This window comes from Streptomyces sp. NPDC058457, from assembly GCF_042720695.1.
Classification (GTDB): domain Bacteria; phylum Actinomycetota; class Actinomycetes; order Streptomycetales; family Streptomycetaceae; genus Streptomyces.
In genome coordinates this window covers 1-57671 of the sequence record NZ_JBHXLU010000023.1, presented here as the reverse complement: position 1 = coordinate 57671, position 57671 = coordinate 1, and the positions used below count along the sequence as shown (strand labels likewise).

Sequence of the window (57671 nt, the reverse complement as noted above, 5' to 3'; positions counted from 1 at the left end):
CGGGCTCGGACCACGCCTGCGCCCAGACCACCTCCCCGGTGGCCATCGGTGGCAGCACCCGCGCCCGCTGCTCCCGCGTCCCGTGCTCGAACAGGGTCGGTGCGAGCAGACTGATGCCGTTCTGGCCGACCCGGCCCGGCGCGCCCGCCGCCCAGTACTCCTCCTCGAAGACCAGCCACCGCATCAGCCCCGCGGCCCGCCCGCCGTACTCCTCGGGCCAGGACACCACCGACCAGCGGTCCGCGGCCAGTTCGGCCTCCCAGGCGCGGTGCGCCGCGAAGCCCTCCGCCGTCTCCAGGGAGGGGAGCGGGCGGGATGGCACATGCGCCCGGAGCCAGGCGCGGGCCTCGGCGCGGAACTCCTCGTCCGCCGGGCTGTGGGTCAGGTCCACGGTCGCCGTCACCGTCCTTCCCTAACAAGTGTTTGGTAGGTTAGCGTGGACCCATGACAGGCGTCGAGAGTCCGGAGTACGTGCCCGGGCACGGGCTGCTTGAAGGACGCACCGCCGTCATCACCGCCGCGGCCGGGGCGGGGATCGGCGGGGCGACCGCGCGCCGTTTCCTGGAGGAGGGCGCCCGCGTGCTGATCAGTGACGCGCACGCGCGGCGGCTGAAGGAGTACGAGGCCGAACTGGCAGGCGAACATCCGGGCGCCGTATCCGCCTTCCCGTGCGACGTCACCGACGAGACCCAGGTGCAGGCCCTGTTCGACACCGCCGTGCGGGCCCACGGACGGCTGGACATCGTCGTCAACAACGCAGGACTCGGCGGGACCTCTGCGCTCGTCGACATGGGCGACGAACAATGGTCGCGGGTCCTCGACGTCACCCTCAACGGCACCTTCCGGTGCGTGCGCGCCGCCCTGCGGCTCTTCCGCGAGAGCGGGCACGGCGGGGTGATCGTCAACAACTCCTCCGTCGTCGGCTGGCGGGCCCAGGCCGGACAGGCCCACTACGCCGCCGCCAAGGCCGGCGTGATGGCGCTGACCCGGTGCGCGGCGATCGAGGCCGCCGAGTACGGCGTGCGGGTCAACGCCGTGGCGCCGAGCCTCGCCATGCACCCGCACCTGGTGAAGGTCACGTCGGCCGAGCTGCTGGAGGAGCTCACCGCCCATGAGGCCTTCGGGCGGTACGCCGAGCCGTGGGAGGTGGCCAACGCCATCGTCTTCCTGGCGTCCGGCTACTCCTCCTACCTCACCGGAGAGGTCCTCTCCGTCAGCAGCCAGCACCCGTAGGACGAGAATGTGCCCGTGCCGACCAAGAAGAAGCCCCAGGTGACCGCGGCCCCCGCCCGGCGCCGTGAACTCCTCGAAACCGCCGCCGAGGTCTTCGCCGAACAGGGCTACAACGCCACCACCGTACGCAAGATCGCGGACCACGCGGGCATGCTCGCCGGCAGCCTCTACTACCACTTCGACTCCAAGGAGTCGATGCTGGAGGAGATCCTGCGGACCTTCCTCGACGAGCTCTGGGACGGCTACGACACCGTCCTGGACGCCGGACTGGGTCCCCGCGAGACCCTCGAAGCCCTGGTCACCGAGTCCTTCCGGGAGATCGACCGGCACCGCGCCGCCGTCGCCATCTACCAGAAGGAGAGCAAGCAGCTGGTCGCGCAGGAGCGGTTCGGCTTCCTCGCCGAGTCGCAGCGCAGGTTCGAGAAGGCGTGGCTGTCGACGCTGGAGCGCGGGGTCGCCGCGCACGTCTTCCGCGCCGACCTCGACGTCCGCCTCACCTACCGGTTCGTGCGCGACACCGTGTGGGTCGCCGCCTCCTGGTATCGGCCCGGCGGGCAGCACAGCCCGGAGGAGATCGCCCGGCAGTACCTGTCGATGGTGCTGGACGGGATCGCCGTCCGTGAGTAGCTCACCCATTCGTTGAAAGCCCCTTTCTGCCGAGGGAGTCGCTGACATGGCCGAGGCCTACATCGTCGAAGCGGTACGCACGCCGGTCGGGCGGCGCAAGGGCGGCCTGAGCGGGGTCCACCCGGCCGACCTGGGCGCCCATGTGCTGACAGCCCTGGTGGCGCGGTCGGGCGTGGACCCGGCCGCCGTCGAGGACGTCGTCTTCGGCTGCCTCGACGCCGTGGGGCCGCAGGCCGGTGACATCGCCCGCACCTGCTGGCTGGCGGCCGGGCTGCCCGAGGAGGTGCCGGGCGTCACCGTCGACCGCCAGTGCGGCTCCTCGCAGCAGGCCGTGCACTTCGCTGCCCAGGCCGTCCTCTCCGGCACCCAGGACCTGGTGGTCGCCGGCGGCGTCCAGAACATGTCCCTGATCCCCATCGCCTTCGCCTCTCGCCAGGCCGCCGAGCCGCTGGGCCTGACCGAGGGCCCTTTCCTGGGCAGCGAGGGCTGGCGGGCCCGGTACGGCAGCCAGCCCGTCAACCAGTTCGCCGGCGCCGAGATGATCGCCGCCAAGTGGGGCATCAGCCGCCGGGACCAGGAGGAGTTCGCCCTGCGCTCCCACCGGCGCGCCCTGCGCGCCATCGACGAGGGCCGCTTCGAGCGGGAGACCGTGCCCTACGGCCCGGTCGCCGTGGACGAGGGCCCGCGCCGGGACACCTCCCTGGAGAAGATGGCCGCCCTGAAGCCGGTCATCGACGGCGGCACCATCACCGCCGCCTGCTCCTCCCAGGTCTCCGACGGCGCCGCCGCCATGCTCCTCGCCTCCGAACGGGCGGTCCGCGAACACGGGCTGCGCCCCCGCGCCCGCGTCCACCACCTCTCCGTCCGCGGCGAGGACCCCATCCGGATGCTCTCCGCCCCGATCCCGGCCACCGCCCACGCCCTGAAGAAGACCGGCCTCACCATCGACGCCATCGACCTGGTCGAGATCAACGAGGCCTTCGCCCCGGTCGTCCTCGCCTGGCTCAAGGAGACCGGCGCCGACCCCGCCAAGGTCAACGTCAACGGCGGCGCGATAGCCCTCGGCCACCCCCTCGGCGCGACCGGCGTCAAACTGATGACGACCCTCCTGCACGAACTGGAACGCACCGGCGGCCGCTACGGCCTGCAAACCATGTGCGAGGGCGGGGGGCAGGCGAACGTGACGATCATCGAGCGGCTCTGAGCCCTCACTTCAGGGCCATGAGCCGTTCCCGTGTCTCCTCCGCCTCCTTCATGATCCGGTCCACCAGTTCGGCGCACGACGGCAGGTCGTCGATCACCCCGGCGACCTGCCCGGACGCCATCACCCCCAGGTCCGTACGGCCGTCCACCATCGCCGACCTGAGCAGCATCGGTGTGTTCGCGGCCAGCAGGACCTGACTCCAGGACAGCTCCTTCCCGTGCCGCAGGGCCAGGCCGTCCTGGACCAGCTGCCGCCAGGTGAGCCCGGACAGCTTCCGGAACCCCGCCGCACGCCGGATCGCGTGCAGCAGACTCCGGGTCCGGCCCGAACGCTCCAGCGCGGCCACCAGATCGGTCCGCAGCATCCGGTGCGGCAGCCCGTCCACCGCCCTGGTCACCGTGACGTCCCTGACCGTCGCCGCCAGATACCTCGCCTTCACCGCGTCCGGCACCGTCGAGTCCGAGGTGAGCAGGAACCGCGTGCCCATCGCGACCCCCGCCGCCCCGTACGCCAGCGCCGCCACCAGCCCCCGGCCGTCGAAGAACCCCCCGGCGGCCACCACCGGTATCCGCACCGCGTCCACCACCTGTGGCAGCAGCACGCTGGTCGCCACCTCACCGGTGTGCCCGCCGCCCTCGCCGCCCTGCACGATCACCGCGTCCGCGCCCCACGCGGCCACCTTCTCGGCGTGCCGCCGCGCCCCGACGGACGGGATCACCACCACGCCCGCCGCCTTCAGCTCGGCGATCAGCTCGGGGGAGGGGGCGAGCGCGAAGGACGCCACCCGCACACCCCCGTCGATGATCAGCCGGACCCGGTCGCCGGCGTCGGCCGCGTCCGCCCGCAGGTTCACCCCGAACGGGGCGTCCGTACGGCACCGCACCTCGGCTATCGAGGCCCGCAACCGGTCGAGGGTCATCGTGGCGGAGGCCAGGATGCCGAGAGCTCCGGCGTTGGCGGTGGCCGAGACCAGGCGGGGGCCCGCCACCCAGCCCATCCCCGTCTGCACGATCGGATGCCGGACCCCGACCAGCCTGGTCAGCGCGGTATCCATCAGCCGGCGACCTCCTTCGTCCGCGCGCCGGCCGGATCGAGCACCTCGCGGATCAGCCGCAGCTCCGCCGCGCTCGGTTCCCGGGTGTACGGCACCTCGTCCGGGACGGCGAGCTCGAAGTCCGTCGCCTCCCGCACCTGGTCGACGCTCACCCCCGGATGCAGCGCGGCCAGCCGCATCGAGCGGTCGGAGGTCTCGAAGTCGAGGACGCCCAGATCGGTGACGACTCTCGGGATGCGGTGGAAGCGTTCCGTGCCCGGATGCTCGGCCACCCGGTCGTACCCCACCCCGCACACCATGTCGACCTTCGCCACGAACACCCGCCGGGAGTGCTTCGGTACCCAGTAACTCGTCGGGTTGTTCAGCGTGTTGAGAGTCGCTCCGCGCACCCCGAGCAGTTGGCGGCGGGGCCGTGTCCAGTCGCCGATGCAGGAGATGTTCTGGTTGCCGTACCGGTCGAGCTGGCTCGCGCCCATCATCACGTGCCGCCGCCCGCCGGCCACCAGGGCGAGGTGCTGCCGGTAGGGCAGCCAGCCCTCGGGCGTCCCGTCCGGGCGGACCAGCAGGGCCTCGCCGTCGGTCAGCAGCAGGTCCGGTGCGAAGGTCAGCCGGGCCAGGCGCGCGCCGAGGGAGGGGATCAGGCCCATCGGGCTCGCCAGGATCTCGCCGGAGCCGCGCCAGGCCTCCGCGCAGGCGATGACGCAGTAGTCGGAGCGCAACACGTCCATGCGCGGTGTGTCCGTCACCCCTGGCCCTCCTGCCAGTTCCGCACCGCCGACCGGTACGCCTGCTCGTCCCCGGCCAGGAACCGCCCGGAGAAATCCGCCCACGACGTCGTCGCGTACAGCCGCTGGAACTCCTCGTCCCGCCCGTAGTCGGGGGCGCAGGACGTGAAGTGCGCGCCGCCCGGCGCCTCCACCACCCCCGTCACGTTCAGCCGCTTGACGAGCAGTGACTGCGGGGCCGCCTCCTTCGTCAGTTCGGCCGTGTCCACGATCCGCTCGCAGGAGACATAGGCCGCGTCCGCCGCCTCGCAGAACAGGTCGTCGAAGTACGGGTCCGGGCCCAGGTACTGCCCGTTGCCCAGCCGGTCGGCGCGGTTGACGTGGACCAGCGCCGCGTCCAGGCGCAGGGCGGGCATCGCCACGAACGTCTCCCCGTCGTCGTACGGCGAAGTGACCGTCCGCAGGCCGGGGTTGACCCGCATGACGTCCGAGCCGAGCCCCGCGCGCACCGGCAGGAACGGCAGCCGGTTCGCGGCCGCGTGCAGGCCCCACATGAACATGCCCTCGTCGACCTCCGTCAGCTCGAACGCCCCTCGTTCGCGTGCCGCGCGGTAGTGCGGTTCGAGCGCGACGGAGTCGAGGGTGACGAAGGCCGTCACCAGCTTGCGCACCCGGCCGGCCGCGACCAGCATCCCGACGTCCGGGCCGCCGTACGAGACCAGCGTGAGATCGTCGATGCCGCTTCGGAGCACTGCTCTGACCAGGGACATCGGCTTGCGGCGGGAACCCCAGCCGCCGATGCCGAGGGTCATGCCGCTGGCCAGCCGGGAGACGGCCTCGTCGGCGGTCATCGTCTTGTCAGTCACTGCCGGCACCCTCCTTCCCGAAGGTGTCGCGGACCCGGTCGGCCACCCCGCTGAGGGCGGCCTCGAAGGTGAAGCCCTGTTCGAAGCGGTAGCTCCGCCGCACGTCGACGGGGTCGATGCCGTTGATGGCGGCCTTGGCGAGGCGCAGCAGCCGCCCGTCCTTGGCGGCTATCTCCCGCGCCAGCTCCAGTGCCGCGGAGCCGAGTTCCGCAGCGGGCACGACCCGCCAGACCGAGCCGTGCGCATGCAGCTCGGCCGCCGTCACCGTGCGCGAGGTGTAGTACAGCGTCCGCATCAGATGCGGCGGGACCAGACGGGCCAGATGGGTGGCCGCGCCCAGGGCGCCCCGGTCCAGCTCCGGCAGCCCGAAGACGGCGTCCTCGCTCGCCACTATCGCGTCCGCGTTGCCCACCAGGCCTATCCCGCCGCCCAGACAGAAACCGTGCACCGCGGCCACCACCGGGGTCTCGCACTCGTACACCGCCGCGAAGGCCTCCGCGCAGCCCCGGTTGGCGCCGAGCAGCGCTTCGTGGCCGTCCGCCTGTATCTCCTTGATGTCCACGCCCGCGTTGAAGCCCCGGCCTCGCGCGGCCAGCACGACGCACCGGGTCCCGGGGTCGCGGCCCGCCGCGCGCACCGCGTCCGCCAGCGCGAACCAGCCCTGCACCGGCAGTGCGTTCACCGGCGGGTGGTCGACCGTGACGAGCGCGATTCCCTTTTCCGGACACGAGGTGGAGACACCCATGGACGCATCAGCTACCTTCGCACTCAGCTACCTTTTCACCAAACATTTGTTAGGTGTGAGGCTTCGAAGCTAGCAGTCGGCGCCGACAAGCGGGAGGCCCTGTGGATAACTCGCCGAGCGGCAGGACCGTCGTCGTCACCGGCGGTACCAGAGGTGTGGGAGCCGGGATCGCACGGGCCTTCGCCGAGGCCGGTGCCCATGTCGTGGCCTGTGCCCGCCGGCCACCCGAACAACACCTCGAAGGTGTCGAGTTCACCCCCCTCGACCTGCGCGACCCACCCGCCGTACGCGCCTTCTTCGACGCCCTGCCCCGGGTCGACGTGCTCGTCAACAACGCGGGCGGCACCCCCTACCGGCGGCTCGCCGACGCGGACCCCGAGCGGCACGCCCGGGTGATCGAGCTGAACCTCGTCACCCCGCTGACCGCCTCCCTCGCCGCGTACGAGCACCTCCGGCGGGCCCGGGGGGCGGTGGTGATGATCAGCAGCGTCAGCGGCGGCCGCCCCTCACCGGGCTCCGCCGCCTACGGCGCGGCCAAGGCGGGGCTGGAGAACCTCGCCCGGTCCATGGCGGTGGAGTGGGCGCCGGAGGTCCGCGTCAACACCCTCGTGGTCGGCATGGTCCGCACCGAACTGGCCCACCTCCACTACGGCGGTCCGGACGGTGTCGACGCGGTCTCCCGGACCGTCCCGCTCGGCCGCCTCGCCGCCCCGTCCGACGTCGGCGCCGCCGCCGTCTTCCTCGCCTCCGGCGCGGCCGCCTACATCAGCGGGGCGAGTCTGCTCGTGCACGGGGGCGGGGAGCGGCCTGCCTTCCTGGACGCGGCGACTGCCAACAAGCCATCCGACAAGGAGGACTGAGATGAGCGGAATCTGCGTGGGCCGCGTCGTGATCGTCACCGGCGCCGGGCGCGGGCTCGGCCGGGCCCATGCGCTGGCCTTCGCCGCCGAGGGCGCCCGGGTCGTCGTCAACGACCTCGGCGTCGGCCTCGACGGCGTGCCGGGTACGGACGGTCCCGCCGGTCCAGCCGGCCCTGCCAGTCCCGCAGGCCCTGCCGGCGCCTTCAGTCCCGCCGAAGCCGTCGTGGACGAGATCCGGGCGGCCGGCGGCGAGGCGGTGGCGCACGGCGGCGACATCGCGACGGACGCCGGTGCCGAGTCCCTGGTGGCAGCGGCCCTGGACGCGTACGGCCGCCTGGACACCCTCGTCAACAACGCCGGCTTCCTGCGCGACCGTATGCTGGTCAACCTCGCCGAGGACGACTGGGACGCGGTCATGCGGGTGCACCTCAAGGGCCACTTCCTGCCACTGCGGCACGCGGCCGCGCACTGGCGGGCCGAGGCCAAGGCGGGCCGCACCCCGCTCGCCCGCATCGTCAACACCAGCAGCGGAGCGGGCCTGCTGGGCTCGGTCGGGCAGGGCAACTACAGCGCCGCCAAGGCCGGCATCATCGGTCTCACCCTGGTCGCGGCGGCCGAACTGGCCCGCTACGGCGTCCAGGTCAACGCCATCGCCCCGGCCGCCCGCACCCGGATGACCGAGCGTGCCTTCGCCGAGACCATGGCCGCCCCCGACGCCGGCTTCGACGCCATGGCCCCCGAGAACGTCTCCCCGCTCGTCGTCTGGCTGGGCTCCGCCGCGAGCGCAGGCGTCACCGGGCGGGTGTTCGAGACGGAGGGCGGCCGGATCACCGTCATGGAGGGGTGGCGGCCCGGTCCGACCGCCGACAAAGGCGCCCGGTGGACCCCGGCGGAGGCGGGGGAGACGGCACTGAAACTGCTGGCCGAGGCGGCTGTGCCCGGGGCGGTGTACGGGGTGTGAAGCCGGGAGCAGGGTCTAGGTGTCGCACTCCAGTACCGTCCGGCACAGCGAGCAGCGGGCCCGGACCCGGCCCCGTACCGGCACCCTGATCCGCTGGTGGCAGGTCGGGCACGGGAACGAGACCCGCAGCCGGCCGCCGGTGTCGGGGGTGAAGGCGTAGGAGGCGCCGGGCTGCGGAGGCGGCGCCGCGGGGGCGTGGCGGCGGTCGCGGGCGTAGCGGCGGCGGCCCGCCCAGCCGGCCGCGCTGAGCGGTGGCTGCTCCTCGTCCTGGCGGGCCCGGGCCATGCCCTTCTGGTACGCCGTGTAGGCCTGCGGACTGGTGAACCACACCGACGGATCCTCGTGGAAGACGAGGGCGCGCTTGGCCAGCACGTAGCCGAACTCCTCCGGGGTGAGGTAGCCGAGCTTCTGGGACGCCTCGCCGTGCTCCCGGTAGGCGTCCAGGAGCAGCCAGCCCGCCCCCAGGTACGTGGTCGCCGTGTCCGTGAGGATCTCGTTCTCCCGGACGCTCGGGAAGGACAGGTCCAGGCGGTGCAGGTAGACGTGCATCACCTCGTGGGCCAGGGCCGCGCCGATGTCCCTGCGGTGGGTGCGGAAACGGTCGTTCAGCTCGACGAAGTACTCGGGGCCCGCGGTGAGTTCGACGTTCGCCGCGTGGGCCATGTCCTTGAAGCCGACGATCATGCGGGCGTCGGGCAGGCGGAAGTGCCGGACCATCTCGCGGGCGACGCGCTGCGAGCCGAGGTGGAGGTCGTCGGTGTCGCAGAACGCGACGTCGGCGGGGAGCACGCTGGTGGCGAAGGTCTGGACGGTGTCGTACGACAGGCGCCGGTACAACGCCGTGATGGCGGCCCGCACGGTGTCCAGGTGCGGGTAGCCGTGTTCCACCGGGCCGCCGTTCGCCACGTCCCTTACCCCCACAGACGCCGCTGGAGCTGTCTTTCACAGTATGCGGGGGATGGGGAGAATCGGGGGCGGAAGGTTGGTCGGACACCGCGGGTCGGTGGGGGCTGATCGCGCCCACGCGGCGGTAGCCGCAAATCGATACAGCCCCGCGCCCCTAAAGGGGCGCCAGGCGCGCCGTTCCTTGATCAGTGCCCTGGAGCTCCAGGATCCAGACCTCGTTCTCGCCCTCCTTCAGGATCGGGCCGGGGACGTACAGCGACTCCTGTGGGCCCGTCGACCAGTAGCGGCCCAGGTTGAAGCCGTTGATCCAGACGAAGCCCCGGGTCCAGCCGGGGAGTTCCACGCGCGCGTCCCCGGCACCGCGGACCGTGACCGTCCCCCGGTACAGGCCCGGGGCACCCTCCTCGGGAGGCGGACCGAAGCGGACCGCCTCCACCCCCTCCTCGAACGCGTCCAGATCGAGCCCGCGCACGCGTACCCCGTGCAGGAACTGGCGCTCGTGCAGGATGCCCCCGGTGATGCCCTTCGGCTCGCCCGAGCGGGGGCCGTAGTTGACGCGACCCAGGGACTCCACCCAGAGCTCCACGCGCGCGGGGCCGGCGACCGGCTTCTTGAGCTGGGGTTCCTCCTCGGTGAGGACCCCGGCCCGCTCGCCGTCGACGTACACGACCGCGAGGTCGCGCAGGCCCCGCGCGGTGAGCGGGTACGGCTGTCGCGGGCCCGGTACGTCCACCTCGTAGCGGACCAGGCCCCGGGCGATGTCCAGCTCCTCGAAGGTGGGCGGGACCGGGTGGACGCGTTCCGGGGTGCCGAGGGCCTCCAGAACACCGGCCAGGGGTGCCCAGGCGGCCAGCTCCACGTCCGTCGCCGAAGCCAACGGGACGGGCGCCGGTGGCGGTTCGGGCAGCGGGTCGGCGTGGTATCCGGCGAGGACCTCGCGGAAGCGCCAGAACTTCTCCGTGGGGCGGCCGTACTCGTCGACCGGCGCGTCGTAGTCGTACGACGTCACGTCCGCCTCCAGCGGGCCCTCGTGCAGTTCGCCGCCGGGGCGGTTGGCGCCCGCCCAGCCGGCGAAGTTGGTGCCGCCGTGCGCCATGTAGACGTTGACCGACGCCCCGCACTCCAGGATCTCCCGCAGTGCCGCCGCCGCGTCCTCGGCGTCCCGTACGACGTGCTCGCCGCCCCAGTGGTCGAACCAGCCGCACCAGAACTCCATGCACATCAGCGGGCCCCGCGGCTGGTGGCGGCGCACCGTCTCGAAGGCCACGCGCGCGTGCGAGCCGAAGTTCACCGTCGCGAGCAGCCCGGGGACCGAGCCGCCGGTCAGCATGTGGTCCTCGGGGCCGTCCGAGGTGACCAGCGGCACCGTGACACCCTCGGCCCGCAGCAGGTCGGTGAGGTGGGCCAGGTAGGCGGCGTCGGAGCCGTAGCTGCCGTACTCGTTCTCGACCTGCACCATGATCACCGGGCCGCCCCGGTCCAGCTGCCGGGACGTGATCTCGGGCAGCAGCCGGCGGAACCAGCGGTCCACGTACCCGAGGAAACGCTCGTCACGCGTGCGTGCCCGTGCGCCCAGCTCGCCCGTCACCCAGTGCGGCAGGCCGCCGTTCTCCCACTCCGCGCAGATGTACGGCCCCGGCCGCACGATCGCCCACAGGCCCGCCTCCCGGGCCGCGTCCAGGAACCGGCCGAGGGCCCCGACGTCCCGGAAGGCGCCGGGGTGCGGCTCGTGCAGGTTCCACGGGACGTATGTCTCCACGCAGTTCAGCCCCATGGCGCGCAGCATCGCCAGCCTGTGGTCCCACTGTTCCTCGTGCACCCGGAAGTAGTGCAGCGCGCCGGACAGCAGCCGTACCGGCCGGCCGTCCAGCAGGAAATCGGTTTCGCCCACCGTGAAGTCGCTCATACGCTCACCTTGGCCTGCTGACGCGCGCCGAGACCATGGACAAAGATCGGCAGCACTTGGACGGAAGAGACGCACGGAAGGGGCGCGCAGTGCCCGGAGGAGCGCCGATCTTCCGCACCTGGATGCGGTTCTTCACACCCGGCGCCGTCCACCACCGCCTCGGTCTGGTCTGCCTCGGTGTCGGCCTGCAGTACGGCGCGGTGCCCGCCGTCGGCCCGCGCGTGCTCGACGGGCACGTCGCCGTGGTGATCAGCTCGGGCCGGGGCTGGTACCGCACGCCCGACGGGCGCCGCACCACCGTCACCGCCCCCGCGCTGGTGTGGCTCACGCCAGGCGTCCCGCACCACTACGGACCCGACCCGGACAGCGGCTGGGACGAGGGCTTCGTGACCTTCACCGGGCCCGACACCGCGACCTACACGGAACTCGGCTACATCGAGCCCGAGCGGCCCGTGGTGCCGCTCGCGGACGCCTCCGGGCCCCGGGACGTCATCGCCCGCATCGCCCGGGCCGCCCGCCACGGCAACCCCCTCCTGGAGGTCGAGACCGGCGCCGCCGTGCACGAGCTCCTTGTCGCCCTGCGCCGCGCGCGTGCCGACCTCGCCCCCGACGGCGACCCGGTGCTGCACGCGCTCGCCCGGGACGCCTGCACCGGGATGACCGTCGCCGACCACGCGGCCCGGCACGGCATGACCCCGGCCGAGCTGCGCACCGCGGTCCGCCGGGTCGCCGGGTGCAGCCCCAAGGACTATCTGATCGGCATCCGGCTCGGCCGCGCCCAGGAACTCCTCGCCACCACCGAACTGTCCGTCGCCGCGGTCGCCCGCCGCGTCGGCTACGACGATCCGGCCTACTTCTCCCGCCTGTTCACCCGCCGGGTCGGAGCCGCCCCGGTGCGCTTCCGGGTCCAGCAGAGCCGGGCCGTGCCCGACGACTGGAACGAGGGCCTCCAGGAGGACGGCGAACCGGGTCCGCCGGTGGCCGAACCCGTCGACGGCCTTTAGGGATCGACAGGCCGCCCCTTTAGGGTTGACGCCCATGACCACCAGCAACACCGCCACCGGTGACGTCGACCCCGCCGTCCGCGAGGAGCTCCGCCGGCTGCGCGACAGCATCGACAACATCGACGCGGCCGTCGTCCACATGCTCGCCGAACGCTTCAAGGCCACCCAGCAGGTCGGCCGCCTCAAGGCGGTCCACCAGCTGCCCCCGGCCGACCCGGCACGCGAGGCCCGGCAGATCGCCCGGCTGCGCGCCCTCGCCGAGAACGCCAAACTCGACCCCGCCTTCGCCGAGAAGTTCCTGAACTTCATCATCGCCGAGGTGATCAGGCACCACGAGTCCATCGCCGAGGACACCGTCAACAGCCGGGAGGCGGGCGGGCACTGATCCGGGAGGCCCGCCGGACGCCGTGAAGAGCGTCCGGCACCGCCGGGCGACCCCCGTGCGGTGACGAGGCGCTCGAACAGTCGCTCGGGGCGCAGGGTGGCGCCCACCGGTGCCGTCCCGTGCCACCTCGCAACCCCGGGCCGGACATAAGCCGCGTACCGCTCTCGCCCCTGTGCGATGTCAGTACCATCGGGCAGCATGGCCCGCATGTCCGTACTGACTCGCGACGAAGCGCAGAGCCGCGCCGAGCTCCTCGACGTCCACCGCTACACGATCGACCTCGACCTGACCACCGGGGACGAGACCTTCGACTCCCGTACCGTGATCAGGTTCACGGCCCGATCCGACGGCGACACGTTCGTCGAGATGAAGCCCGTCGAGCTGCGCACCGTCACCCTCGACGGACAGCCCCTCGACCCCGGGACGCTGGACCAGGACCGGCTGTCCCTGAAGAACCTCGCCGCGGGCGAGCACGAGCTGCGTGTCGACGCCACCATGCGCTACTCGCGCACCGGCGAGGGCATGCACCGCTTCACGGACCCCTCGGACGACGCGACGTACGTCTACACCCAGCTCTTCATGGACGACGTGCAGCGCGTCTTCGCCGCCTTCGACCAGCCCGACCTGAAGGCCGTCTTCGAGCTGTCCGTGACCGCCCCCGAGGGCTGGACGGTGCTCGCCAACGGCGTCACCGAGCACCTCGGCGAGGGCCGCTGGCGAGCCGCCGCCACCCCGCTGATCTCCACCTACCTGGTCGCCGTCGCCGCCGGTCCCTGGCACTCCGTGCGCACCGAGCACCGCGGACTGCCCTTCGGCATCCACTGCCGCCGCTCCCTCGCACCCCACCTCGACGCCGACGCCGAGGAGATTTTCGACATCACGCGCGCGTGCTACGACCGCTACCACGAGAAGTTCGAGGAGCCCTACCCCTTCGACTCCTACGACCAGGCGTTCGTCCCCGAGTTCAACGCCGGCGCCATGGAGAACCCGGGCCTGGTCACCTTCCGCGACGAGTTCGTCTACCGCTCCGCCGTCACCGACACCGAGCGGCAGACCCGCGCCATGGTCATCGCCCACGAGATGGCCCACATGTGGTTCGGCGACCTCGTCACCCTCAGGTGGTGGGACGACATCTGGCTGAACGAGTCGTTCGCCGAGTACATGGGCTACCAGACCCTCACCGAGGCCACCCGCTTCACCGACACCTGGGTCGACTTCGGGGTGGCCCGCAAGGCCTGGGGCTACGACGCCGACCAGCGCCCCTCCACCCACCCGGTGGCCCCCGAGGCCGTCGACGACACCGCCGCCGCCCTGCTCAACTTCGACGGCATCTCCTACGCCAAGGGCGCCTCCGCGCTGCGCCAGCTGGTCGCCTGGACGGGCGAGAAGGACTTCCTGGCCGGCATCAACATCCACTTCCAGCGGCACCGGTTCGGGAACGCCACCCTCGCCGACTTCATCGACTCCCTCGCCGCCGCCACCGAACGCGACGTGCACGCCTGGGCCGACACCTGGCTGCGCACCACCGGTGTCGACACCCTCACCCCGGCCCTGGCCACCGCCGCCGACGGCACCCGCACCCTCACCGTCGAGCGCATCGGCAGCCGCCCGCACCGCATCTGCGTCGGCGTCTACGACCAGGACCTCGCCGACGAGGGCCGGCTCACCCTGCGCGAGCGCATCGACCTCGACATCCCGCAGACCGCCCCCCAGGCCCTCGGCAAGCGCCCGGCCCTGCTCGTGCTCAACGACGGCGACCTGACCTACGCCAAGGTCCGCTTCGACGCCGAGTCCGCCGAGACCGTCCGGGCCCACCTGTCGGGCCTGCCCGACCCGCTGACCCGCGCGGTGGTCTGGAACGCCCTGCGGGACGCCGTCCGCGACGGGGAACTCCCGCCCGCCGCCTACCTGGAGACCGCCCGCGCCCACCTCCCGCACGAGACCGACCTCGCCCTCGTCCAGGGGGTGCTGGCGTTCACCGCGGTCCACGTCGTCGACCGGTACCTCAGGCCCGAGGACCGCCCGGCCGCCCTCGCCACCGTCTCCGCCCTGTGCCGCGACTTCATCCGGCGCACCGAGGACGGCGACAACCCGGGGCTGCGCCTGATCGCCGTACGGCACTTCATCGCCGCCGCCGCCCACCCCGACACCATCGCCGCCTGGCTCGCCGAGGGCACCGTGCCCGGCGGGCCCGAGCTCGACCCCGAGCTGCGCTGGCGCATCATGAGCCGGCTCGCCGTCCTCGGCGCCGTCGACGAGGACCGGATCGCCGCCGAGCTGGCCCGCGACCCCAGCGCCAGCGGCCAGGAGGGCGCCGCCCGCTGCCGGGCCGCGCTGCCCGACCCCGAGGCCAAGCGCACGGCCTGGGAGGCGATGTTCACCGGCGACGAACTGTCCAACTACCTGTTCACGGCCACCGCCGAGGGCTTCTGGCACCCCGAACAGGCCGACCTGGTCCGCGACTACGTGCCGCGCTACTACCAGGACGCCCTGGCCGTCGCCGCCCGGCGCGGTCCCCGCATCGCCACGGTCACCGGCCGGCAGGCCTTCCCCGCCCACGCCGTCGACGCCGAGAACCTCGCCCTGGGCCGGGCCTGCCTGGCCGACGCCGAGCCGGTCACGGCCCTGCGCCGCCGCCTGATCGACGAACTGGACGACCTGGAGAGGGCGTTGCGGGTCCGCGAGGCCTAGGGCGGCGGACGTAGGACGACACGGGCTCGGCTGGTCCCCGACGACGATGCGGGGACCGGCCGCCGCTCCTAGGCTCGATGCCGAAGAAGCACCAGAGCCCCAGGGAGAAACCCGTGATCGTAGTCACCGGTGCCACCGGCAACGTCGGCCGTGCCCTCGTCGCACGTCTCGTCGCCGACGGACAACCCGTGCGGGCGCTCACCCGCGCCCCGGAGACGGCCGGCCTGCCCGACAAGGCCGAGGTGGTGAGGTTCCGGCCGGACGACCCGGCCCCGCTGTTCGCGGGGGCGACCAAGCTCTTCCTGTACGTCCAGGGGGCCGGCGGGCGGCTGCCCGAACTCCTCGACGCGGCCCGCACGGCCGGGGTGCGCCATGTCGTCCTGCTCTCCTCCGGGATCATCCGCGAGGGCGCCGACGAGACCCAACCGATCCACGTCATGCACGCCACCGCCGAGCGGCAGATCCGCGACAGCGGGCTCGCCTGGACGTTCCTGCGCCCCAACGCGTTCGCCACCAACGCCCTCCAGTGGGCACCCCAGATCCGCGCCGGCGACACCGTGCGGGGTGTCTTCGCCAGCATGCTCACGGCACCCATCCACGAGGACGACATCGCCGCGGTCGCGGAACGAGCCCTCCTGGACGACGGCCACGAGGGCGCCGCCCACCGCCTCACCGGCCCCGCCGCCACCACCAACACCGACCAGATCGCGGCGATCGGCCGGGCCGTCGGCCGCGAGCTGACCTTCGTCGAGGTGGCGCCGGAGGAGGCGGCCCCGCTGTTCCCGGGTACCCCGCCGGAGTTCCTCCAGGGCCTGCTGAAGACCTTCGCGGCCACCGTGGGCGTCCCACCGGAGATCACCGGCACGGTCGAGGAGATCACCGGCAGCCCGGCCCGCACCTTCGGGCAGTGGGCCGCCGACCACGCGGCCGACTTCCGGCCCTGACGGTCCGCCCCCGGCGAGTCGCCCTGACGAATCGCCCCTGACGGTCCGCCCCTCCCTGAGCGGGCCCGTCAGTCCAGGGCCGGTCGCAGCTCGGCCCGGCGCACCCCGCCCTCCCGCGGCCCCGCGCGCCGGTTGCCCACCTCGGCCGCCCTGGGCGTCTCCGCGCCCAGGGTGAAGCCCAGCCGCTCCAGGAAGCACTCCCCGGGGCGCCAGCCCGGCGGCACCGACGCGGTCACCAGGGACACCCCCTCGGCATGCGCGAGCAGCGACTCGGCCAGCGCCCGCCCGAGGCCCCGGCCGCGCGCCCAGGGCGCCAGCAGGAACAGCCCCACGGCGACCGCGCCGGGCACCGGATGGTTCCGTACCGCGTCCACCAGGCCCGAGACGACCCCGTCCCGCTCCAGCACCAGCAGAACCTTGTCGCCGGGGTCGGCGCCCTCGGGCAGCCCGTAGAACAGGGACTGCACGTCGCCCGGCCCCGACGGCAGCCCGGTCGCCGCCACGAACCAGTCCTCGCAGGCCTCGAAGAGGTCCAGCAGCGGTACCTCGTCCGCGGGCCGCGGCTCCCGCACCAGCACCCGCTCACCGGGCACGTCGATCATCCACGCGTCAACCACGCGACCGACGTTAACCCCGGTCAGCCCCGGCCTCAACGCCCTTTCACCGCTTGTTCCGACGCGCCCGGGGCGCACCGCCCCGACAGGTTTTCCCCGCACGGCAGTACCCACTTTCGGGTTCCGATCGTTGGGCTTTGGGGACGCGCAGACCCAATCCCGTACAAGCTGGAACTCCCCCTGCGGACACCCCTGCGGACAACCCCCCTTCGGCCAGCGCCCCGAGGAGAGCCCATGAGCACGCCGCCCCTCGCATCCGGACCCCAGGGCCCCGACGCCCTGCGGCCTCTGCTGGACATCGTGCTCGACGCGCTGCGCGAGGGCGGCCGGGCGCGCGGCGGGCCGCTGCCCGCGGGCGGTCCGGAGACGGTGGCCGAGCGGATCGCGGACGCCGTGGGGGACGTACTCCCGGACGACGGCGACCCCGACGCCCTGCGCACCCTGGTGACCGCCCTCGCCGAGGGCGCCGCCGACCCCGCCGACCCGCTGTGCGCGGCGCATCTGCACTGCCCGCCGCTGGCCGTCGCCACCGCCGCCGACCTCGCCGCGAGCGCCCTCAACCCCTCCCTGGACTCCTGGGACCAGGCCCCGGCCGCCTCCGCCCTGGAAGCGCTGGTCACCCGCACCCTCGCGCACACCATCGGTCTCTCCGACGCGGTGGTCACCACCGGCGGCACCGAGTCCAACCAGCTGGCCCTGCTGCTGGCCCGCGAGGCCTCCGGCGGCGGCGTCCGGCTGGTCTGCGGGGCCAACGCCCACCACTCGCTGCCGCGCGCCGCCTGGCTGCTCGGCCTGCCCGACCCCGTCGTGGTCCCGGCCCCGAACGGCACCCTCGACCCGGCCGCCCTCCACGACGCCCTGACCCGCCTGCCCCGGCCCCTGGTGGTCGCCGCCACCGCCGGCACCACCGACGCCGGGCACATCGACCCGCTCCCCGAGATCGCCGGGCTCTGCGCCGCCCACGGCGCCCGGCTGCACGTCGACGCCGCCTACGGCGGCGGCCTCGCCTTCAGTGACCGGCACCGGGACAAGCTCGCCGGCCTGGAGCGCGCCCACAGCGTCACCCTCGACCTGCACAAACTCGGCTGGCAGCCGGTCGCCGCCGGCCTCCTCGCCGTCTCCCGCCCGGCCGAGCTCGGCGTGCTCCACCAGCACGCCGACTACCTCAACGCCGACGACGACACCGAGGCCGGCTACCCCGACCTGCTCGGTCGCTCCCTGCGCACCACCCGGCGCCCCGACGTCCTCAAGATCGCGGTCACCCTCAAGACCCTGGGCCGCACCGGACTCGGCGCGCTGGTCGACCAGGTGTGCGCCCGAGCGCGGGAGTTCGCCGCCCTGGTCCGCGAGCACCCCGGCTTCGAGCTCTACGACCGGCCCAACATCAGCACGGTGCTGTTCCGCCCCACCGGAGCCACCGACGACGACGTCGCCGGCGTACGGCGCAGGCTGCTGCACGACGGCCGGGCGGTACTCGGCCGGGCCCGCCTCGACGGCCGGCTCTGGCTCAAAGCCACCCTCCTCAACCCCCACACCCGGCCGGACGAACTGGCCCTCCTCCTGAAACTCGTGGAAGGAAGCACCTCCAGATGACCAACCCCCCACACCACGAGCCCGAAGCACCCCGCGACCTGGTCGGCGTGGGCATCGGACCGTTCAACCTCTCCCTCGCCGCGCTCGCCCACCCGCTGGCCGAACTCGACGCCGTTTTCTACGAGCAGCGCCCGGGCTTCGACTGGCACCCCGGGCTGCTGATCGACGGCGCCACCATCCAGGTCCCGTTCCTCGCCGACCTGGTGACCCTCGCCGACCCCGCCAGCCCCTGGTCGTTCCTCAACTACCTCAAGGCGCGCGACCGGCTCTTCCCCTTCTACTTCGCCGAGCGCTTCCACATCCAGCGCTCCGAGTACGACGCCTACTGCCGCTGGGTCGCCGAGAGCCTGCCCGGACTGCGCTTCTCCCACCAGGTCGACGCCGTCCGCTGGAACTCCGAACGCGATCTCTTCGAGGTCGACTTCACCCGGCTCGACGCGGAGGGCGAGGCCGAGTCGCTCGGCCGTACGTACACGAAGAACGTCGTGCTCGGGGTCGGGACCGTCCCGTACGTCCCCGATCCGCTCAAACCCCTCGTGGAGTCCCCGATCGTCCCGGTCGTCCACGCGGCCGACTACCTCGACCACCGCGAGGCCTTCCTCGCCGCCGAGCACGTCACCGTCGTGGGCTCCGGGCAGTCCGGCGCCGAGGTCTTCCTCGACCTGCTGCGCCACCGGCCCGCCGGCCGCGAGAAGCTGCACTGGATCGGGCGCGGCGAGGCGTTCGCGCCCATGGAGTACTCCAAGCTCGGCCTGGAGCACTTCACCCCCGACTACACCCGCTACTTCCACGCCCTCGCGGAGTCCGTCCGGGACCGGGTCGTCTCCTCCCAGTGGCAGTTGCACAGGGGCATCGACGCGGACACCATCGCCGCCATCCACGACGAGCTGTACCGCCGTACGCTGCACGGCGGCTGGCCCGAGGCCGTCCTGACCCCCGGCGTCCACGTCCGCACCGCCGGACGCGTCGCCACCACCAAGGTCGAGCTCCACCTCGAACACGTCCAGCAGGGCACCCGCTCCCGCCTCACCACCGATGCCGTCGTCCTGGCCACCGGCTACCGCGAACGCCCTCTCGGCCGCCTGCTCGCCGGACTCGACCCCTATCTGCGCCGGGACAACAGCGAACGCCCGCGTGTGGACGAGCGGTTCCGGCTCGTCCTCGACTCGTCGGTGACCGGATCGGCGTACGTCCAGAACGCCGAACTCCACACCCACGGCGTCGGCGCGCCGGACCTGGGCCTGGCCGCCTGGCGCAGTGCCACCATCCTCAACTCCCTGACCGGCAAGGACCCCTACCCGTTGCCCGCGCGGACCGCCTTCACCAGCTTCGGCCTGGAGCGGCCGGAGGAGCGGGTCCCGGCGCAGCAGCAGCCGAGGCAGCTCACACCGCTGGTCGACTGAGCGCGTCGTAGACCTGGCGAGGGGCGTCGGTCCGGAGACCGGCGCCCCTTCACCCCCACCTCAGAACACCGGCGTACCGTCGCGGGTCAGCTTCCAGTCCACCGACGCGAAGTCCTTCGGGTCCAGGACGCCCTTGGCGGTCACCCACTCCGCGATCCGGGTGCGGATCTCCGTCGACTCCGACCACAGCTCCTTGGCAGAGGCGACGTACGGGAACGCGCCGCCGCCGTTGGCGCGGTAGTTGTTCACCGCGAGCACGAACTGCTGCGAGTCATCGAGGGCGGCGCCGTCGTAGGTCAGGTTCTTGATCCGCGCCCCGGCCGGCTGCGCGATGTCGATCTCGTACCCGAGGCCGGAGACATAGTCGTAGTTGTAGTCCGGACGGCTGTTCGCGTTGGTCAGCTTCTCCACGTCGACGGTCGCGTCCGCCGCCGTCCGGACGAAGTACTCCGCCGAGTACTCCAGGTACGCCCGGATCTGCGCGCCCGTCATCAACTTGGCGACCAGCGTGTTGTCGTACACATACAGGCTGGACAGGTCCCGGATGGTCACCTTGCCGGCCGGGATCTCGGAGGTCCGCGAGAACGGCGAGGCCTGTGCGATCACCGGCAGCGACGCGTACTCGGTGCCCGCCAGGGCCGCCTTGACCACGTCCTCCTGGACCTTGGTGATCAGGTCGATGATCGGGGCGTCCTGGTAGCGGGCGTCGACCGTGGTGAGGGTCTCGGTCGCGGTGCCGACGACCTGGTTGACGTACGCGACGACCTTGGCGTGCTCGTCGGACAGCAGCTTGGTGATCTTCGGGTCGTCGGCGACCGTGTTGGAGTTGAGCAGCGAGGCGGCGACCGACTCCACCTCCCAGCTGCCCTTGTCGAACACCAGCTCGATGTCGAAGAGGGTGAGGCGCTCGGCGTAGCACAGTGGCTCGGAGAGGACGACCGTCCTGCCGGTGGCCTCGTTGACGACCTTCAGCTCCGGGATCTCCACGTGCGCGTGGCCGACCAGGATCGCGTCGATGCCCGGCACCTGCCGGGCGACGTTCGCGGCCGCGTTCTCGACGTACGGCACCTGGTCGCCGTAGGAGGAGGTGCCGGAGGAGCCGGAGTGGGCCGAGACCACGACCACGTCGGCGCCCATCGCCTTCAGCTTCGGCACCCACTTCGCGGCCTGCTCCTCAAGCCCGGGGAAGGCCAGCTTGCCCTGTACGTAGGCCTTGTCCCAGATCGCGATGCCCGGGTTGGTCAGGCCGAGCACGGCGACCTTGACCGGCGGGGCGCCCGGGACGTGGAACTTCTTGATGAAGTAGGGCGGGAAGGCCGGCTTCAGGGTCTTCGCGTCGACCGCGTTGGCGCCGAGCAGCGGGAAGCGCAGCTGGTCCTCGAACTTGCGCAGGGTCTCGATGCCGTAGTTGAACTCGTGGTTGCCGAGCGCCGCCGCGTCGTACCCGATCGCGTTCATGGCCTGCGCCATCGGGTGCACCGGGCCGCCCTTGGCGGTGATCGGGTCGACCTTGGCGTAGTAGTACGTCAGCGGGGTCCCCTGGATGGTGTCACCGGCGTCCAGCAGCAGGGTGTTGCAACGGCCCTTCTCCTTGCGTACCTGCTCGACCAGGGTCGAGATGCGCGCCAGGCCCATCGCGTTGCCGGCCTTGTCGGAGTACTCCGCGTCCTTGAAGTAGTCCCAGTTGAAGACGTGCCCGTGCAGGTCGGTGGTGCCCATGACGGTGAGCGAGTACCGCCTGGGCTGCTTGGCATGGGTCGCGGAGGCCTGCACGGCCTGTGCCGGGGCCGCCGCCGCACCGGCGATCGCCACTCCCGCTCCGGTCGCGGCGGACTTCTTCAGGAACTTCCGGCGGTTCAAGGGCATGTTTTGATCTCCTCGGGATTCAGTCAACGACGCGCGTAGATTCTGTCCTGGGCATGACTGACGGCAACAGGTCCGGGAGGTTTCGATCTGGTGACCTGGACCGTGAACTCCGGGGCGCACAACCGGGGATGGCATGACAGAGTGGGGCGTATGACCTCACCCTCGACCTCGCCCGGGGAGCGCCGGGCGGCCGGCACGCCCGACGCCCCGCTCCTCGTCGTGCACGGCGAGGCCGAGCTGGAGGTTGAGCCCGAACTGGCCCGGATCGGCGTCCTGGTCAGCGCCCGGGGCCGGGACCGCCGTTCGACGCTGGACGACCTCACCCGCCGCAACGCCGCCGCCCTCGACCTGATCAGGTCGTACGGCGAGGCGGTGGAGCGGCTGTCGACGGGGGCCTTCTCCGTCGCCCCCGAATTCGCCGAGCGCGGCCGGGGCGAGCGGGTACGCAGCTATCACGGACGGGTGCAGCTCACCGCCGAGTTCACCGACTTCACCGTGCTCGGCGAACTCGTCACCAGGCTCGCCGACTTGGAGCTGACAAGGGTCGACGGCCCCTGGTGGTCGCTGCGCCCCGACTCACCCGTGCACGGCGAGGCCCGGCGGCGGGCGGTCGCCGAGGCGGTGCAGCGGGCCCGGGAGTACGCGAGCGCGCTCGGCACCTCCCTCGCCGCCCTGGTCGAGCTCGCCGACACCGGCGTCGAAGGCCTGCGGCCGCACCGGGCGGCCTTCGGCGGCGGAGTCCGCAGCAGGGCGGCCGCCGAGATGCCGACACCCGCCGAGCCCCTGGATCTCGAACCGCCGCAACTGCGCGTGACCGCTCAGGTCGGCGCGCAATTCACCATGGCACCGCCGGAGCTGTGATCCCGAAGCGGGTGTTCGGTATCTCGAATAGAAAAGCACCGGCATTGCCGCGTTCAACAAATGCGAGATGCTCATAGGAGCGGGGTGTCGCACAATTCAACACTTGTCAATAGGCCTTCACGCAAAGGTTGTTGGGTCGTCATGTACCACCAATTCTCTACCCGCCGGTAAGGCCTAGGCTCGAAGCATGCGCCGAGCAAAGATCGTTTGTACTCTGGGGCCCGCCACCGACTCGTACGACCAGATCAAGGCCCTGGTCGAGGCCGGAATGGACGTCGCCCGATTCAACCTCAGCCACGGCACCCACGCCGAGCACGAGGAGCGCTACCAGCGTGTCCGCAAGGCCTCCGACGAGTCCGGTCGCAGCGTCGGGATCCTCGCCGACCTTCAAGGCCCGAAGATCCGGCTCGGCCGCTTCACCGAAGGCCCCGTACTCCTCGAACGCGGTGACACCTTCGTCATCACGGTGGAGGAGGGCGCCGAGGGGGACCGGCACCAGTGCGGGACGACGTACACGGGCCTGGCCGGTGACGTCACCCCCGGTGAGCGCGTCCTCGTCGACGACGGCAAGGTCTGCCTGGAGGTCACCCACGTCGACGGCCCCCGCGTGCACACCACGGTGGTCGAGGGCGGCATGGTCTCCGACCACAAGGGCCTCAACCTCCCCGGGGTCGCCGTCTCCGTCCCGGCCCTGTCCGACAAGGACGAGGCCGACCTGCGGTGGGCGCTGCGCACCGGCGTCGACGTGATCGCCCTGTCCTTCGTGCGCAGCGGCCGGGACATCGAGGACGTCCACCGCATCATGGCCGAGGAGGGCCGCCGCCTCCCCGTGATCGCCAAGGTCGAGAAGCCGCAGGCCGTCGAGAACATCGACGGAATCGTGGCCGCCTTCGACGGCATCATGGTCGCCCGTGGCGACCTGGGCGTGGAGATGCCGCTGGAGCAGGTGCCGATCGTCCAGAAGCGCGCGATCAAGCTCGCCAAGCGCAACGCCAAACCGGTCATCGTCGCCACCCAGATGCTCGACTCGATGATCGAGAACTCCCGCCCCACCCGCGCCGAGGCCTCCGACGTCGCCAACGCGGTCATCGACGGCACGGACGCGGTGATGCTCTCCGGAGAGACCAGCGTCGGCAAGTACCCGATCGAGACCGTCCGCACCATGGCGAAGATCGTCGAGGCGGCCGAGGAGGACATCCTCGCCAAGGGCCTGCCGCCGCTGACCGAGAGCAACAAGCCCCGCACCCAGGGCGGAGCGGTCGCCCGGGCCGCCGCCGAGATGGGCGACTTCCTGAACGCGAAGTTCCTGGTCGCGTTCACCGAGTCCGGGGACACGGTCCGCCGCCTCTCCCGCTATCGCTCGCCGATCCCGCTGCTCGCCTTCACCCCGGAACCGGCCACCCGCTCCCAGCTCAACCTCACCTGGGGCGTCGAGACCTTCCTCGGCCCGCACGTCGACTCGACGGACAAGATGGTCGACCAGGTGGACGAGTTGCTGCTGAAGTACGGTCGCTGCCAGAAGGGCGACATCGTGGTCATCACGGCGGGCTCCCCGCCCGGTGTCTCCGGCTCCACCAACATGGTCCGGGTCCACCACATCGGTGAGGACGACAGCCCCAAGTAACGTGCGAAGGGCCCCTCCGCGCCACGGAGGGGCCCTTCGGCCACACAATTATGCGACCTTGGAATCCAAGGAAAAGTGCCCCGGGTCGGACTCGAACCGACACTGTACGGGTTTTGAATCCGTTGCCTGCTGCCAATTGGGCTACCGGGGCTCGAAGAATCAAAGGTGATCCCCGACCCTCCGCGCGTCCACCATACCGTAGCTAGGTAGGCTCTTGTCAGCAGTACCCCTGCCCTGAACGAGGAGCCCCCGTGACCGCCGCCGAGTCGCCCCAGCCAGTCGACGCACCCGACGACAAGTCGCACGTGCCTCCGATGACGACCCGTGTCGTCATCGCCGAGGACGAGGCCCTGATCCGGCTCGACCTGAAAGAGATGCTGGAGGAGGAGGGGTACACGGTCGTCGGTGAGGCCGGTGACGGCGAGCAGGCCGTCGAGCTGGCCCGCGAGCACCGCCCCGACCTGGTCATCCTCGACGTCAAGATGCCCAAGCTGGACGGCATCTCGGCGGCCGAGAAGATCGCCGAGGAATCCATCGCCCCGGTACTGATGCTCACCGCCTTCTCGCAGCGCGACCTCGTCGAGCGGGCCCGGGACGCGGGCGCGATGGCGTACCTGGTCAAGCCGTTCAGCAAGAGCGACGTCGTCCCGGCGATCGAGATGGCCGTCTCCCGCTTCACCGAGCTGAAGCAGCTGGAGCAGGAGGTCGCCGACCTCACCCTGCGCCTGGAGACCCGCAAGCTGGTCGACCGCGCGAAGTCCATCCTCCAGACCGAGTACGGCCTGACCGAGCCGGCCGCGTTCCGCTGGATCCAGAAGACGTCGATGGACCGCCGCATGTCGATGCAGCAGGTCGCCGAGGCCGTCATCGTGGACAGCGACGAGAAGAAGTCCAGCAAGGGCTGACCCGTACACACGCGACAAGGCCCGTGCTCCGGAGAAGAGAGCACGGGCCTTTGTGACGCCGCTTAGGTGCAGCGCGCCGTAAGGGGCGCGGGGCTGTTATCGATGTGCGGCTCCGCCGCGTGGGCGCGACCAGCCCCCACCGGCCCGCAGTGATCCCACGACCTAGTCCTCGCCCAGGTAGGCCTTCCGCACCGACTCGTCGGTCAGCAGATCCTGCCCGCTGCCCGACAGCACGATGTTGCCGACCTCCATCACATGCCCCTGGTCGGCCAGCGACAGCGCAGCCTGCGCGTTCTGCTCGACGAGCAGAATCGTCGTGCCCTGCGACTTCAGCTCCACGATCGTCGCCATGATCTTCTGCATCATGATCGGCGACAGACCCATGGACGGCTCGTCCAGCATCAGCAGCTTCGGCTGGGACATCAGCGCGCGCCCCATCGCCAGCATCTGCTGCTCACCGCCCGAGAGGGTGCCCGCGGCCTGCTTGCGCCGCTCGCCCAGGATCGGGAAGAGGTCGTAGGCCCGCTGGATGTCCTTCTCGATGCCCGCCTTGTCCTTGCGGAGGAAGGCACCGAGCTGCAGGTTCTCCGTGATCGTCAGGCGCGGGAAGATGTGCCGGCCCTCGGGGGAGTGGGCGAGCCCGAGGGCGACGATCTTGTGCGCCGGTACCCCGCTGAGCGGCTTGCCGTCGAACACGACCTTGCCCGAGGCGGGCTTGAGCAGCCCCGACAGGGTACGCAGGGTCGTCGTCTTGCCGGCGCCGTTGGTGCCGATGAGGGTCACGACCTGACCGGCCTCGACACTGAACGAGATGCCCTTGACGGCCTCGATCTTGCCGTAGGCGACCCTGAGGTCCTCGACCTCCAGCAGTGCGGTCACTGGGCCTCTCCCTTGGTGGTGCTGTCCGCCTCGACACTCTCCGCGGTCTCGGCGCTCTCCGCATCGGCGGCGCTCTCCGCATCGGCGGTGGCCTCCGCGGCCTCGACCTCGGCGGCCTCCGCCACACCGGGATCGCCCTCGAAGGGCTCACCCAGATACGCGGCGACGACACGCTCGTCCGCCTGTACGACGTCCGAGGTCCCCTCGACGAGCTTCTCGCCCTGGACGAGGACGGCGACCCGGTCGCACAGGTTGAAGATGAAGCGCATGTCGTGCTCGATGACGAGGACGGCGATGCCCTTGTCCCGGATGGCGAAGACCAGTTCCTCGGTGGCCCGGGTCTCCTGCGGGTTCATGCCGGCCGTCGGCTCGTCGAGCAACAGCAGGCCCGGCTCGCTGGCCAGCGCCCGCGCGATCTCCAGCTTGCGCTGCTCGCCGTAGGGCAGGTTGCGCGCGAGGTGGTCGCGCTTGGCGGCGAGGCCGATGAACTCCAGGAGCTCCATGGCCTTCGCCTCGGACTCCTTCTCGGCCTTGCGGAAGCCGGGACCGCGCAGCAGCGCGGACCACAGGCCCTCCTTGGTCCGCGTGTGGCGGCCCACGAGGACGTTCTCCAGGACGGTCATGTTGGCGAAGAGCCGGATGTTCTGGAACGTGCGCGCGATGCCCGCCTGCGTCACCAGGTGCGGCTTGGGCGGCAGGACCTTGCCCTGGTAGGAGACCGTGCCCTCGGTGGGGACGTACAGACCGGTGAGGCAGTTGAAGAAGGTGGTCTTGCCGGCGCCGTTCGGGCCGATCAGTCCGACGATCTCACCGCTGTTGACCGTGAAGTCCACCGACCGGACGGCGGTCAGACCGCCGAAGCGCATCGTGACGTCACGGGCTTCGAGTACAGGTGTCGTCATGGTTCTTACGCCCCTGCCTTGGTGACGGCCGGATCGTCGCTCAGCGTCTCCTGTGCGGGTACGTCGAGCTGGCCGGTCTCGTGGAACTCCAGCTGGCGGCGGCGGTTGGCGATGATGCCCTCCGGCCGGAACCGCATCAGCACGATCAGCGCGATACCGAAGGCGAACAGCTCGTAGTTCTGGAGGAACTGGAGCTTCTCCGGGACCAGGTAGAGCACGCTCGCGCCGAGCAGCGGGCCGCTGACGGTGCCCATGCCGCCGAGGACGACGGCGGCCAGCAGGAAGGCCGAGTTGGGCGGTGCGGCGCCGGCGAACTGGTACGGCTGCGGGTTCACGCTGTAGTTGACGTGCGCCATCACGGTGCCGGCGAGGCCTGCGAGGGAGGCGCCGAGGGCGAAGGCGATCAGCTTGACGCGGAAGCCGTTGATGCCCATGGCGGTGGCGGCGGTCTCGTCCTCGCGGATGGCGATCCAGGAGCGGCCGATACGGGAGTCGGCGGCACGGGTGAAGACGAGCACGACGATCGCCGTGACGATGAGCATCAGGAACAGGTAGTTGGCGAACCGGCCCAGGTGCTGTCCGAAGACGGTGTGCGAGTCGCCCAGGTTGAACCCGAAGATGTTCAGGTCCGGGATCTGGGTGATGCCGTTGGGTCCCCGGGTGATGTTCGGTCCGGAGGTGCCGTCGAGGTTGTTGACGGTGATACGGAAGATCTCACCGAAGCCGAGCGTGACGATGGCCAGGTAGTCGCCGCGCAGCCGCAGGGTCGGCGCGCCGATCAGCACACCGAAGATCAGCGAGGCGGCCATGCCGGTGAGGGCGGCGGCCCAGAACGGGAAGTGCACGCCGGAGAACCGGGAGTACTCCGAGCCGGAGACCAGCGCGGCCGCGTAGGCGCCGACACCGAGGAACGCGACGTAACCGAGGTCGAGCAGACCGGTGAGGCCGACGACGATGTTCAGGCCCAGGGCGACCGTGGCGAAGATCAGGATGTTCACGCCGACGTTGGCGTTGTGGTCGTCGCTCTGGGTGAAGGGGAAGATCACGGCCGCGACGAAGGCGAGCGCCGAGGCGAACCCCTTGTGGTGCGCCGCGGTGGTCGCGAAGCGGTCGACGAGGCCGGTGTGCATGAGGCCCCAGGCGGCGAAGACGAGCAGCAGCAGGTAGCCGATGAAGGTCTCGCTCGCGTCGTTGTCGATGCCGATGCCGTAGGTGAAGACCACCAGGGCGAGCGCGACGCCGACCGTGATGATGATGCGCTCGGTGAGCGGTGAGACCTTGCCGGGAGCGGGCAGCTGGGGCTTGGCCAGGTAGCCGCGGATGCCGGTGCCCGGGGCCGGGTTGGGCAGCGCGAGGGCGCCGACGACGGGCAGCGCGGAGGCCGCCATCGCCACGAAGGCGCCGGGGTCGAGGTTGACCAGGCCGCCGAGGTCGACGGTGATGGCGATGCCGGTGAACCAGCAGACGGCGAACGCCGACAGGGCCGTCAGGAAGACGGGCGAGGCGCTGTTCGCCGGGTTCAGCCAGCGCAGCCACTTGACGTCCCACAGGGTGAGCCCGAACAGCAGGGTGAGGGCACCGCCCACGAGGGCGAGGATCTGCAGGCCGGCCGGGTAGCCGTAGACGGTCAGGTCGCCGGGGAAGTCGGACGTCCAGGTCCAGCTGAGGAAGGCGCTGGCGATGGTGCCCACGGCGCCCACGACGATGAGCAGCCGGGCGACGGACAGCGGCAGCGGTACGAGCCCGTGCTCCGCCGCGGCCGGGGAGCTGGTGGTGTCGGTCATGCTGCTCACGCCCTGTCCGCGACGCGTTCGCCGAGCAGACCCTGTGGTCTGAACAGGAGTACGAGGATCAGCAGGACGAAGGCCCACACGGAGGCCCAGCCGCCACCGCCGAGCTGCTGCATGCCGGGGACGTTGGCGATGTAGGCGGTCGCCATGGCCTCGGCGATACCGAGGACGAGGCCGCCGAGCATGGCGCCGTAGATGTTGCCGATACCGCCGAGGACGGCCGCGGTGAACGCCTTGAGACCGGCGATGAAGCCCATGTCGTAGGAGACGGAGCCGTACTTGAGGCCGTACGAGACACCGGCCACGGCCGCGAAGAAGCCGCCGATCGCGAATGCGATGACGATGATGCGGTTGGTGTCGATGCCCATCAGCTGTGCGGTGTCCGGGTCCTGGGCGGTGGCCTGCATGGCGCGGCCGGTGCGGGAGAGCCGGACGAACAGGGCGAGGACCGCCATGCACAGCGGGGCGGCGATGATCAGGAAGATGTCACCGCTCTGCACGGTCACGGAGCCGATGTGCAGCGGGCCGAACGGCAGCTGCGGGAAGACCCGGGCGGTCTTCGCGTCGCCGTCGACGTGGTACCAGTTGAAGACCGCCTGCTGCAGCGCGAGCGACAGGCCGATCGCGGTGATCAGCGGCGCGAGGCGTGGTGCGCCGCGCAGTGGACGGTAGGCGAAGCGTTCGGCGCCGACGGCGATGAGTACGGCGACCAGTGCGCCGCCGATGAGCATCGCCGGCAGCGCTACCCACATGGATATGCCGTCCGGCAGGAGAAGGTAGACCGTGAGGGCGCCGAAGCCTCCGGTCATGAAGATCTCGCCGTGGGCGAAGTTGATGAGCTGGACGATGCCGTACACCATCGTGTAACCGATGGCGATCAGCCCGTACATCGAGCCGAGGAACAGCCCGTTGGCCAGCTGCTGCGGCAGGGTGTTCACCGCATGGCCTCCATGTGGTGGGGAGAGTCAGGGGGGGCGGTAGAGGGCGGGCCGCGCGGTGACGGTTGGTCTGCGCCGCGCGGCCCTGGTGGTGCGATGTGCTGAGCTGGCTACTTCGGGGTGGCCACGCCGCTCTGGACGGACTTCCACGCACCGCTGACGACCTTGTAGACGGTCAGCTGCTTGTTCGTGGTGTCGCCGTACTGGTCGAACGCGATCTTGCCGGAGATGCCCTCGAAGGAGGTGCTCTGGACGGCGCTGACGATCTGGGAGCGGGCGTCGGTGGGGATCTTGCCGTCCTTCACGACGGTGCCGACGGCCTTGATGATCGCGGTGGTGGCGTCGTAGGAGTACGAGCCGTAGGTGCCGTAGTCACCGGGGTACTTCTTGGCCTTGTAGGTGGCCACGAAGTCCTTGGCGGCGGGCAGGGTGTCGACCGGGACGCCGATCGACGTCACCAGGTCGCCCTCGGAGGCCGTGCCGGCCGTCTTGATGTAGGTCGGGGTGAACATGCCGTCGCCGCCGAACAGCGGGATCTTGGCACCCGCGGCCTTGAGCTGCTTGGTCAGCACCTCGGACTCGTCGTACTGGCCGCCGTAGTAGAGGATGTCGGCGCCCGAGCTCTTGATCTTCGTGACCAGGGTCGAGAAGTCGCGGTCACCGGTGTTGACGTGGTCGGTGCCGATGACCTTGCCGCCCTGCTTGACGAACTGCTCCGAGAAGATCTTCGACAGACCCGCGCCGTAGGTCTGCTTGTCGTCGACGACGAAGGCCTTCTTCTTCTTGGCGACGTTGTAGGCGTAGTCCGCCGCGTAGGCGCCCTGGAGGGCGTCGGTGGTCGCGGTGCGGAAGTACGTCTTGAACGGGCGGGACGGGCTGGTCTGCCAGTTCTTGCCCATGGTCAGCTCGGGGTTGGTGTTGGACGGCGAGATCTCCACCAGGTTGGCGGTGGCGAAGACCTGCTGCATCTGCGTGGCCACACCGGAGTTGAGCGGGCCGACGACGCCGAGCACGCTCGTGTCGGAGACGAGCTGGGTGGCGTTCTGCTGGCCCGTGGCCGGAACCGCCTTGTCGTCCAGCGCCTTGATCTTGAAGGTGACGCCCGGGACGGTCTTGTTCTTGTTGGCGTCGTCGACGGCGATCTGGGCGCCGTACTGGATGCCGAGACCCGTGGCGGAGTTCGCGCCGGTCAGCGGGGCGTCGACGCCGATCGTGACCGTCACGTTGCCGCTGTCGCTGCTCTTGCTGTTGTTGTCGCGGGAGCCGCAGGCGGTGAGTGTCAGGGCTCCGGTGGTCAGAACGGAGGTAAGAATCACCAGAGAACGCTGTCGCACAATCGATCCTTTCCGTGGGCAGTGCGCCCCCTTGCAGGGAACGACGAGTGCCGCGCCGGTACCGAACTCCCCATGGAGCGGTGACTGGCCGTGACTCTAAGCGCGGGTGAGGAACGTGGAGGAGGTCTTGTCCAAGGCTGTGACGCTCTTGTTATGACACGAGGTAATGCAGAGCGGTACAGCGTGGGGGGAAAGCAGGAATTGAGCCCGATTCGCCCTGTCCGCATTCTGAGAACCTGCAGGACCCGGCGTGATCCGTTCAGGCGTCTCGGCGGTTTTGGGCATGACGTGCGACCGTTGCTGTGGGCGACTTTCGAGGTGGACGGGGAACGAGGCGTGCCCTGGGAACTGGGGTGAAACAGCGAATGCGGATTACACGCGTATTACGTAGAGTTACACTGGGGAAAGAAAGTCAACCCTTCGGAACTTCTTCGCATTTCCCTGCGGGGCGGGCCGGGGCGGGTCGGGGTGCGTTGCCCGCCGCTGCCCGGGGCTGTCTTACCGGGCGCTGACCTCGGCTCGCGGCGCCGAGGCCCTTCGCCGCCCTGGGTGCTTCTCAGGCGCCGGCGCCCTGCTGGAGGTGGACCTCGTCGCCCGGACGCACGTCACGCAGCAGGCAGGTCAGCCGGGCGCTGCACACCCGTCGGCCCTCCTCGTCGCTGATCACGATCTCGTACGTCGCCGTCGAACGCCCCCGGTGGACGGGCGTGGCCACACCGGTGACCAGGCCGGAGCGCGCGCCGCGGTGATGCGTGCAGTTAAGGTCGACACCCACCGCGATCTTCGAACTGCCGCCGTGCAGCATCGAACCGACCGAGCCCAGGGTCTCCGCCAGCACCGCGCTGGCACCGCCGTGCAGCAGCCCGTACGGCTGCGTGTTGCCCTCCACCGGCATGGTGCCGACGACCCGCTCCGCGGAGGCCTCCACGATCTGCACGCCCATGCGGTTGCCGAGGTGGCCCGCCGAGAACAGGGCCCGCAGGTCGACACCCAGCGCGGCGTACTCGTCGATGACCTCCTGCGGGAACTTCACGTGCTGCTGCTCGCCCATGGGCCGGCTCCGTTCGTCGTGCGGCTGTCTCTCCCGGCTGAGCAAACGCTCAGTCGGCCGCCGATTCTTCCAGACGAACTGAGCGGGCGCTCAGACGGCGGCCCTCGGGTGCGGCACACCGGCCTCCAGGCGGATCACCACGGACTTGCTGGCCGGGGTGTTGCTGGTGTCCGCGGTGGCGTCGAGCGGCACCAGCACATTGGTCTCCGGGTAGTACGCGGCCGCACAGCCCCGGGCGGTCGGGTAGTGCACCACCCGGAAGCCCGGCGCCCGGCGCTCCACGCCGTCCTTCCACTCGCCGACCAGGTCCACGTACGACCCGTCGGCGACGCCCAGCAGCCGGGCGTCCTCGGGGTTCACCAGGACCACCCGGCGCCCGTTCCTGATGCCCCGGTAGCGGTCGTCCAGGCCGTAGATCGTGGTGTTGTACTGGTCGTGCGAGCGCAGCGTCTGCAACAGCAGCCGGCCCTCGGGCAGTTCGGGGTACTCCACCGGGGCTGCCGTGAAGTTCGCCTTGCCGGTGGCCGTCGGGAACCGGCGCTCGTCGCGCGGGGCGTGCGGGAGCGCGAAGCCGCCCGGGTGCGCCACGCGCGCGTTGAAGTCCTCGAAGCCGGGGATCACGCGGGCCACCCGGTCCCGGATCGTCGCGTAGTCCTTCTCGAACTCCTCCCACGGCGTACGGCTGTTCTCGCCTAGCACCCTGCGGGCCAGCCGGCACACGATCGCCGGCTCCGACAGCAGGTGCGGGCTCGCGGGCTCCAGGCGGCCGCGTGAGGCGTGCACCATGCCCATGGAGTCCTCGACGGTCACGAACTGCTCGCCGCTGCCCTGGAGATCGCGCTCGGTCCGGCCGAGCGTCGGCAGGATCAGCGCCCGCGCGCCGGTGACCACGTGCGAGCGGTTGAGCTTCGTCGACACGTGCACGGTCAGCCGCGCGCGGCGCATGGCCGCCTCGGTGACGTCGGTGTCGGGGGTGGCCCCGACGAAGTTCCCGCCCATCGCGAAGAAGACCTTCGCCTCGCCGTCGCGCAGCGCCTCGATGGCCCGGACCACGTCGAAGCCGTGCTCGCGCGGGGGCGCGAAACCGAACTCCCGCTCCAGGGCGTCCAGGAAGGCGGGGGCGGGCCGCTCGAAGATGCCCATCGTGCGGTCGCCCTGCACGTTCGAGTGGCCGCGCACCGGGCAGACGCCGGCGCCGGTACGGCCGATGTTGCCGCGCAGCAGCAGGAAGTTGACGACCTCTCGGATGGTCGGCACCGAGTGCTTGTGCTGGGTGAGCCCCATCGCCCAGCAGACGATGGTGCGCTCCGAGGCGAGCACCATGCCGAGGGCCTGCTCGATCTCCTCGCGCGTGAGTCCGGTGGCGGTGAGCGTCTCGTGCCAGTCGGCGGCGCGGGCGGCCTTCACGAACTCCTCGTACCCGTGGGTGTGTTCGCGCACGAACTCGTCGTCGACCGCACCCTCCGTCTCCAGCACGAGCTTGTTGAGGAGCCGGAACAGGGCCTGGTCGCCGCCGATGCGGATCTGCAGGAACAGGTCCGTGAGAGCGGCGCCCTTGAGCATGCCCTGGGGGGTCTGCGGGTTCTTGAACCGCTCCAGGCCTGCTTCCGGGAGCGGGTTGACACTGATGATCTTCGCGCCGTTGGCCTTGGCCTTCTCCAGGGCGGAGAGCATCCGGGGGTGGTTGGTCCCCGGGTTCTGCCCGGCGACGATGATCAGGTCCGCCTTGTACAGGTCCTCCAGGTGGACGCTGCCCTTGCCGATGCCGATCGTCTCGGTCAGCGCCGAGCCCGAGGACTCGTGGCACATGTTGGAGCAGTCCGGCAGGTTGTTCGTGCCCAGCTCGCGGGCGAACAGCTGGTACAGGAACGCGGCCTCGTTGCTGGTCCGCCCCGAGGTGTAGAAGACCGCCTCGTCGGGGGCGGAGAGGGCCGCGATCTCCTCGCCGATGATGTCGAAGGCGCGCTCCCAGCCGACCGGCTCGTAGTGCTCGGCGCCCTCGGCGAGATACATGGGGTGGGTGAGCCGCCCCTGCTGGCCCAGCCAGTAACCGCTGCGGTGGTGCAGGTCGGCCACGGAGTGCTCCGCGAAGAACTCGGGCGGCACCCGGCGGAGGGTGGCCTCCTCGGCCACCGCCTTGGCGCCGTTCTCGCAGAACTCGGCCGCGTGCCGGTGATCGGGCTCCGGCCAGGCGCAGCCCGGGCAGTCGAAGCCGTCCTTCTGGTTCACGCGGAGCAGCGTGAGCGCGGTGCGCCTCACGCCCATCTGCTGCTGGGCGATGCGCAGCGTGTGCCCGATGGCGGGCAGCCCCGCGGCCGCGTGCTTCGGCTCCGCGACCTGCGGCGCGTCCTGGACCGGATCCTCCTTGGGCGGCTTGGTCGCCATCGCATGCTCTCCCTACTACACCGGCACCACTGCCACGGACACCCGATCCTCGCACGCGCCACCGACAACCATCGAGCACGGTCTGCAGAGCGGAACGCAACCAATGTCTGCTGGTCTGCTGTCGATTTCTCCGCCGCGACGGCGATCGGCCACGACGGCGCCCTCGGGCGGTGCCGAGCTCGCCGCAACCCGAACCGTCGGCCCTCACTGTCAGTGCGGCGTGGCAGGATCGGGGGCGTGGCAGATTCAGCAGCGAAGCAGACCGACAAGACCCCCGGCGGCTCCCGTCCCCGGCTGATGCTCATGGACGGGCACTCGCTGGCGTACCGCGCGTTCTTCGCGCTGCCCGCGGAGAACTTCACGACCGCGACGGGCCAGCCGACGAACGCGATCTACGGCTTCGCGTCGATGCTGGCCAACACCCTGCGTGACGAGGCGCCCACGCACTTCGCGGTGGCGTTCGACGTCTCCCGCAAGACCTGGCGCTCCGAGGAGTTCACCGAGTACAAGGCGAACCGCTCCAAGACCCCGGACGAGTTCAAGGGCCAGGTCGAGCTGATCGGCGAGCTGCTCGACGCCATGCACGCGCAGCGCTTCGCCGTCGAGGGCTTCGAGGCCGACGACATCATCGCCACCCTCGCCACCCAGGCCGAGGCCGAGGGCTTCGAGGTCCTGATCGTCACCGGCGACCGCGACTCCTTCCAGCTGGTCACCGAGCACACCACGGTCCTCTACCCGACCAAGGGCGTCTCCGAGCTGACCAGGTTCACCCCGGAGAAGGTTTTCGAGAAGTACGGCTTGACGCCCGTCCAGTACCCCGACTTCGCGGCCCTGCGCGGTGACCCGTCCGACAACCTCCCAGGCATCCCCGGAGTCGGCGAGAAGACCGCCGCGAAGTGGATCAACCAGTTCGGCTCCTTCGCCGAGCTGGTGGAGCGCGTCGACGAGGTGAAGGGCAAGGCCGGCCAGAACCTCCGCGACCACCTGGAGTCCGTCAAGCTGAACCGCCGGCTCACCGAGCTGGAGCGGGCCGTGCAGCTGCCGAAGACGGTCGCCGACCTGGAGCGCGCGCCGTACGACCGCAAGAACGTCGCGATGATCCTGGACACCCTGGAGATCCGCAACCCGTCGCTGCGCGAGCGGCTCTACGCCGTCGACCCGGGCGCCGAGGAGGCCGAGTCCACGCCGGTCGCCGAGGCGGGCGTGGAAGTCGACGCCACGGTCCTGGGCACCGGCGAGCTGGCCGGCTGGCTCGCCGGGCACGGCACCGGCCGGCTGGGCGTCGCCACCGTCGACACCTGGGCGCTCGGCACCGGCTCGGTCGCCGAGGTCGCCCTCGCCACGGCCGACGGCCCGGCCGCCTGGTTCGACCCCGCCGAGCTGGACGAGGCCGACGAGAACGCGTGGGCGGCCTGGCTGGCCGACGCCGCGCGGCCCAAGGTCTTCCACAACGCCAAGGGCGCCATGCGGGTCTTCGCCGAGCACGGCTGGACCATCGAGGGCGTCACCATGGACACCGCGCTCGCCGCCTACCTGGTCAAGCCCGGCCGCCGCTCCTTCGACCTGGACGCGCTGTCCCTGGAGTACCTGCACCGCGAGCTGGCCCCCGCCGCCGCGGCCGACGGCCAGCTGGCGTTCGGCGCGGACGACGGCGCCGAGGCCGAGGCGCTGATGATCCAGGCCCGCGCGATCCTCGACCTCGGCGAGGCCTTCGGGGAGCGGCTCCAGGAGGTCGGCGCGGCGGACCTTCTCCGTGACATGGAACTGCCCACGTCGGTCCTGCTCGCCCGCATGGAGCGACACGGCATCGCGGCCGACCGCGCGCACCTGGAAGCGATGGAGCAGATGTTCGCGGGCGCGGTGCAGCAGGCCGTGAAGGAGGCGCACGCGGCGGCCGGCCACGAGTTCAACCTGGGCTCGCCCAAGCAGCTCCAGGAGGTCCTCTTCGGCGAGCTGGCCCTCCCCAAGACGAAGAAGACCAAGACCGGTTACACCACCGACGCCGACGCGCTCGCCTGGCTCGCCGGCCAGACCGAGAACGAACTGCCGGTGATCATGCTCCGGCACCGCGAGCAGGCCAAGCTGAGGGTCACGGTCGAGGGCCTGATCAAGACCGTCGCCGCCGACGACCGCATCCACACCACCTTCAACCAGACCGTCGCCGCGACCGGCCGCCTTTCCTCCACCGACCCCAACCTCCAGAACATCCCGGTCCGCACCGACGAGGGCCGGGCGATCCGCCGGGGCTTCGTCGTGGGCGAGGGCTTCGAGTCGCTCATGACCGCGGACTACAGCCAGATCGAGCTGCGGGTGATGGCCCACCTCTCCGAGGACGAGGGCCTGATCGAGGCGTTCACCTCCGGGGAGGACCTGCACAACACGGTCGCCTCCCAGGTGTTCGACGTCGACCGGTCGGCCGTCGACGCGGAGATGCGCCGCAAGATCAAGGCGATGTCGTACGGCCTCGCGTACGGTCTGTCGGCGTTCGGCCTCTCCCAGCAGCTGAACATCGACGCGGGCGAGGCCCGGGGCCTGATGGACACGTACTTCGAGCGCTTCGGCGGGGTCCGCGACTACCTGCGCCGGGTGGTCGACGAGGCCCGTGCCACCGGGTACACGGCGACGCTCTTCGGCCGCCGCCGCTACCTCCCCGACCTCAACAGCGACAACCGCCAGCGCCGGGAGGCGGCCGAGCGGATGGCCCTCAACGCGCCCATCCAGGGCACGGCGGCGGACATCGTGAAGATCGCCATGCTGAGGGTGGACGGCGCACTCCGCGAGTCGGAGCTGAAGTCCCGCATGCTCCTCCAGGTCCACGACGAAATCGTCCTGGAGATCGCCCCCGGTGAGCGCGACCGGGTCGAAGCGGTCCTCCGCGACCAGATGTCCAACGCGGTCCACCTCAGGGCCCCTCTGGACGTCTCGGTGGGCGTGGGCCCGGACTGGGAATCAGCAGCCCACTGACGCCTCCGGCGAGAGCCGACAGGGGGCGCGTGCGGTGCCGAGCCACAGAGGCCGACGGGGGCGTGTCTCCAGGGGACCAGCGAAGGGTGCCGCTGCCCGATTTCGGCGGCGGCACCCTTCCAACTCGGTGGCGGCGCCCTACCTTTCTGGTGGCGGCGCCCTTCCATCTCGGCGGCGGCGTCCTACCTTTCTGGTGGCGGCGCCCTGCATGTCTTCTGTCCTCCTTCTTCGCAGTCCCCTCCCCTTGTTCCGCCGCGCCCTCCCCTTGCTCCGCCGCAACGGTGCTCAGCCACGACGGTGGCTTCCGGCGGTGCCGAACCCACGGGATGCGCCCGGCTCGGCACCGCCGGACAGCGTCGCTGTGGCTGAGCACCGTTGCGGCGGAGAAAAAAGGGGGGCGGCGAGGAAGGGAGAGGGGGTGGCGGAGCAAGGAGATGGGGGCGGCGGAGAAAAATGAGGGCGCCGGCCCGTCACTCGCGTGGACCCCGCCAGAACGCCCCCGCCACCGCCACCGGCAAGGATGCGGCCATGGGTATACGTATGGTTCACCGCCGGACGCCCCAGAGCAGGCCTCCGGCCAAGGCCCGTTCCGCCTCCGCCTCCGCTCAGGTCACGGCGTTCCCGTCGGCCCCGGCCCAAGCGGCCAGCGCCAGCTCCGCCCGCATCCCCACCGACCTCGCGGTCACCGTGCGCCGGGCGGTCTCCCGCCTCCGGCGCAGGCTGCGCACCCGCCCGGACCTGCGCCAGTGGCTCGACCTCGCCCGCAGCTACCTCGCGCTGCTCCTCACCGCGCTCCCCGGCCCCCGCCGCCCCCGCACCATGACCGTGTTCGTGGCGAGCCTCACCGAACGGCCGACGCACTCGGCCGCGCGCCGTCGGCCACCGGGGCCGGACGCCACACCCTGACCGCCACGGCGTACCCCAGCACCCCGAGCAACAGCCCCGCGCCCGCCCCGAAGAGCACCGTGGGAAGCAACTCCCAGGGCTTCGCCGTGGCCCCCCAGAACTCCCACCACCGCAGCGCCCGCTGCACCGCCGCGAGCAGGGCGCAGCCGGCGATTCCGGCGCCGGCCCACCACCGGTCCCGTACCGACAGCAGCGGCACCCCCACCGGCTCCGCCGCCGGCGCCCGCCGTACCGCGCGGACCGCGAACACGGCGAGCACGGCCGCGCCCACCGCCGAACTGCCGTACTGGAGCAGGGTGTACAACGGCATGCCCGCGACGCTTCGGCCGATCGCCGGGATCAACCGCGTCCCCCAGCGGTCGTGGTGCGTGAACGCGTCCCAGACGACGTGCGTGAGCCCGCCGAGCACGGCCGAGACGTACCACCACGCGGCCACCGGGAGCCCCGCACGCGCGCGTGGCGCCCCGCAGCGCAGGAGCGCGGCCACCCGGCCCTGCCGGGCCCGGGGCGCGAGGGCCACCACCGGCTCCCGGACCAGCAGCCACAGTGCCGCCAGCGCCCAGGAGATCAGCACGTCGACGGTGAGGACACCGGTGAAGGAGTGCGTGACCGTACCGAACTCCATCGCGTCCGGCACCGCGCTCGCCGCGTAGTAGGTGAGGTCGGGCGCGAAGGACCCCGCGACGAGCACCGCCGGGACCGGCCGCCCGCGTCCGGTCCCGTCGCCGCGCAGGGCGGGCAGCACGGCGGCGGCATGGCTGAGAGTGAACGGCACCCGGGCCCCCTGGAAGAGTCGTCGGCCGGAGCGCCGAACAAGTGATCGCGTACGGCAAGTATCCGCGACACCACCATCGTTCAACGGGGAATGGCCAACTGGTGAAAATCGGGCACCGCCGGGTGTCCGTGGAAAGGAAGTTGTCGTAGGGTCGCCTGGGTCGCCGCCCCGGCGTGCACGGCCGGATGCGCTACCTCGACACGCGAAAGAGGTAACAGGGGGCAACCACAGCACCGGGTCGACCGTCACACCAGAGGCGAGCGGACAGACGGAGACGGGCGCTCAGAAGGCGTCCATGGGAGGGGTTCACCTTATGGCGGCGCAATTCGGCAGGCGGCTGCGCAAGGGAGCGGCGACGACCGCCGCGGCCGCGTTGGCGGTAGCGGCTCTGTCCGCTTCCCAGGCTCCGGGCGCCACCACCGGAGACACGGGCAGACAGGCAAACGCCGGCGCCAGCACCTCCGCGCCCGACGGAACCGGAGCGGCGGACGGCGCCACCGGCAACTCGCCGTACTACACGGACCTGCCGCCGCTCAACAGCCCGAACCCCAGCGCGAGCCCCACGGCCTCCTCGTCGAGCATCGGCACCGCCGTCTCCCGGGGAGCGGCCGAGGCCGGCATACCCGCCACCGTCCTCGACGCCTACAAGAAGGCCGAGGCGGAGCTGCGCAGCTCCAAGCCCGGCTGCAACCTGCCCTGGCAGCTGCTCGCGGCCATCGGCAAGGTCGAGTCCGGCCAGGCCCGCGGCGGCGACGTCGACGCCGAGGGCAACACCCTGCACCGCATCCTCGGCCCCGAGCTCGACGGCAACGGCTTCGCGCTCATCCAGGACACCGACGGCGGCAAGTACGACGGCAACAGCCAGTACGACCAGGCCGTCGGCCCCATGCAGTTCATCCCCTCGACCTGGGCGTGGGCGGGCCGCGACGGCAACGGTGACGGCGTCAAGGACCCCAACAACGTCTACGACGCGGCGCTCGCCGCCGGCCACTACCTGTGCCGCTACGGCTGGGACCTCTCCGTCCAGGCCGACATGAACAGCGCGATCCTCAGCTACAACAACTCGCAGGACTACCTCAACCTGGTGCTGTCCTGGTACGAGTTCTACCGCAAGGGCACCCACTCGGTCCCGAACGGCACGGGAACCCTGCCCTCGCACCGCAGCGACGGCTCGACCGGCTCCGGTTCGGATTCCGGCTCCGGTTCCGACGGCTCCACGACGAAGCCGACCAAGACCACGCCGAATCCCGACGAGCCCACGCCGAGCGCCCCGAGCACGTCACCCACCGCACCGCCCACGGCCACCGACACAGTGGACCACCTGGAGGACGCGGGCACCGCCACGCTCACGGCGACGGCCGGCGACGCGTTCGGCAAGCAGATCAGCACGCGCGCGGAGACCATCGCCGGCCGGATCGTCGCCAAGATCCGGGTCCGCTTCACCATCGTCGGGGACACGGACGCGACCTTCGCCGGTGGCGAGAGCGTCGCCACGGTCGTCACCGACAGCAAGGGCGTAGCCGTCGCCCCGGTGCTCCAGGCGGGCGAGAAGACCGGCGACTTCACGGTCCATGCCAGCGTGGTCGGCCGCACGGTCAAGGGCGTCGACTACGACGCGACCGTCACCGCGCGCGCCGCCGACACCCTCGCGCTCGCCAACACCACCGCGCTGACCTGCACCCCGGGCGGCGAGTTCGCCGACCAGGTACAGGCGAAGGCCACTTACGAGGGCGCGGTCGCCGACAAGGTCGCCGCCACCGCCACGCTCATCAAGTCGGCCGACGACACGAGCACGAACGACAAGGGCCCCTACTTCAAGGACGCCGACGGCAACGCCGTGCGCACCCTCACGGACCTCAAGACGGACGCGAACGGCCTGCTCACGCTGCCCAAGCTGTACGCGGACGACACCACCGGCACGTTCCTGCTCCGCATCACCACCACCGGCGGCGCCACGCTCACCGTCGAGCTGACGGTCGCCGCGGCGGACAGCTCGCCGAGCCCGTCGCCGACCGCTTCCGAGAGCGCGTCCGCGTCGCCTTCCGCCTCCCCGAGCGCTTCCGCCACCTCCTGATCCACCGTCGTACGACGCCCAGGGCGCCCTCCCGCCGACGCGGGACGGCGCCCTCGTCGTCGTACGACCTGTTCTCATCTCACCCTCCCGTTGCTACGGTGCCCGGACCTGACGATCCATCAGGAGGCCGTCGGCCGTAGGGAGGTCCCGCATGCGTGCCCTGATCGCCGCCGCGACCGGTCTCGCCCTCGCGTTCGCCCTGGTCGTGACCGTCAGCGCCCTCGGGTCGCCGGACGGGAGAACGTCCCCGAAGCCGCTGCTCACGACGGTGCCCTCACACCCGTAACCGCCGCCCGGGAGGCCGTGATGCGCCGCAAGGCCAGTCTGGTCCTGCTCGCCTGTGCCGTGTTCTTCGCGGCGCTTTCCCCGCTGCTGCGCTGGTACGCCTTCCCGCGGCTCGCCAAGATCCCGGCGAACCAGTACCAGGACATGGTCCTGGTGGCGAAGAACGCCACGCTCCTCGACTACGGCACCATGAAGGCCAAGAAGGTCCCTCAGGTCACCATCGTGCAGACCCTCAAGGGCGACGTGGCGGCCGCGAAGAAGATCGAGAAGACGGCGGGCCGGGACGTCGTCGTCTGGGACGGCCTGTCCTACGTCCAGGGGCCCGACGGCAAGATGGTCTCCGAGATCCCCGAGCGCTACATCTTCGACGCCCACAGCCAGGAACCCGTGCACGCCACCGGCGAGATGGTCGACGGCGACCCGGTGGCACGGGACGGCATCGAGTTCAAGTTCCCGTTCCTGACCGAGAAACGGGACTACGAGTACTTCGACGCGCAGACCCGCACCACCAACCCCATCCACTACAAGGGGACGCAGACCTTCCGGGGCGTCAAGGTCTACTACTTCGAGCAGACCATCCCCTGGACCAAGGTCCCCATGCCCAAGAAGCTGCCGGTGCAGGGCATCACCGCCGAGTCCGTCGCCAAGACCGGCACGACCCGCTGGTACACCACGGTCCGGAAGTTCTGGGTCGAGCCGGCCACCGGGGCGCCCGTCTACGGCGAGGAGATCCACAAGGAGGAGCTGCGCGGCGGCACCCTGCTCGGCGGCCGCGCCAAGGTGACGGCCTTCGCCGGCGACGTGAAGATGCGCGAGGACTACATCGAGCACACGGTCGCCCTGGTCAAGCACAACCGCACCCTCGTCCTGATGCTGACCTCCTACCTCCCCTGGGGGTTCCTGTCCCTCGGCATCGCGCTGCTCGCCCTCTCCCTCTACCTGGAGGCCCGCAGCCGCCGCCCCGCCGACCCGGCGCCCGTCGACACCTCGGTCCCGGAACCGGTCAGCGCCTGAGCCGCGCGTTGGTGTGCCGGGTGGGCTCGGCGCCGGCGGGATCCTCGGGCCAGGGATGCTTCGGATACCGCCCGCGCAGCTCGGCCCGTACGCCCTTGTAGCCGTCCCTCCAGAACGAGGCGAGGTCGGCGGTGACGGCGGCGGGCCGCCCGGCCGGCGACAGCAGATGCACCAGCACCGGCACCCCGGCCACCGCGGGTGACTCCTGCAACCCGAACATCTCCTGCAGCTTCACGGCGAGCACCGGCTGTTCCGGATTCCCGTAGTCGACCCGGATCCGCGACCCACTGGGTACGGCGATCCGCTCCGGCGCCAGTTCGTCCAGCCGCCCCGCTTCCCCGCCCGTCCACGGCAGCAGCCGCCGCAGCGCCTCCCCGGCGTCGATCCGTCCGAGATCGGCCCGCCGCCGGGACCGGCCGAGCTCCGGTTCCAGCCATTCGTCCACGCGCGCGTGGAGCGCTTCGTCGGACACGTCCGGCCAGGGCTCACCGAGACGCAGCCGGAGAAAGGCGAGCCGCTGCCGCAGCACGGCGGCGTCGGGCGTCCACCGCAACAGGCCGAGCCCCTCGCGCCGCAGCCCGTCGAGCAGCGCATCGCGTACGAGGGCCGGGTCGGCGTCCCGCAACGGCCGCACCGCGAGCTCGATCGCCCCGAGCCGCTCCACCCGCCGCGCGACGACGTCCCCGTCGGCCCAGCGGACCTCCTGGTCCTCCGTGTACAGCGACGCGGCCGCCGCCCTGGCCGTGTCCTCGTCCACCACCGCGGCGAGCCGCACGCGCGCGTGCCCGCTGCCGACGGGACGGTCCGCGACGGCCACGGCGAGCCACGGCGCACCGCGCAGCGGGCTGCCGTCACCGAGCTCGGCCCGGGTGCCGGAGGCCATCAGGTACGACCCTCCGTCGGCCCTGGCGACCCGCTCGGGGAAGGCGAGGGCGGCGACGCGTCCCACGGCGCGGTCGTCCACGCCGGACGCCGACGCGCCCTCGCCGTCCGACTTCAGCCGCCGCACCTCCGCGAGCCAGCGCCCGGCATAGGCGTCACCGCCCCGCCGGGCGGCACGCAGCGCGGCCGCCAGGTCGTCCCCGTACTCCCGCGGAGCCTCCTCGCTCAGCAGTGCGACCACCTCGGCACCCCCGCCCGGGGTGTCCAGCAGCGCCCGTCCCAGCCGCGGATGCACCCCCAGCCGGGCCAGCCGCACCCCCCGTTCCGTCGCCCGTCCGGCGGAGTCGACCGCACCGATCGCCGTCAGCACCTCCCGCGCCGCCGCCATCGCCCCGGCCGGCGGAGGGTCCAGCAGCGCCAGTCCCGAGGCCCCCGGATCGCCCCAGCAGGCCACCTGGAGGGCGAACGCGGTCAGGTCGGCCACCCTGATCTCCGGGGCCGGAAAGGCCGTCAGACGGGTGTCCTCGGCCTCGGACCAGCAGCGGTACACCGCCCCCGGCGCCTCACGCCCGGCCCGCCCCGCCCGCTGCCGCCCGGCCGCGCGGGACGCCCGCACCGTCGCCAGCGCGCTCAGCCCGCGCGCGTGGTCCACCCGCGGCTCCCGGGCCAGCCCCGCGTCGACGACCACCCGTACCCCGGGGACGGTCAGCGAGGACTCGGCGACCGCGGTGGCCAGCACCACCCGGCGCCGGGCCCCGGGCGCCAGCACCGCGTCCTGGACGGAGGCCGGTGCCCTGCCGTGCACCTGGAGCACCTCCACGTCCCCGAGGTCCCCCAGCCGGCCGGCCACGCGCGCGATCTCGCCCACGCCGGGCAGGAAGCACAGCACGTCCCCGTCCCGCTCGGCCAGGGCCCGCCGCACCACCGACACCACATGCGCCAGCAGCGCCGGGTCGACGCGCATCCCGTGCGGCGGCCGCACCGGACGGGCCGGCGGCGTCCACACGGTCTCCACGGGGTACGAGACACCGGCCGCCTCGACCACCGGTGCCCCGCCCAGCAGCCGCGCCCACCCCTGCGCGTCCGTGGTCGCCGACGCGGCCACCAGGCGCAGCTCCGGCCGCAGGGTCTCCCGCACGTCCCAGAGGAAGGCCGCCACCGTGTCGGCGTCCAGATGGCGCTCATGGCACTCGTCGAGGACCACGACGTCCACGCCGGACAGCTCCTGGTCGCGTTGCAGACGCTGCAAGAGAACACCGGTCGTGACGACCTCCACGCGCGCGTGCCGTCCCACGACCCGCTCGCCGCGCACGGTGTAGCCGACGCTCCGCCCGACCTGCTCGCCGAGCAGCCAGGCCATCCGGCGGGCCGCCGCGCGGGCGGCGATCCGGCGCGGCTCGGCCACCACCACCCGCCGCGCGGGCCCCTCGCCGAGCAGCCCGGCCAGCGCCAGCGGCACCAGCGTCGTCTTGCCGGTGCCGGGCGGTGCCACGAGCACGGCGGTGCCGTGGCCCTCCAGGGCGTCGCGCAGAGCGGGCAGGGCCTGCCGCACGGGCAGCGCGTCCAGGGCGTCGTAACGGATCACGCACCCAGTGTCGTACGTCCTGGAAGCGCCCCTCACGCGCGCGTGCGTTTCCTTTAGACGCTCAGTCGTGCTCGCATAGACGCTCAGTCGTGCTCGCAAGACGCTCAGTCCCGCTCGCACACGAAGATCGCCGTCCCGGGAATGAGATTGCCCCGCAGCGGGGACCAGCCGCCCCACTCGGACGTGTTCCAGGCCGGCCACTCCGGCTCCACCAGGTCGACGAGCCGGAAACCCGAGGAGGCGATGTCCCGGACCCGGTCGCCGAGCGTCCGGTGGTGCTCCACGTACACCGCGTGGCCGTCCTCGTCCTGCTCGACGTACGGCGTCCGGTCGAAGTAGGAGGCGGAGACCGAGAGCCCTTCGGGGCCGGGCTCGTCGGGGAACGCCCAGCGGATCGGGTGCGTCACCGAGAAGACGAACCGCCCGCCCGGCCGCAGCACCCGCCGCGCCTCGCGCAGCACCAGGCGCGGATCGGCGACGAAGGGAAGCGCGCCGTACGCCGAGCACACCAGGTCGAAGGAGGCGTCCGCGAAGGGCAGCGCGCCCGCGTCCGCGCAGACCAGGGGAAACGATCCGCCGATGCGCAACGCGTGCTGGAGCTGGCGGTGCGAGAGGTCCAGGGCGACCGGGCGGGCTCCCTGTGCGGCCAGCCAGCGCGAGCACTGGGCCGCGCCGGCGCCGATCTCCAGGACGTCCTTGCCCTTCAGCTCCTCCGCCGGGCCGAGCAGCTCCGCCTCCACCTCGTCGAGGCCCTCCGGGCCCCACACGAAACGGTCGTCGCCGAGGAACGTGCCGTGCTCGACCTGGTACTCGTCGGCGTTGCGGTCCCACCAGCCCCGGTTGGCCCGGCTGCTCTCCGCGACCCCGGCGGCACGCCGGGTGGCTTCCGGTTCGGCCTCGGCGCCGGTCGTCGCACCGGCCTCCGCGACGTCGAACGAATCGGGCTCTTGGATGATCGGCTCCCTCGTCGTACTCTTCCGTGCAACTCGTCAGCGGTGTGTCACGGAGGGGATCCCTCAGGCCTGCGTGGCCTGGTGGGACGTTTCTTGTGCCGGGTATGCGGCGATCCGCCCCGGGTGTGCGCCTTCGCGCATTGACCCTGCCCGGCTGCCCCCGTATGCTACAAGTTGCGCTGCGGGCCTGCGCACCTCAGACGTAGCAGGCTGCGCTCGCATCTGTTGTATGTCCCCTCGGTTGTCGAGGCGTCACCAGTGTTTCGGGTGGCGCTTCCTAGGCTGTCCGGCTTCTACAGAGCGAAACAGGCTCCCGGCGTAAGCAGTACCTACGACTTCAATGTCCGTACCGGAGCCCTTTCTCACATGACGAGCAGCACCGAGACCACCGCCACCACCCCGCAGGTTGCGGTCAACGACATCGGTAACGAGGAAGCCTTCCTCGCCGCGATCGACGAGACGATCAAGTACTTCAACGACGGCGACATCGTCGACGGCGTCATCGTGAAGGTCGACCGGGACGAGGTCCTGCTCGACATCGGTTACAAGACCGAAGGTGTCATCCCGAGCCGCGAGCTCTCGATCAAGCACGACGTCGACCCCAACGAGGTCGTCGCCGTCGGTGACGAGATCGAGGCCCTCGTCCTCCAGAAGGAGGACAAGGAAGGCCGCCTGATCCTCTCGAAGAAGCGCGCGCAGTACGAGCGTGCCTGGGGCACCATCGAGAAGATCAAGGAAGAGGACGGCATCGTCACCGGTACCGTCATCGAGGTCGTCAAGGGTGGTCTCATCCTCGACATCGGCCTCCGTGGCTTCCTCCCGGCCTCCCTGGTCGAGATGCGCCGCGTCCGCGACCTCCAGCCCTACGTGGGCAAGGAGCTCGAGGCCAAGATCATCGAGCTGGACAAGAACCGCAACAACGTGGTCCTGTCCCGCCGTGCCTGGCTGGAGCAGACCCAGTCCGAGGTCCGCCAGACGTTCCTCACGACCCTCCAGAAGGGTCAGGTCCGCTCCGGTGTGGTCTCCTCGATCGTCAACTTCGGTGCCTTCGTGGACCTGGGTGGCGTCGACGGCCTGGTCCACGTCTCCGAGCTGTCCTGGAAGCACATCGACCACCCCTCCGAGGTTGTCGAGGTCGGCCAGGAGGTCACCGTCGAGGTCCTCGACGTCGACATGGACCGCGAGCGTGTCTCCCTGTCGCTGAAGGCGACCCAGGAAGACCCGTGGCAGCAGTTCGCCCGGACCCACCAGATCGGCCAGGTCGTCCCGGGTAAGGTCACCAAGCTGGTTCCGTTCGGTGCGTTCGTCCGCGTGGACGAGGGCATCGAGGGTCTGGTCCACATCTCCGAGCTGGCCGAGCGCCACGTGGAGATCCCGGAGCAGGTCGTCCAGGTCAACGACGAGATCTTCGTCAAGGTCATCGACATCGACCTCGAGCGCCGCCGCATCAGCCTCTCGCTGAAGCAGGCCAACGAGGCCTTCGGTGCCGACCCGGCCACGGTCGAGTTCGACCCGACCCTGTACGGCATGGCCGCGTCCTACGACGACCAGGGCAACTACATCTACCCCGAGGGCTTCGACCCCGAGACCAACGACTGGCTCGAGGGCTACGAGACCCAGCGGGAGGCGTGGGAGCACCAGTACGCCGAGGCGCAGCAGCGCTTCGAGCAGCACCAGCAGCAGGTCATCAAGAGCCGCGAGGCCGACGCTGCCGCTGCCGAGGAGGGTGGCGACGCCGCGGGTGCCGCTCCGGCCGCCGGTGGCGGTTCGTACTCCTCCGAGGGCGCCGACACCTCCGGTGCGCTGGCCTCGGACGAGGCGCTGGCCGCGCTGCGCGAGAAGCTCGCGGGTGGCCAGAGCTGAACGCTCACTGAGCTGTAGCTCCTGACCGAGGGGCCGTACCTTTCGAGGTGCGGCTCCTCGGTGTTTTTTGAGGGGTGCGCGGTTGTGTGTCCGAGCCGGCTCGTTGTGGCTGAGCGCGCCCACGCGGCGGAGCCGCAAGTCGGCAGAGCCCCGCGCCCCTGAGGGGGGTTGCTCTGTCGTTTCTTGATGGGTTATGTGCGTCACTGAGCGTATTGCTGTGTCGATTCGGGTTCGCGGGCGCAGAAACGTGTGGGATACACGAGTAGCCGCTGGGCCGTAACGCGGCGCTGGGACGCTTCCCCGGTCTTCGTTCAAGATCGGAAGGGGAGTCGCGTCATGACACAGCCTCAGTACAGGTCAGGGACGAGCCGGCGGTCGTTTCTGAGGAATGTCGGTCTCACCGGCGGCGCCGGCGCCATGTTCGCCACCATGGGAGCCCTCGGACTCGCCCCCACCGCCCAGGCCGCCCAGCGTGAACAGCCCTTCCGGGCGCTCAGCGCGAGCGACTTCACCCTCACCGGGCGCGCCGCCGCCAGGGTCGTCATCCTCGGCGGCGGCATCGCCGGCCTCGCGACCGCCTACGAACTGGGCAAAGCCGGCTACGACTGTACGATCCTGGAGGCCAGGGGCCGTACCGGCGGACGCAACTTCACCGTGCGCGGCGGTGACTCGACCACCGACCTCTACGGCAACACGCAGAACGCGCGGTTCGCCGACGGCCACTACATGAACGCCGGACCGGCCCGGATCCCGCAGTGGATGATCACCCTCGACTACTGTCGCGAACTCGGCGTACCCATCCAGGTGTTCACGAACGTCAACGCCGACGCCTACATCTACAACGAGTCCGCAGGCATGACGAAGCCGGAGCGGTACCGCACCGCCAAGGCCGACGTCTACGGCTACGTCTCGGAGTTGCTCGCCAAAGCGACGAACAAGGGTGCGCTGGACAAGGAGTTGACGGCCACCGACCAGGAGCGGCTCGTCGAGTTCCTCAAGGACTGGGGCGAACTCGGCGACACCCTGGCGTACGAGGGCGGTGAGCGGCGCGGATACACGACCGTACCGGCCGCCGCCGGCACCCCCGGTGTGCTCCTCGGCGACGTGCCGACCGCCTCCGCGGTGTTCGCGAGCGGTGTCGGACGCTATTTCTCCTTCGAGTTCGGCTTCGACCAGGCGATGCTGATGTTCCAGCCGGTCGGCGGCATGGACCAGATACCGAAGGCGCTCACCCGGGCGATCGGCGCCCGGCGCATACACACCGGAGCAGCCGTCTCCAAGATCACCGACACCGGGCACGGCGTCACCGTGACGTACACCCAGGGCGGCCGTGCCAAGGTCGTGGAGGCCGACTACTGCGTCGCCGCCATGCCGCCCAACATCCTGGCCAGGATCCCGCACAACCTGGGCTCCGGAGTGCAGAGCGCCCTGGAGGCCGTCACCCCGTCCTCCGCGGCCAAGATCGGCCTCGAATACCGCTCCCGCTGGTGGGAACTGGACCACAACATCTACGGCGGCATCACCGAGACCGACCAGGACGTCACCCACATCTGGCACCCCTCGTACGGCTTCCACGGCGAACGGGGCGTCCTCATCGGCTACTACAACTACGACGACGACGCCGACTCCTACGCCAAGCTCACCCCGGCCCAGCGCGAACAGCGCGCCGTGGCCGCCGGCGTGAAGATCTACGGCGACAAGTACCGCACCGAACTGGTCTCCTCCTTCTCCCACCACTGGCGCCAGACTCCCCACCTGGAGGCCGCCTGGCACGACACCCCCGGCGGCCCCGACGACGCGCGCTACAAGCCCCTGAACGAGCCCACCGGCCGGGTCTGGTTCGCCGGTGACTGGCTCAGCTACACGGACGCCTGGCAGCACGGCGCGTTCAGCTCGGCGCGCAAGGCGGTGACGGCGCTCCACACGCGCGTGATGACGGCCTGACCCCGGCACGCGCGCGTGACCGCGCCCGGTGCGGACACGCGCGTGCACCCTCTCCCGGCATGAGAAGGCGGTGAGAGGCGCCTGTTCGGGGCCCCGGTGGGAATGCCTGTGGTCAGTGCCGCGTTGACCCGTACGAACACGAGGAGGAGCGGTCACAGTGCTTGATCCGCAGGGTTTGTACGCATGGGAGCCGAAGGGGCTGGCAGTCGTCGACATGGCGCTGGCCCAGGAGTCGGCCGGTCTTGTCATGCTCTACCACTTCGACGGATACATCGACGCGGGTGAGACCGGCGACCAGATCGTCGACCGGCTCCTCGACTCACTGCCCCACCAGGTCGTCGCCCGCTTCGACCACGACCGGCTCGTGGACTACCGGGCGCGCCGCCCGCTGCTGACCTTCAAGCGGGACCGCTGGACCGAGTACGAGGAGCCCAGCATCGAGGTCCGGCTGGTCCAGGACGCCACCGGTGCGCCGTTCCTGCTGCTGTCCGGCCCCGAGCCGGACGTCGAGTGGGAGCGCTTCGCCGCGGCCGTACGGCAGATCGTGGAGCGGCTCGGCGTCCGCCTGTCCGTGAACTTCCACGGCATCCCGATGGGCGTCCCGCACACCCGCCCCGTGGGGCTCACCCCGCACGGCAACCGCACCGACCTCGTTCCCGGACACCGCAGCCCCTTCGACGAGGCCCAGGTACCCGGCAGCGCCGAGTCCCTGCTCGAGTTCCGCCTCATGGAGGCCGGCCACGACGTCCTGGGCGTCGCCGCGCACGTGCCGCACTACATCGCCCGCTCGCCCTACCCGGACGCCGCCCTGACCGTCCTGGAGGCCGTCACCGGCGCCACCGGCCTGGTGCTCCCCGGTATCGCGCACGCCCTGCGCACGGACGCGTACCGCACGCAGACGGAGATCGACAGCCAGATCCAGGAGGGCGACGAGGAGCTCACCGCCCTCGTGCAGGGACTTGAGCACCAGTACGACGCGGCCGCGGGCGCCGAGACGCGGGGCAACATGCTCGCCGAGCCGGTGGAGATCCCCTCGGCGGACGAGATCGGCCTCGAGTTCGAGCGCTTCCTCGCGGAGCGCGAGGGCGACAACTGAGGCCCGCCCGCACGCGACCCGCACCGGCCGGAGCGGCGAGCCCCCCGGCGGGGCAGCCGGGGCGAGCCTCGGCCGGGGCGGCAAGCCTCTGCCTGGGCGACCGAGCCCCGTAACGGCCGGTGTCAGTGGCAGGGCCTAAGCTTCGGGGCATGCTGAAAGTTGGCCTCACCGGCGGGATCGGCGCCGGCAAGAGCGAGGTGTCCCGGCTGTTCGTCGGGCACGGCGCGGTGCTGATCGACGCGGACCGCATCGCGCGTGAGGTCGTCGCGCCCGGGACCCCCGGTCTGGCGGCCGTGGCCGAGGCATTCGGACCGGAAGTGCTGGCCGCCGACGGCAGCCTGGACCGGCCGAAGCTGGGCTCGATCGTCTTCGCCGACCCCGAGAAGCTCGCCGTACTGAACTCGATCGTGCACCCCCTGGTCGGGGCCCGCTCCCGCGAGCTGGAGAACTCGGCCGCCGCCGACGCCGTCGTGGTCCACGACGTCCCGCTCCTCGCGGAGAACGGCCTCGCGCCGCTCTACGACGTCGTGGTCGTCGTGGACGCCGCCCCCGAGACCCAGCTGGACCGGCTGACCCGGCTGCGGGGGATGACGGAGGAGGACGCCCGCGCGCGCATGGCGGCGCAGGCGACGCGCGAGAAACGCCTGGAGATCGCGGACATCGTGATCGACAACGACGTCCCCCTGGACGCGCTGCAACGGCGCGTCGGGGAGGTGTGGGCCGACCTCGTGCGCCGGGCGCAGGCGTCGGGTTCGAGCGAGTGGAATGCGTCTTCGAAATAGCGGACACCCGTCCGGGCGTTGAACCGCTCGAGTGAGGGAAGGACTTTGCCGTGCCCGAGACCAGCGGTTCGACCGGACGTACTCCGGAGACGCATGTCATCGACTTCCGTGCCGCCGAGCAACTGCTCAACGCACGGGACCCGCGGGGCGCGGTGAAGCTGCTCGACGGAGTGATCGCCGCACACCCCGAGAACACCGCCGCCCGGCTGCTGCGCGCGCGTGCCTTCTTCGCCGCCGCGCAACTGCGCCCCGCCGAGCTGGAGTTCACCATCGTCCTGGAGCGCGAACCGGACAACGCGTTCGCCCACTTCGCGCTCGCCCGTACCTACGAGCGCCAGGGCCGCACCGACCTCGCGATACGCCACTTCCGGCTGGCGGCCGCCCTGGACCCGAATCCGGAGTACCTGAGGGCGGCCCGTTTCGACAGTGGCGCGTGAGCCGGCGGCGCGTGACCGGATGCTCCTTCACGGGTGCGTGACCGGATGCTCCCTCACGGATGACCGTGCTGCGGCGGGCGCCGGAACGGCGGCGGGCGGGTGTCCGCGGGCCGGTACGGCGGCACGTCGCGGCCCGGCTGATAGTGCGGGCCCTGCCGGATGTGCCTGAGGATCACGACCATGTCCACGGTCGCCACCAGCCAGAGCACCCCGCAGGCCGCCGCCCAGCCGGGACGCCCGACCAGCGCGAACACCGCCGTGCCGAAGATCGCCCAGGCCAGCCCCCACACGCTCAGCCACAACCGCGCCCGAAGCGCACTGCGGGCGGTCGCCGGTTCACTGCCTGTACGCATCCCGGATCACCATTCCTGTCTGCAACGTACTCCTCGACCGGACGTTCACCAAGGGGGACCCCGCCGTGCTGCCGGACGCCGACGACCTGCCCGACCTGCTCCTCGACCTCGCCGTGCCGCACGAGGACATCAACGATCTGGTGGCACTGCGGCGGACCGTGGCCGCCGACCCCGGGCTCCGGCGGCTGCTGGAAGAGGGCGCCGAGGACGTGACCGGTGCGGTGCGGGAGGTGGACGACCCGGCCGGGCTCGCCGACCGGGCCGCCCAGGCTCCGGACGCGCTGGGCGCGTACTTCCTCGTGTACGTCTTCCTCGCGGCGGTGCCGCACGTCCGCGCGGTGCACCGGGCACGCGGCATTCCCGACGACGTCTCCCGCCACACGCTCGCCGACCTCGGCCGCGGCATGGCACTGCATCGCAGACGCATCGGCAGCGGCGGACTGGCAGCGCGCCAGGCGCACTGGCTCACCCGCCACTTCGGTGGCCGCCTCTACCAGCTGGGGCGCCTGCAGTACGAGCGGACGTGGCTCGGTGACCGCACGGCACAGGCGATCAAGGTGGTCGGCACCGACGTGACCGGCGGCGAGCCCTCCCTGGACCTGCACATCCCCGACTTCCTCGGGCCGCTCACCCCGGTCGCCTGCGACCGCTCCGTGGACCGCGCCCGGGAGTTCTTCGCCCGGCACTTTCCCGAGGAGCCCCACACCGTCGCGACCTGCCACTCCTGGCTGCTCGATCCGCAGCTGCGACTGCACCTTCCGGCGGGCTCCAACATCGTCCGTTTCCAGGAGCGGTTCCGGCCCGGGTGGGTGGATCCGGAGCCGTCTGACACCACACCGGTCGGCTTCGTCTTCGGCGACCCGGACCTGTCGGTACGGGACCTGCCCCGGCGGACGTCGGTGGAGCGGGCGGTCGGCGACCATCTGCGGGCGGGCGGCCACTGGTACGTCGGGCACGGATGGTTCCCGTGGGACCAGTGAGGTCGTCAACTGCGCCCGGCGGCAGAAAAGTTCCCGTCGGACCTTCGAACTGCTCGAACGAGTGAATCGTCCCGGTGCGGGAACGGCGGTCCGGCGACGGGCCGTTGTTCGGGCATGACGGTTGAAATGCGTGAGGGGCATGAGGGAACGGGACCCGGAGCGATCACCCCGGACGGCTGCGCGGTAGAGCTCTACTCGCGCCTGGCCGCCGGCGACGAGCCGGACATCATCGAGGCGGCGGTCCCGGCCGGCGCCCACATTTTGGAGCTGGGCTGCGGTGTGGGGCGCATGACGCACCCGCTCCTGGAGCGGGGCTTCACGGTCACGGCGGTGGACGAGTCGGCGGAGATGCTGGAGCGCGTCCGCGGGGCGCGCACGATACGCAGCACCATCGAAGGGCTCGACCTGGGTGAGAAGTTCGACGTGGTGATGCTCGCGTCGTTCCTGGTGAACACCGGGGATGCGCAGGAGCGTCGGGACATGCTGCACACCTGCGCGGCGCACGTGGCGGACGGCGGCAGCGTCCTCATCCAGCGGGAGGGCGCGGACTACCACACGAACGTGCCGAGGGAGAGGGTCGACCCCAGCGGCTACACCGTCCGGATCGTGTCGGCCGAGCCGGTAGGGGACGGGGCGAACTCGGTGCGCGCGGAGTACGAGTTCCCGGACGCCACCTGGACCCAGACCTTCCTGGCCCGACCGCTCACCGAGGAACAGTTCGAGCAGGCGCTCGCGGAGGCGGGACTGGAGGTGGCCGAGTATCTGACCGAGGACGGGATATGGGTGAGGGCGGTGCCGACGGCTTAGCGCGGGTGGACCCACCGAGCGGGGAGCAGCTCCCGGGCCGGGGAAGGAGCCGAGCCGCGGGGAGCCCCGGGCCGGGGGAGGAGCCGCTGGCCGGGGCGAGCTCCGCGGGGCCGACCCGGTGGATCACCGTCCGCCGGGGTGTGCACCGCTCGCCCGGCCCGTCGAGCCCATCCCACCGGTGTCGTTCCCACTCGTGCCGCCCCCTCCCATCCCGCCGAAGCCGCGCAGTCGTTCCAGTTCGCGGCGGTCGCGCTTGGTGGGGCGGCCGGTGCCGCGGTCGCGCATGCCGATGGGGGCGAAGGCCTCGCGGGGCGGGGCCGGCGGGGAGTTGTCGATGTAGCACACGGCGGCCACCGGGGCGCCGACCCGCTTGCGGATCAGCCGTTTCACGACGACGACCCGCTCCCGCCCCTCGTTGCGCAGCCGCACCTCATCGCCGACGCGCACGGAGTGGGCGGGCTTGACCCGCTCGCCGTTCACCTGGACATGCCCGCCGCGGCAGGCGGTGGCTCCCATGGAGCGGGTCTTGATCAGGCGGACGGCCCAGATCCAGCTGTCGATCCGCACGTTCTCACCGGGAGCCGGCCCCGCGGCCTCGGCGGCGGCGACAGCCGCGGCGATCGCGGCGGGGTCGGGAGCCGGAGTGGCAGGGGCCTCGGTTCCTTCGTCAGGCCCGGCTGAGGCGGGTGCCCCGGTCCCTCCGATCGCGAGCTCCCTGCCGTCGTCCGCATCCTCAGAAGCCATGCTCCGACCTTAGCCCCAGGAGCCGAAATCGACGGAACCGTTTTGCCGACGCCCACCACCGCGCCCCACAGGGGCGCGGGGAACCGCGCGATCAGCCACACACAACCCGCGGCCGCCAGCCCACACAGACCGACACGGCGCTCCCGCGCACCCCCGCCCGAGCCGCTCCGGCAAACCTCGCCCCCGCCGCCCTTTTCTCCGCCTCCGCCTACGGGACCGGACCTACCGTTGAAACGTGAACCGCCCCTCGCACACCCCGCACACCCGGCTCGCCCACCTCGACCAGCGCGTCAGCGTCTGCCGTGCCTGTCCCCGCCTGGTCGCGTGGCGGGAGGACGTGGCACGTACCAAGCGCGCCGCGTTCGCCGACTGGACGTACTGGGGCCGGCCCGTTCCCGGCTTCGGGCCCGCCGACGCCCGGCTGTTGATCATCGGCCTCGCCCCGGCCGCGCACGGTGGCAACCGCACCGGCCGGATGTTCACCGGCGACCGTTCCGGTGACGTGCTGTACCAGGCGCTGTACGACATCGGGCTCGCCTCGCAGCCGACGTCGGTGAGCGCCGACGACGGCCTGGAGCTGTACGGCGTGCGCGTCACCGCGCCCGTGCACTGCGCCCCGCCCGCCAACAAGCCGACCCCCGCGGAGCGCGACACCTGCCGCTCCTGGCTGGTCGAGGAGCTGACGCTGCTGCGGCCGACGCTGCGGGCCGCCGTCGTGCTCGGCGCCTTCGGCTGGCAGGCCGCGCTGCCGGCCTTCGCCGCGGCGGGCTGGACCGTGCCCCGGCCCCGCCCGCCGTTCGCCCACGGCACCCGGGTCGGCCTCGGCGGCCTGGAACTCTTCGGCTGCTTCCACGTCAGCCAGCGCAACACCTTCACCGGCCGCCTCACCCCCGAGATGCTCCGCGACGTGCTGCGGACGGCGGCGGAGGCAGCCGGACTGGGGTGAGGGGCGGGGCTCAGACGATCCGGGCCGCCGCCACCGGGCGGTCGTCCACCGAGTGGGTGCCGGTGGACGCGGAGGAGTTGACACTCCAGCGGTACCGGGAGAACTCGCCGGTGGCGTCGGAGGCGTAGAACATCATGTGGCCGATGCCGACGCCCTGGAAGCTCTCGCCGTCCACGTTGCCGACCATGCGGGTGTCCGGGTATCGCGGGTAGTTGCTGAGGCCGTAGACACCGTGCGGGTCGGAGGTGCAGTCGACGATCTCGACGGCGTACTGGGTCTCGCCGGTGAAGTCCGCGACCCCGCTGAAGACGCCCTTGACCTCGCGGACCATGACGATGTGCCCGGTGTTCTCCGCGTCCTGCCCGTTGTAGTCGACGGCGATCAGATCGCCCGGCAGCAGCTCGGTGACCTTGTGGATGCGGCGGAAGCGCGGGCCGGCGGTGCCGTTCCGGAACGCCGAGCAGTAGTCGGCGGCCTCCGGGCCCTTCTCCTGGAAGTACTGGAGGAAGTAGGCGTCGGTGGCCCAGCCGTAGGTGTGCTTGAGCAGCGCCGTGACGAAGGACGAGCAGCGGGCCCGGGCCACCCAGCCGGCGAGGTCGTCCGGGCGGCCCCAGGTCACGGTCGCCGAGGTGTCCATCAGGTAGACGTTGTTGGCGCGTGCCGTCCGCCCGCTGACCAGGGCGATCTCATCGGCGTCGAGGGCACGGCCGTAGGCGCGGACGTCGTCGATCGCGCCCTTGAAGCGGTTCACGTAATCGCCGTCCCAGCGGGCCCGGCCGATGCTGAAGCCCTGGGGCGCGGCCCACGACAGGGTGGTGCCGGCACTGCCCTCCAGGACGCCGTTCACGTAGAGCTGGACGCGGGTGCCGTCCCAGACGCCTGCCAGATGGGTCCAGACGCCCGTCTTCGTGACGGGATTGGCCGCGAGTGCCGAGACCTTGGTGTTCTGGTCCTCGCTGCGCACCTTGAACGCCCAGGTCCCGGCCGCGTCGTCGTACTGGAGCAGGAAGCGGCTGGCGCTGCCGCCGTCCTGGCTCACGGCCGTGTACATGTTCGTGAGTACGGCGTCGTCGGCCAGCCGGACCCAGGCCGTGACCGTGAACGGGGCCGTGGTGTCCAGGACGGATGCGGTGGCGGCGTAGGCCCCGGAGGTGCCGTCGAAGCTCAGTTCGCCGCCAGCCCGCAGACTGGTCCAGCTCGCTCCCGAGCCCGGGGTGCCCGGATGCCCAAGGCCGGAGTGGTCGGCGCCGGAGCCGTCCAGCGGCCAGTGCCCGGCCAGCCCCGTCGGCAGATACCCGGCCGCCAGCAGTCGCTGGTACCGCACCTGCTGCTCGGCCTCGGCCAGATGCGGCGCGGCGACCGGGGTGAACGGCGTGTCCAGCGGCTCGTCGGCGGCGGCGGTCCCCGCACCCACCGCCATGCCGGCCACCGCGCCCATCCCCACCAGCGCGGCTCCGCCCAACAGCCCCCGTCTGCTCACCATGGTCATGCCCTCCCCGTCGGGTCCGTGCGGATCCGTGTCCGGTCCGTGCGGATCCGTTTCGATCTTCATCGGTGAGGAGAACTCTAGGAGCTTTCTGTGCGAACCGGTGTTCCTGTGGACAGCCGGACCGGGCGGCTAGGTGTACTCGGCCAAGAGGTTGGTGACTCGCGTCGGTAGTTGATCAAGAGAAGACCTCCGGGCGTAGTGGAGATGCCTGTCTTCACCACAACCGGAGGTCTTGGTGGCCCACGCTAATGCCCGGCTGACCTTTCACGGCAGATGTCTCTTGGTGCGCCGTGTCGTGTACGACCTGCGTCCGGTGGCGCACGTGGCCAAGGAGCTGGGAGTGTCGCGCCAGTGCGCGCACCGATGGGTGGCCCGTTTCCGGGCCGAGGGCTGGAACGGCCTGCACGACCGCTCCAGCCGCCCCCGCAGCTGCCCGAGGCGTACCCCCGGACACATCGAGGCTGCAGTGCTCAGCGCACGGCGCACCCACCGGCGGGGCCCGGACTTCCTCGCCGCGGAAACAGGCGTCCCCGCAC

General features: G+C 71.3%; 50 protein-coding genes and 1 tRNA gene (1 of these 51 running past the window's edge). 28 read left to right on the top strand and 23 right to left on the bottom strand.

What is annotated here, in order from left to right; genetic code table 11:
• A protein-coding gene (locus ACFWPS_RS20050; protein WP_383706970.1) for an acyl-CoA dehydrogenase family protein crosses the window boundary here: on the bottom strand, positions 1 to 391 show its start. 749 nt of this gene lie to the left of the window's left edge; only the first 391 of its 1140 coding nucleotides appear in the window; its start codon is at positions 389 to 391; its stop codon lies off the left edge, out of view.
• Positions 392 to 444: 53 nt separating this feature from the next.
• Between ACFWPS_RS20050 and ACFWPS_RS20045 the strand changes: the two genes are divergently transcribed.
• Genes ACFWPS_RS20045 through ACFWPS_RS20035 form a run of 3 tightly spaced genes read left to right on the top strand, consistent with a single transcriptional unit; the run spans position 445 to position 3064 of the window.
• Positions 445 to 1233, top strand: a complete 789-nt coding sequence (locus ACFWPS_RS20045; RefSeq protein WP_383706853.1) for an SDR family oxidoreductase — start codon at positions 445 to 447, stop codon at positions 1231 to 1233.
• 15 nt (positions 1234 to 1248) lie between these two features.
• Complete coding sequence (locus ACFWPS_RS20040; RefSeq protein ID WP_383706851.1) at positions 1249 to 1860, top strand: TetR/AcrR family transcriptional regulator; 612 nt, start codon at positions 1249 to 1251, stop codon at positions 1858 to 1860.
• 46 nt (positions 1861 to 1906) lie between these two features.
• Positions 1907 to 3064 carry an acetyl-CoA C-acetyltransferase gene (locus ACFWPS_RS20035; RefSeq protein ID WP_383706849.1) on the top strand — a complete coding sequence of 386 codons (1158 nt, stop codon included), beginning with the start codon at positions 1907 to 1909 and terminating at the stop codon, positions 3062 to 3064.
• 4 nt (positions 3065 to 3068) lie between these two features.
• Here the strand turns inward: ACFWPS_RS20035 and ACFWPS_RS20030 are convergent, their stop codons facing one another.
• Genes ACFWPS_RS20030 through ACFWPS_RS20015 form a run of 4 tightly spaced genes read right to left on the bottom strand, consistent with a single transcriptional unit; the run spans position 3069 to position 6454 of the window.
• On the bottom strand, positions 3069 to 4118 hold the full coding sequence (locus tag ACFWPS_RS20030; protein ID WP_383706847.1) for an NAD(P)H-dependent flavin oxidoreductase: 1050 nt from the start codon (positions 4116 to 4118) through the stop codon (positions 3069 to 3071).
• Complete coding sequence (locus tag ACFWPS_RS20025) at positions 4118 to 4846, bottom strand: CoA-transferase subunit beta (RefSeq protein WP_383706968.1); 729 nt, start codon at positions 4844 to 4846, stop codon at positions 4118 to 4120. The genes ACFWPS_RS20030 and ACFWPS_RS20025 overlap by 1 nt, the downstream gene beginning before the upstream one ends.
• Before the next feature lie 14 nt (positions 4847 to 4860).
• Positions 4861 to 5709, bottom strand: a complete 849-nt coding sequence (locus tag ACFWPS_RS20020) for a CoA transferase subunit A (RefSeq protein ID WP_383706845.1) — start codon at positions 5707 to 5709, stop codon at positions 4861 to 4863.
• The gene (locus tag ACFWPS_RS20015) at positions 5702 to 6454 is read right to left on the bottom strand and encodes an enoyl-CoA hydratase family protein (protein WP_383706843.1); all 753 of its coding nucleotides are present in this window, start codon (positions 6452 to 6454) and stop codon (positions 5702 to 5704) included. The genes ACFWPS_RS20020 and ACFWPS_RS20015 overlap by 8 nt, the downstream gene beginning before the upstream one ends.
• Before the next feature lie 101 nt (positions 6455 to 6555).
• On the opposite strand from ACFWPS_RS20015, the gene ACFWPS_RS20010 reads away from it, so the two are divergent.
• Together ACFWPS_RS20010 and ACFWPS_RS20005 are read left to right on the top strand one after the other, a co-directional pair.
• Positions 6556 to 7314 carry an SDR family oxidoreductase gene (locus ACFWPS_RS20010; RefSeq protein WP_383706841.1) on the top strand — a complete coding sequence of 253 codons (759 nt, stop codon included), beginning with the start codon at positions 6556 to 6558 and terminating at the stop codon, positions 7312 to 7314.
• A gap of 1 nt (position 7315) precedes the next feature.
• Positions 7316 to 8275, top strand: a complete 960-nt coding sequence (locus ACFWPS_RS20005; protein WP_383706840.1) for an SDR family oxidoreductase — start codon at positions 7316 to 7318, stop codon at positions 8273 to 8275.
• 15 nt (positions 8276 to 8290) lie between these two features.
• Here the strand turns inward: ACFWPS_RS20005 and ACFWPS_RS20000 are convergent, their stop codons facing one another.
• Both ACFWPS_RS20000 and ACFWPS_RS19995 read right to left on the bottom strand, forming a co-directional pair.
• Complete coding sequence (locus tag ACFWPS_RS20000; RefSeq protein ID WP_383706838.1) at positions 8291 to 9181, bottom strand: hypothetical protein; 891 nt, start codon at positions 9179 to 9181, stop codon at positions 8291 to 8293.
• A 154-nt stretch (positions 9182 to 9335) separates the two neighbouring features.
• Entirely contained in the window at positions 9336 to 11087 is a 1752-nt protein-coding gene (locus ACFWPS_RS19995) for a beta-galactosidase family protein (protein WP_383706836.1), read from the bottom strand.
• A gap of 107 nt (positions 11088 to 11194) precedes the next feature.
• On the opposite strand from ACFWPS_RS19995, the gene ACFWPS_RS19990 reads away from it, so the two are divergent.
• The 4 genes from ACFWPS_RS19990 (at position 11195) to ACFWPS_RS19975 (ending at position 16111) form a co-directional block, all read left to right on the top strand.
• Positions 11195 to 12091, top strand: coding sequence for a helix-turn-helix domain-containing protein (locus ACFWPS_RS19990; protein WP_383706966.1), 897 nt, complete (start codon positions 11195 to 11197; stop codon positions 12089 to 12091).
• Between the two features lie 34 nt (positions 12092 to 12125).
• On the top strand, positions 12126 to 12476 hold the full coding sequence (locus ACFWPS_RS19985; protein WP_383706834.1) for a chorismate mutase: 351 nt from the start codon (positions 12126 to 12128) through the stop codon (positions 12474 to 12476).
• A 207-nt stretch (positions 12477 to 12683) separates the two neighbouring features.
• Positions 12684 to 15167, top strand: a complete 2484-nt coding sequence (gene pepN / locus ACFWPS_RS19980) for an aminopeptidase N (RefSeq protein WP_383706832.1) — start codon at positions 12684 to 12686, stop codon at positions 15165 to 15167.
• Positions 15168 to 15280: 113 nt separating this feature from the next.
• Positions 15281 to 16111 (top strand): NAD(P)H-binding protein, encoded by an 831-nt coding sequence (locus ACFWPS_RS19975; RefSeq protein ID WP_383706830.1) that lies wholly within the window; start codon positions 15281 to 15283, stop codon positions 16109 to 16111.
• Between the two features lie 68 nt (positions 16112 to 16179).
• Here the strand turns inward: ACFWPS_RS19975 and ACFWPS_RS19970 are convergent, their stop codons facing one another.
• Positions 16180 to 16728 carry a GNAT family N-acetyltransferase gene (locus tag ACFWPS_RS19970; protein WP_383706828.1) on the bottom strand — a complete coding sequence of 183 codons (549 nt, stop codon included), beginning with the start codon at positions 16726 to 16728 and terminating at the stop codon, positions 16180 to 16182.
• A gap of 231 nt (positions 16729 to 16959) precedes the next feature.
• Here ACFWPS_RS19970 and ACFWPS_RS19965 point away from each other — a divergent pair, with 231 nt between their 5' ends.
• Positions 16960 to 18318 (top strand): pyridoxal phosphate-dependent decarboxylase family protein, encoded by a 1359-nt coding sequence (locus tag ACFWPS_RS19965; protein WP_383706826.1) that lies wholly within the window; start codon positions 16960 to 16962, stop codon positions 18316 to 18318.
• Positions 18315 to 19721, top strand: a complete 1407-nt coding sequence (locus ACFWPS_RS19960) for a lysine N(6)-hydroxylase/L-ornithine N(5)-oxygenase family protein (protein ID WP_383706824.1) — start codon at positions 18315 to 18317, stop codon at positions 19719 to 19721. The genes ACFWPS_RS19965 and ACFWPS_RS19960 overlap by 4 nt, the downstream gene beginning before the upstream one ends.
• Positions 19722 to 19781: 60 nt before the next feature.
• Here the strand turns inward: ACFWPS_RS19960 and ACFWPS_RS19955 are convergent, their stop codons facing one another.
• Positions 19782 to 21587: a bifunctional metallophosphatase/5'-nucleotidase gene (locus tag ACFWPS_RS19955; protein ID WP_383706822.1), complete on the bottom strand. Its 1806-nt coding sequence runs from the start codon at positions 21585 to 21587 to the stop codon at positions 19782 to 19784.
• Between the two features lie 150 nt (positions 21588 to 21737).
• Between ACFWPS_RS19955 and ACFWPS_RS19950 the strand changes: the two genes are divergently transcribed.
• Positions 21738 to 22448, top strand: coding sequence for an SIMPL domain-containing protein (locus tag ACFWPS_RS19950; protein ID WP_383706820.1), 711 nt, complete (start codon positions 21738 to 21740; stop codon positions 22446 to 22448).
• A 187-nt stretch (positions 22449 to 22635) separates the two neighbouring features.
• Complete coding sequence (gene pyk, locus ACFWPS_RS19945) at positions 22636 to 24072, top strand: pyruvate kinase (RefSeq protein WP_383706818.1); 1437 nt, start codon at positions 22636 to 22638, stop codon at positions 24070 to 24072.
• Between the two features lie 76 nt (positions 24073 to 24148).
• Here pyk and ACFWPS_RS19940 read toward each other — a convergent pair.
• Positions 24149 to 24223: transfer RNA gene (locus ACFWPS_RS19940), tRNA-Leu, on the bottom strand.
• A gap of 100 nt (positions 24224 to 24323) precedes the next feature.
• Between ACFWPS_RS19940 and ACFWPS_RS19935 the strand changes: the two genes are divergently transcribed.
• A complete protein-coding gene (locus ACFWPS_RS19935) occupies positions 24324 to 24977 on the top strand; it encodes an ANTAR domain-containing response regulator (protein WP_383706816.1) in 654 nt (217 codons plus the stop codon).
• A 162-nt stretch (positions 24978 to 25139) separates the two neighbouring features.
• Here ACFWPS_RS19935 and ACFWPS_RS19930 read toward each other — a convergent pair whose 3' ends face one another.
• From ACFWPS_RS19930 to ACFWPS_RS19900, 7 genes are all read right to left on the bottom strand, one after another.
• A complete protein-coding gene (locus ACFWPS_RS19930) occupies positions 25140 to 25856 on the bottom strand; it encodes an ABC transporter ATP-binding protein (RefSeq protein ID WP_383706814.1) in 717 nt (238 codons plus the stop codon).
• Positions 25853 to 26758 carry an ABC transporter ATP-binding protein gene (locus ACFWPS_RS19925; protein WP_383706812.1) on the bottom strand — a complete coding sequence of 302 codons (906 nt, stop codon included), beginning with the start codon at positions 26756 to 26758 and terminating at the stop codon, positions 25853 to 25855. Before ACFWPS_RS19925 ends, ACFWPS_RS19930 begins: the two co-directional genes overlap by 4 nt.
• 5 nt (positions 26759 to 26763) lie before the next feature.
• Complete coding sequence (locus ACFWPS_RS19920) at positions 26764 to 28542, bottom strand: branched-chain amino acid ABC transporter permease (protein ID WP_383706964.1); 1779 nt, start codon at positions 28540 to 28542, stop codon at positions 26764 to 26766.
• Positions 28543 to 28547: 5 nt separating this feature from the next.
• Positions 28548 to 29486 (bottom strand): branched-chain amino acid ABC transporter permease, encoded by a 939-nt coding sequence (locus ACFWPS_RS19915; RefSeq protein WP_383706810.1) that lies wholly within the window; start codon positions 29484 to 29486, stop codon positions 28548 to 28550.
• A 110-nt stretch (positions 29487 to 29596) separates the two neighbouring features.
• Positions 29597 to 30805, bottom strand: coding sequence for a branched-chain amino acid ABC transporter substrate-binding protein (locus ACFWPS_RS19910; protein ID WP_383706962.1), 1209 nt, complete (start codon positions 30803 to 30805; stop codon positions 29597 to 29599).
• Between the two features lie 571 nt (positions 30806 to 31376).
• Complete coding sequence (locus ACFWPS_RS19905) at positions 31377 to 31871, bottom strand: PaaI family thioesterase (RefSeq protein WP_383706808.1); 495 nt, start codon at positions 31869 to 31871, stop codon at positions 31377 to 31379.
• A 90-nt stretch (positions 31872 to 31961) separates the two neighbouring features.
• Positions 31962 to 34256 (bottom strand): FdhF/YdeP family oxidoreductase, encoded by a 2295-nt coding sequence (locus ACFWPS_RS19900; protein ID WP_383706806.1) that lies wholly within the window; start codon positions 34254 to 34256, stop codon positions 31962 to 31964.
• Positions 34257 to 34493: 237 nt separating this feature from the next.
• Here ACFWPS_RS19900 and polA point away from each other — a divergent pair, with 237 nt between their 5' ends.
• Both polA and ACFWPS_RS19890 read left to right on the top strand, forming a co-directional pair.
• On the top strand, positions 34494 to 37220 hold the full coding sequence (polA, locus tag ACFWPS_RS19895) for a DNA polymerase I (RefSeq protein ID WP_383706804.1): 2727 nt from the start codon (positions 34494 to 34496) through the stop codon (positions 37218 to 37220).
• A 528-nt stretch (positions 37221 to 37748) separates the two neighbouring features.
• A complete protein-coding gene (locus ACFWPS_RS19890; RefSeq protein WP_383706802.1) occupies positions 37749 to 38126 on the top strand; it encodes a hypothetical protein in 378 nt (125 codons plus the stop codon).
• Here the strand turns inward: ACFWPS_RS19890 and ACFWPS_RS19885 are convergent.
• Positions 38062 to 38901: a DUF4184 family protein gene (locus tag ACFWPS_RS19885; protein ID WP_383706800.1), complete on the bottom strand. Its 840-nt coding sequence runs from the start codon at positions 38899 to 38901 to the stop codon at positions 38062 to 38064. The genes ACFWPS_RS19890 and ACFWPS_RS19885 overlap by 65 nt on opposite strands.
• A gap of 313 nt (positions 38902 to 39214) precedes the next feature.
• Between ACFWPS_RS19885 and ACFWPS_RS19880 the strand changes: the two genes are divergently transcribed.
• From ACFWPS_RS19880 to ACFWPS_RS19870, 3 genes are all read left to right on the top strand, one after another.
• Entirely contained in the window at positions 39215 to 40975 is a 1761-nt protein-coding gene (locus ACFWPS_RS19880) for a lytic transglycosylase domain-containing protein (protein ID WP_383706798.1), read from the top strand.
• A gap of 151 nt (positions 40976 to 41126) precedes the next feature.
• Complete coding sequence (locus tag ACFWPS_RS19875; RefSeq protein ID WP_383706796.1) at positions 41127 to 41261, top strand: SPW_0924 family protein; 135 nt, start codon at positions 41127 to 41129, stop codon at positions 41259 to 41261.
• A 20-nt stretch (positions 41262 to 41281) separates the two neighbouring features.
• Positions 41282 to 42274, top strand: a complete 993-nt coding sequence (locus ACFWPS_RS19870) for a DUF3068 domain-containing protein (RefSeq protein WP_383706794.1) — start codon at positions 41282 to 41284, stop codon at positions 42272 to 42274.
• On the opposite strand, the gene hrpB is transcribed toward ACFWPS_RS19870, so the two are convergent.
• Both hrpB and ACFWPS_RS19860 read right to left on the bottom strand, forming a co-directional pair.
• Entirely contained in the window at positions 42264 to 44741 is a 2478-nt protein-coding gene (gene hrpB, locus ACFWPS_RS19865; RefSeq protein ID WP_383706792.1) for an ATP-dependent helicase HrpB, read from the bottom strand. The two genes, ACFWPS_RS19870 and hrpB, sit on opposite strands and share 11 nt — an antisense overlap.
• Positions 44742 to 44845: 104 nt before the next feature.
• Complete coding sequence (locus ACFWPS_RS19860) at positions 44846 to 45694, bottom strand: class I SAM-dependent methyltransferase (protein WP_383706960.1); 849 nt, start codon at positions 45692 to 45694, stop codon at positions 44846 to 44848.
• 366 nt (positions 45695 to 46060) lie between these two features.
• Here ACFWPS_RS19860 and rpsA point away from each other — a divergent pair, with 366 nt between their 5' ends.
• The 5 genes from rpsA (at position 46061) to ACFWPS_RS19835 (ending at position 51816) form a co-directional block, all read left to right on the top strand.
• Entirely contained in the window at positions 46061 to 47557 is a 1497-nt protein-coding gene (gene rpsA / locus ACFWPS_RS19855; protein WP_123977983.1) for a 30S ribosomal protein S1, read from the top strand.
• A 417-nt stretch (positions 47558 to 47974) separates the two neighbouring features.
• The gene (locus ACFWPS_RS19850) at positions 47975 to 49501 is read left to right on the top strand and encodes a flavin monoamine oxidase family protein (protein ID WP_383706958.1); all 1527 of its coding nucleotides are present in this window, start codon (positions 47975 to 47977) and stop codon (positions 49499 to 49501) included.
• Between the two features lie 157 nt (positions 49502 to 49658).
• Entirely contained in the window at positions 49659 to 50597 is a 939-nt protein-coding gene (locus ACFWPS_RS19845; RefSeq protein WP_383706790.1) for a PAC2 family protein, read from the top strand.
• A 149-nt stretch (positions 50598 to 50746) separates the two neighbouring features.
• Positions 50747 to 51379: a dephospho-CoA kinase gene (coaE, locus tag ACFWPS_RS19840; protein WP_383706788.1), complete on the top strand. Its 633-nt coding sequence runs from the start codon at positions 50747 to 50749 to the stop codon at positions 51377 to 51379.
• A gap of 50 nt (positions 51380 to 51429) precedes the next feature.
• A complete protein-coding gene (locus tag ACFWPS_RS19835; protein WP_350786884.1) occupies positions 51430 to 51816 on the top strand; it encodes a tetratricopeptide repeat protein in 387 nt (128 codons plus the stop codon).
• A 53-nt stretch (positions 51817 to 51869) separates the two neighbouring features.
• On the opposite strand, the gene ACFWPS_RS19830 is transcribed toward ACFWPS_RS19835, so the two are convergent.
• A complete protein-coding gene (locus ACFWPS_RS19830) occupies positions 51870 to 52169 on the bottom strand; it encodes a DUF6343 family protein (protein WP_383706786.1) in 300 nt (99 codons plus the stop codon).
• Between the two features lie 65 nt (positions 52170 to 52234).
• Between ACFWPS_RS19830 and ACFWPS_RS19825 the strand changes: the two genes are divergently transcribed.
• Together ACFWPS_RS19825 and ACFWPS_RS19820 are read left to right on the top strand one after the other, a co-directional pair.
• Positions 52235 to 53149: an acyltransferase domain-containing protein gene (locus tag ACFWPS_RS19825; protein ID WP_383706784.1), complete on the top strand. Its 915-nt coding sequence runs from the start codon at positions 52235 to 52237 to the stop codon at positions 53147 to 53149.
• 126 nt (positions 53150 to 53275) lie between these two features.
• Positions 53276 to 53956, top strand: a complete 681-nt coding sequence (locus tag ACFWPS_RS19820) for a class I SAM-dependent methyltransferase (protein ID WP_383706782.1) — start codon at positions 53276 to 53278, stop codon at positions 53954 to 53956.
• 123 nt (positions 53957 to 54079) lie between these two features.
• Here ACFWPS_RS19820 and ACFWPS_RS19815 read toward each other — a convergent pair whose 3' ends face one another.
• Entirely contained in the window at positions 54080 to 54700 is a 621-nt protein-coding gene (locus ACFWPS_RS19815) for an RNA-binding S4 domain-containing protein (RefSeq protein ID WP_383706780.1), read from the bottom strand.
• A 235-nt stretch (positions 54701 to 54935) separates the two neighbouring features.
• Here ACFWPS_RS19815 and ACFWPS_RS19810 point away from each other — a divergent pair, with 235 nt between their 5' ends.
• A complete protein-coding gene (locus ACFWPS_RS19810) occupies positions 54936 to 55646 on the top strand; it encodes a uracil-DNA glycosylase (protein ID WP_383706778.1) in 711 nt (236 codons plus the stop codon).
• Positions 55647 to 55656: 10 nt separating this feature from the next.
• Here ACFWPS_RS19810 and ACFWPS_RS19805 read toward each other — a convergent pair whose 3' ends face one another.
• Positions 55657 to 57198: a LamG-like jellyroll fold domain-containing protein gene (locus ACFWPS_RS19805; protein ID WP_383706776.1), complete on the bottom strand. Its 1542-nt coding sequence runs from the start codon at positions 57196 to 57198 to the stop codon at positions 55657 to 55659.
• A gap of 172 nt (positions 57199 to 57370) precedes the next feature.
• Here ACFWPS_RS19805 and ACFWPS_RS19800 point away from each other — a divergent pair.
• Positions 57371 to 57671 (top strand): leucine zipper domain-containing protein (locus tag ACFWPS_RS19800; RefSeq protein WP_383706773.1); only part of this gene is annotated, 301 nt, incomplete at its 3' end.

Coding starts and splice junctions, on each gene's coding strand:
- ACFWPS_RS19925 (WP_383706812.1), bottom strand. CDS start 26,758: ATGACGACACCTGTACTCGAAGCCCGTGACGTCACGATGCGCTTCGGC.
- ACFWPS_RS20025 (WP_383706968.1), bottom strand. CDS start 4,846: ATGGACGTGTTGCGCTCCGACTACTGCGTCATCGCCTGCGCGGAGGCC.
- ACFWPS_RS20030 (WP_383706847.1), bottom strand. CDS start 4,118: ATGGATACCGCGCTGACCAGGCTGGTCGGGGTCCGGCATCCGATCGTG.
- ACFWPS_RS19985 (WP_383706834.1), top strand. CDS start 12,126: ATGACCACCAGCAACACCGCCACCGGTGACGTCGACCCCGCCGTCCGC.
- ACFWPS_RS19875 (WP_383706796.1), top strand. CDS start 41,127: ATGCGTGCCCTGATCGCCGCCGCGACCGGTCTCGCCCTCGCGTTCGCC.
- ACFWPS_RS20035 (WP_383706849.1), top strand. CDS start 1,907: ATGGCCGAGGCCTACATCGTCGAAGCGGTACGCACGCCGGTCGGGCGG.
- ACFWPS_RS19815 (WP_383706780.1), bottom strand. CDS start 54,700: ATGGCTTCTGAGGATGCGGACGACGGCAGGGAGCTCGCGATCGGAGGG.
- rpsA (WP_123977983.1), top strand. CDS start 46,061: ATGACGAGCAGCACCGAGACCACCGCCACCACCCCGCAGGTTGCGGTC.
- ACFWPS_RS19870 (WP_383706794.1), top strand. CDS start 41,282: ATGCGCCGCAAGGCCAGTCTGGTCCTGCTCGCCTGTGCCGTGTTCTTC.
- ACFWPS_RS20015 (WP_383706843.1), bottom strand. CDS start 6,454: ATGGGTGTCTCCACCTCGTGTCCGGAAAAGGGAATCGCGCTCGTCACG.
- ACFWPS_RS20005 (WP_383706840.1), top strand. CDS start 7,316: ATGAGCGGAATCTGCGTGGGCCGCGTCGTGATCGTCACCGGCGCCGGG.
- ACFWPS_RS19830 (WP_383706786.1), bottom strand. CDS start 52,169: ATGCGTACAGGCAGTGAACCGGCGACCGCCCGCAGTGCGCTTCGGGCG.
- ACFWPS_RS19880 (WP_383706798.1), top strand. CDS start 39,215: ATGGCGGCGCAATTCGGCAGGCGGCTGCGCAAGGGAGCGGCGACGACC.
- ACFWPS_RS19955 (WP_383706822.1), bottom strand. CDS start 21,587: ATGCCCTTGAACCGCCGGAAGTTCCTGAAGAAGTCCGCCGCGACCGGA.
- ACFWPS_RS19900 (WP_383706806.1), bottom strand. CDS start 34,256: ATGGCGACCAAGCCGCCCAAGGAGGATCCGGTCCAGGACGCGCCGCAG.
- ACFWPS_RS19920 (WP_383706964.1), bottom strand. CDS start 28,542: ATGACCGACACCACCAGCTCCCCGGCCGCGGCGGAGCACGGGCTCGTA.
- ACFWPS_RS20045 (WP_383706853.1), top strand. CDS start 445: ATGACAGGCGTCGAGAGTCCGGAGTACGTGCCCGGGCACGGGCTGCTT.
- ACFWPS_RS19965 (WP_383706826.1), top strand. CDS start 16,960: ATGAGCACGCCGCCCCTCGCATCCGGACCCCAGGGCCCCGACGCCCTG.
- pyk (WP_383706818.1), top strand. CDS start 22,636: ATGCGCCGAGCAAAGATCGTTTGTACTCTGGGGCCCGCCACCGACTCG.
- ACFWPS_RS19960 (WP_383706824.1), top strand. CDS start 18,315: ATGACCAACCCCCCACACCACGAGCCCGAAGCACCCCGCGACCTGGTC.
- ACFWPS_RS19805 (WP_383706776.1), bottom strand. CDS start 57,198: ATGAAGATCGAAACGGATCCGCACGGACCGGACACGGATCCGCACGGA.
- pepN (WP_383706832.1), top strand. CDS start 12,684: ATGTCCGTACTGACTCGCGACGAAGCGCAGAGCCGCGCCGAGCTCCTC.
- ACFWPS_RS19950 (WP_383706820.1), top strand. CDS start 21,738: ATGACCTCACCCTCGACCTCGCCCGGGGAGCGCCGGGCGGCCGGCACG.
- ACFWPS_RS19995 (WP_383706836.1), bottom strand. CDS start 11,087: ATGAGCGACTTCACGGTGGGCGAAACCGATTTCCTGCTGGACGGCCGG.
- coaE (WP_383706788.1), top strand. CDS start 50,747: ATGCTGAAAGTTGGCCTCACCGGCGGGATCGGCGCCGGCAAGAGCGAG.
- ACFWPS_RS19905 (WP_383706808.1), bottom strand. CDS start 31,871: ATGGGCGAGCAGCAGCACGTGAAGTTCCCGCAGGAGGTCATCGACGAG.
- ACFWPS_RS19890 (WP_383706802.1), top strand. CDS start 37,749: ATGGGTATACGTATGGTTCACCGCCGGACGCCCCAGAGCAGGCCTCCG.
- ACFWPS_RS19820 (WP_383706782.1), top strand. CDS start 53,276: ATGCGTGAGGGGCATGAGGGAACGGGACCCGGAGCGATCACCCCGGAC.
- ACFWPS_RS19850 (WP_383706958.1), top strand. CDS start 47,975: ATGTTCGCCACCATGGGAGCCCTCGGACTCGCCCCCACCGCCCAGGCC.